The organism is Gordonia sp. ABSL11-1 (assembly GCF_030315685.1).
In the GTDB taxonomy this organism is placed as follows: domain Bacteria; phylum Actinomycetota; class Actinomycetes; order Mycobacteriales; family Mycobacteriaceae; genus Gordonia.
In genome coordinates this window covers 229,500-285,667 of record NZ_JASXSI010000004.1, presented here as the reverse complement: position 1 = coordinate 285,667, position 56,168 = coordinate 229,500, and the positions used below count along the sequence as shown (strand labels likewise).

The following is a 56,168-nucleotide window of genomic DNA, read 5'->3' as shown; positions in this document are numbered from 1 at the left end:
GTCCTCGACGAGAAGATCCTCGCGCAGAAGGTCGAGGCGGCCCTCGAGCTGAAGAACCAGATCCTGGTCAAGATCTACAACCGCCGGGCCCTCGACCCCGCACAGGTCGTCGACGAGGTGCTCACCCAGGCCGAGGGGTTCAAACATCGCATCGCCGACACCCGGCTCCTGCTCAACCAGGCCCTCGAACGCGGGGAGACCGTCCTGCTCGAAGGATCGCAGGGCACGCTCCTCGACGTCGACCACGGCACCTATCCGTACGTGACGTCGTCGAACCCGACATCGGGTGGCGCGGCCGTCGGCTCCGGTATCGGCCCCAACAAGATCACCACCGTCCTGGGCATCCTGAAGGCCTACACCACGCGCGTCGGCTCGGGGCCGTTCCCGACCGAACTGTTCGACGAGTGGGGCGCCTACCTCGCCAAGACGGGCGGCGAGGTCGGCGTGACCACCGGCCGTGCGCGTCGCTGCGGTTGGTTCGACGCCGTCATCGCGCGATACGCGACCCGCGTCAACGGCATCACAGACTACTTCCTCACCAAGCTCGACGTGCTGTCCAGTCTGGACACCGTGCCGATCTGCGTCGCCTACGAGATCGACGGCGAGCGCGTCGACGACATGCCGATGACCCAGACCGACTTCCACCACGCGAAGCCGATCTACGAAGAGATGCCCGGGTGGTGGGAGGACATCTCCCGGTGCACCCGCTTCGAGGATCTGCCGAAGAACGCGCAGGACTACATCCTGCGGCTCGAAAAGCTTGCCGGCGCGCACATCTCGTGCATCGGTGTCGGTCCGGGCCGCGAACAGACCATCGTCCGCCGGGAGATCGTGTAACCGCGACGATGTCGAGGGGGGACGGCGATGGCACGGGGAAGCCGTGATTACGGGTCGATCCTTCTCGGCTCGGCGTCGGAAGGGGGGACACGACAGCGGGTCCGCATTCAGACGCTGCTGACAGTCTTCATCGTCGTCGCCAACCTGATCGGTGCGGCCCTGGCGATCTCGTTGTCGGCAGTGGGGATTCCGGAGCCGACGGTGTTCCAGTCGCGACTGTGGTGGATCAACTTCATCGTCGTCCCGGTGTACGTCGTGGTGGCCTTCGTCGTCGGCACCACACTCGGCACCGTCGTCGTGGTACGCGATCTGCGGTGGGCGATCCGCGATCAGCGACCCACCGCCAAGGACGCCCGGCGCGCCAATCGTGCGCCCTGGCAACTGGTCCTGATCCAGGGCGTGCTCTGGGGCGTCGCAACGATCATGTTCACCATCATGTACGGCGTCCTCGATCCCAACCTGATCCCGAAGATGTTCTTCGTCGCCGGGCTGAGCGGTTTCGTCGTGGTGGCAGTGTCCTATCTGCTGATCGAGATCGCGTTACGCCCGGTCGCTGCCGAGGTCATCACCGCGGGATACCGGCGCCGCAAGCGAAGTGGCGTACGGTCGCGGTCGATCGTCTCGTGGATGGTCGGCTCGGCGATCCCCATCATCGGCATCCTGCTCGTGGTGTTCTTCGGTGCCTTCCGCGACGATACGTCGAAGATCGACCTGTTCGTCGGCGTCACGGTCCTGGCGGTCGTCGCCCTGTCGACCGGGCTGCTCCTGACCGTGCTGACCAGTATCAGCGTCACCGCACCCATCCGCAGCGTCCGCAACGCGATGAATCGTGTTCAGCGGGGCGAGATCTCCGACGTGGACCTCGTCGTCTACGACGGCACCGAGCTCGGCGACCTCCAGGTGGGGTTCAACGGCATGGTGTCCGGGTTGCGGGACCGCGACCGGATGCGTGATCTCTTCGGCCGGCACGTCGGTCGCGACGTCGCCGAGGCCGCGCTGCAACGGGATCCGGAACTCGGCGGCTCCGAACGGACCGTCGCGGTGGTGTTCGTCGACGTGATCGGTTCGACGACTCTCGCCGCGGGACGCAGCCCGACCGAGGTCGTCGAGATACTCAACCGCTTCTTCGCGGTGGTCGTCTCGGCCGTCGAGGATCACGGCGGTCTGGTCAACAAGTTCGAGGGTGACGCGGTGCTCGCGATCTTCGGTGCGCCCATCGATCTCGACGACCCCGCCGGAGCCGCCCTTGCGACGGCCCGCCAGATCGCCCACGGACTCGCCGACGAGGTCCCCGACATCTCCGCCGGACTCGGGGTCAGTCACGGACCGGTGGTGGCCGGAAACGTCGGGGCCATCGAACGATTCGAGTACACGGTGATCGGTGACCCGGTCAACGAGAGTGCTCGGCTCTCCGAACTCGCCAAACGGGATCCGACCCGACCGCTCGCCGCCGGACGTGCCGTCCACGCGGCCGGCCCAGGGGAGGCGCAGCGCTGGGAGCGGCAGGAGACCACCACGTTGCGTGGACGCACTGAGGACACGGTGGTGTACGCGGCGATGGTCGGGAACGATGCCGGTGCCCTGAAAGACACTGCGCACCAAGGTGCCTCTGAACCGAGCTGAACGTGGTCGATACATCTGCCTCAGGGATCGAGCGGTCGATCCATCTGCCCCTCGGTGAAGTCCAGCCGGCGCAGCGCGGAGCGCAGCACCTCGTCGTCGATACGGCCGGCGTCGCGTTCGTCGATGAAGACCGAGCGTTGGATCTGCAACAGTTCCATGCGCATCCGGTTGCCGGCGGCGGTCGGACTCTCGCCGATGTCCTCCGGGCCGCGACCGAGTTCCTCCCAGGCGACGTTGCGCTGAGTCGTCACCCACTTGCGGAGCATCGTCACCTGGTGGCGTCGTGGGTCGTCGTCGGCGAGGTCGGCGGCGATCTCGTCGAGACGACGCTCGGACTCACGTGACGCCCGATCCTGTGCGCCGGCCAACGCGAGCCGATCCTTCTCCGCGTCGTCGCCGGCCACCCCGAGCCGCCGGATCATCCAGCCGAGCGTGGTGCCCTGGATGAGCAGCGTGCCGACGACCACGACGAACGTGAGGAACAGGATCTCGGCGCGCGCCGGGAACGGCTCCCCGGCATCGGTGCCGAGCGGGATGGCGAACGCGGCCGCCAACGAGACCACACCCCGCATGCCCGCCCAGCCGACGATGAACACCGCCTTCGGCGTCGGCAGCGGCTCGCGTTCCCGGATCCGCGCGGAGAAGACGCGCGGGAGGTAGGTGGCCGGGTAGACCCACAGGAAGCGCGCGACCATCGTGGCGGCCAGCACGACCGCGGCGTCCACGGCCACCTGCGCCCACGACTCCCCGCTCAGCCCGCGGATGAGGAACGGCAACTGCAGGCCGATCAGCAGGAAGACCAACGACTCGAGGATCGCGTCGAGCGACTTGCGGGCGGCGTCGTCCTGCAGGCGGGTGGCGTATCCGAGGCGCACCGAGCGCTGACCGAGGAACAGTCCGGCGACGACGACGGCGATCACGCCGGACGAGTGGACCTGCTCGGCGACGTAATAGGTGGCGAACGGGACCAGGATGCCGATGGCGGTCTCCATCGGCGGATCGGTCAGCCACAGCCGCAGCCACGACACCGCAAACCCGACCGCGAGCCCGATGACCACACCGCCGACGGCGGCGATCGCGAAGGTCGCGAACCCGTCCCACAGCGAGGCCGTCGCGCCGACGACCGCCGCCAGCGCGACGCGATACGCGGTGAGCGCGGTCGCGTCGTTCAGCAGGCTCTCGCCACCGAGCAGCGTCATCAGACGCCGGGGCAGTCCCACGCGCCGACCGATGGCCTGTGCCGACACCGCGTCCGGAGGGGCCACCACCGCTCCCAACACCAACGCGGCCGCGAGGGGGAGATTCGGCACGGTCCAGAACGCGACCAGTCCGACGACCAGTGTGGAGAACAACGGCAACCCGATGGCCAGCAGCCCGATGGCCCGACGATTCGCCCGGATGGCCTGATACGAACTCTCCTGGGCGGCCGAGTACAACAGCGGCGGCAGGATCAGGAACAACACGAGCTCGGGATCGAGCTCGACCTCGGGGCTACCGGGAATCCATCCGATGCCGAGGCCGACGAGGACGAGGATCAACGGCGCCGACAACCCGTACCGTCGGCACAGGGCGGCGACGACCACGGCGACCACCGCCACCAGCAACAGCGATGCGCTCACCCGAGAAACCTATCTCGCCGACGACGGCGGCGGTGATCGGTGGCGATCGGCGATAATGGCGCCATGCGCATGTTCCGGCGATCCCCAGCAGAACAAGCCGAGTCGACGACGACCCGGACCACCGCGGACGACCGGTGTGCCGAACTGGGCACCCTCGGCATCGATGTCACCGCCGACCCCGATCCCCGTGTCGGCGACCTCGGTTCGTGCGAGGAGTGCACCCAACTCGGCGAACATCATTGGGCGCATCTGCGGATCTGCCTGACCTGCGGACACGTCGGCTGCTGCGACTCCAGTCCACGACGACACGCCACTGCGCATTTCGAAGAGAGCGGCCATCCGGTGATGCGTTCGGCCGAGCCGGGCGAGGTGTGGCGATGGTGCTATCTCCACGAGGTCATGGGCTGAACTGCACGTAGGATCTGGGCATGACCTCAGACAGCCACAGCGCTCCCGAGGCGTCGGTGCCGCCCGTCGGTGATCCGCCGGCGTCGGCCGCCCCCGACGCCGTCGCGGCTCCGGCGCCGGTCGAGTCGGCCCGCACAGCACCGCCGATCGGTCCGCCCGCGGTGCTCGGCACCCCGCTGAGTCCGACGGCGACCAAGGTGATGGTTCTCGGTGCCGGTGAGCTCGGCAAAGAGGTCATCATCGCGTTCCAGCGGCTCGGCGTCGAGGTGATCGCGGTCGACCGCTACGCCGACGCACCCGGCCACCAGGTCGCCCATCACGCCGAGGTCGTCGACATGACCGACGCCGACGCCGTGCTCGGACTCATCGACCGTCACCGCCCGCACTACGTCGTGCCGGAGATCGAGGCGATCGCCACGCAGGCGCTCGTGGAGGTCGAGGAGCGCGGACTCGCGGAGGTCATCCCGACCGCGCGTGCCGTCGTCGCGACGATGAACCGTGAGGGCATCCGGCGCCTCGCCGACGAGGAACTCGGCCTGCCCACCTCGCCGTACCTGTTCGCGTCGTCGCTGGAAGAGCTCGAGGCGGCCGTGCAGGAGATCGGCTTCCCGTGTGTCGTGAAGCCGGTGATGTCGTCGTCGGGCAAGGGGCAGACCGTGTTGCGCGCCCCCGCCGACATCGGGGTCGCCTGGGACACCGCCACCACCGGCGCGCGGGTGCAGGGCGAGCGTGTGATCGTCGAGGGATTCATCGAATTCGACTACGAGATCACTCTGTTGACCGTGCGTGCCGTTGATCCGGCGACCGGGCGCCTCGCGTCGTACTTCTGTGCCCCCATCGGGCATCAGCAGGTGTCCGGCGACTACGTGGAGAGCTGGCAGCCGCACGAGATGAGCACCGACGCCCTCGGCGCGGCAACGTCCATCGCTGCCCGGATCGCGACCGCGCTCGGTGACGGCCGTCTCGGCGGTCGCGGCATCTTCGGGGTCGAGCTGTTCGTCAAGGGTGACGACGTCTACTTCTCCGAGGTCAGTCCGCGACCACACGACACGGGGCTGGTCACCCTTGCCACACAACGGCTCTCGGAGTTCGAGATGCACGCACGGGCAATCCTCGGTCTACCCGTCGACGTCACCCTGGCCTCGCCGGGTGCGTCCGCGGTCATCTACGGACAGCTCGACGAACCCGCGATCGGCTTCGAGGACGTGGCCCGCGCACTTGCGGTGCCGGAGACAGACATCCGCCTCTTCGGCAAGCCGCAGAGCTTCCATCGCCGCCGTATGGGTGTGGTGACTGCGACCGCCGACGACGTCGACACCGCGCGTCGTCGAGCCGTGCAGGCCGCGTCGATGGTGACACCGGTGCCAGGACGTCCGTTCGAACGTGCGGTGCCCGCACCCATTGTCGGACAGCCGAATCCCGCCAACCGTCCACCCGCGCCGCAGCCGCCTGCGGCCCCCCCCGGTCCGGCCGGACCCGGTGGACCTGCGGGACCCGGTGGGCCGAGCGGACCTGCGGGACCCGTGGGGCCGCCGCCGCGCAACGGCCCGTTCCCGCCGCCGGGTGCACGTCCCGGTCCGCTGCCGCCGCGGGGTCCGCTGCCGCCGCGTGGTGTGCCGGGTCGTCCCGCCGGGCCGCCGCCGCGTCAGGTGCCACCGCCGGCCGCCGGTCGGCCCGCCGCACCGCCGCCACCACGACAGTCCAACCCCTCGCGCGCCTCGGTCGACTAGATGGGCTCGTGGCGACCGTTGACACCGGAGCCGGATGACGAAGCGCTCGCCATCCACCCGCTGCGTGATCGCGGTCTGCAGTCGGTGCTTGGCGATGTAGCACCACGGACAGCCGAAGTCTGCCCAGACCTCGACGATTAGTTTGGCCGTCTCGCTCTTCGTTGCCTGCTTACTTATGATGTCTTGCCTCACTGATAGTGCGTAACCCCAAGATGAGTCAGTGTTGAATCGTTTACAAAAGGCACTTTCACGTGCGTGAGCCCACGCTGATCGCCCGGCCGCCGATGCCCGATGCGCCCGCAGATGTCGAACGGTTGAAGATCCGCGTGCGAGTTGCGGAATCCCCATATACGGATGAGGACCCACCGCGTGGCGGCGACGCGACCCGGTGGGGGTTCGTCTCTCAGTGTCGAGAATCCTCGCCTCGGAGCGTGTCTCGGCAGGTGCTCAGCAGCCTGTGGAGAGTGGCGAGGTCGCGGGCGTTCAGAGGCGAGCTCATGACCTCGGCGATCGCGGCCACTGCCTGGCGCGCACGGCTGACGAGAATCGCGCTATCGGTGGTCAGGACCGTCGTGCGTTCGCGCCGTGGTCCCGGCTCGGTGGAGCGCTCGATGAGTTTGCGTCGCTCCAATCCCTGCAGGAGCACGTTCATCGACTGTCGCGATACGAACGCACGCCGGGCGAGATCGGAGCTGGTGATGCCTGGAGTGTCGGCGAGGGCCTGAAGGCAGGCGTACTGGGGCACGGTCAGACCGAGAGGACGCAGTACCTCATCCATGCGTTGGTTCAGCACGGCTTGTGTCTCTTTGATCAGCACACCCAGCTCTTCCGACGCAGTTCGGTCACTCAGCTCAGTCATGTCAATAGTTTGACACATGCTTCGCGCAGTGTCAGAATATTGACACTACGACCGGACGACACGAAGGGACTGTCTGCCATGCCGACAACCACAACCGGACCCGACTTCATCTCGTTGCAGGTACGTGACCGCGAGGCCTCGGCTCGTTTCTACGAAGAAACCATCGGGTTGACGCGCCTACCGGCCCCCAACCCCGCAGCGGCGGTATTCGCCGGTGGCGGCGGGGCGGCATTCGCGGTGCGCGATCCGTTTCCCGGCATCGACCTGGACGCAATCGGCCAACTCGGTGCCGGCATTGGTATCTGGTTCCACAACGCCGACGCCGCAGCCTTGCACGCTCGCCTGGCCGCGTCGGGCGTACCGATCGTGCAAGAGCCGTTTGAGGGTCCGTTCGGGTTGCAGTTCGCGTTCAACGACCCTGATGGCTACGTCGTCACCATCCATTCCAAGGCATGAGCCGGCGGATGCGGTATGCGACAGAGCTCGCGGTCGCCGGGCCATGGTCGTTGGAGACGGGCAAGCGATTCTGGGAGTCGTTTACCCCCAATGCAATTCCAGAGGACGACGCTGTTGGGACACTGAACGTGCGCTTCCTCGCTGAAGACCACTGGACTCCCGTCGATGCAACAGTCGCTCAAGCGGGAACGAATGCCCGGATCGCCGTGTCCGGCAACGGTGACCTCGAGGCCGCCGCCGGGCAGGTCGCCCGCATCCTTTCCCTCGACGTCGATGCAACCGACTGGCCGAGCGTCGGCGAACGGGACCCGGTGATTGGAAAGGCGCAGAAGAAGCTTCCCGGGTTTCGGCCCTGCGGTTTCTACTCTCCGTATGAGGCCGCTGCCTGGGCTGTGCTATCGCAGCGCACCCGCATCCCCGAAGCCGCACGGCTGCGTCGACAGCTGATCACTGTCCATGGCGTCGACGGAGCCTTCCCCGCACCGAGCAAGTTGGTCGATGCGGTCGATGATGGCCGGGTCGAGCTTCCCGGCCGCAAGGCCGAGTACCTCTCTGCGGTCGCCGCCGCGGCGGCCGAAGGCATCCTGACGGGACCACATCTGCGATCTCTGACGGAAGAGGCTGCGCGTGAACAACTCCTGTCGATCACCGGCATCGGCCCATTCGCCGTCGATCTGATACTCATCCGCGGCACCAACGCCGTCGACATCCTCCCTCGTGCCGAGCGTCGTCTCGATGCCGAGATCAGTCACCTCTACGGTCCCGATCGCTCGATCGCCGGTGTCTCACAGGCATGGCGGCCGTTTCGCTCCTGGGCCGCGGTTCACCTTCGAGCACTTCGCGAAGACCGGACCCACGAAATGAGCTGATGCGAAGGTGCTTGCGACACCAGAGTCGGTATGAGGGAGCACTTGGGCGCTGACCTGTCGCTCGCCAATGCGCGGACTATCAATCGCGGCCAGACGGACGTGTGAGTCGGTCCATCGTGTTGAGCACCGACTGCCGGGGTAAGAGTCGACTCAACACTGCGGCAGCGCGGTTGGTGCGCCCGTCGATCACGCTCGCCGAGGGCCTCCTGCGCTCGAGATGGGCGAGGCCGGTGGCGACGACTTGTGTGGGCGAGCGCTTGGCCGCCCCGGCCGTCGCGTCTTCGGTGCCGACAACCTGATTGAACTCGGTGCTCGTTGCGCCCGGCGAGAGCGCGAAAACCCTGACCCCGGTGTGGCGTAGCTCTGCTGAGAGCGACTCGGTGAAGCTCAGGACAAACGCTTTTGCCGCTCCGTACACGGCCATCCGTGGGGTGGGTGTGTATGCAGCCATGCTGGCGACGTTGATGAGATAGCCGTGGCCGGCGTCGATCAGGTCAGGTAAGAACTCCGCGGTCAGCTGAACGGGTGCCGCAACATCAACAGCGATCTCCTGTGCGAGCCGGTCGGGGTCCTCGTCGAGGAACGCTCCGAATGTGCCGAATCCGGCGTTGTTGATCAGGCTCGTGGGCCGCAGGCCCGCCGCCGTCAGCGCCGCCCGCACCTCAACGCCGGCATTGGGTGACGACAAATCGGCGGCGATCGGCTCGACTCGCACGTGATGTCGTGAACTCAGTTCGCCGGCAAGGGATGCAAGGCGGTCTTGGCGTCGTGCCACCAGGATGAGGTGCGATCCACGCGCGGCCAGGGCGCGCGCAAAGGCATCGCCGATGCCTGAACTGGCGCCCGTGATGATCGTCGTCTGCTGGGTGTGATCGAGAGTTTGAACCATATCTGCACTCTATGCATAGACTGCACTGAGTGCAATACATGCAGCAAGTGCATTGTCTGGTAGGCTGTTGCCGTGGCTGAGGTGAGGCGACCGTCTCTTCGGGAACGCAACCGGATGGCGCTTCGTCGTGATATCACCGATGCGGCGTTCGAGTTGTTCCGGCGCCAAGGGTTCGCCACCACGACCATCGACCAGATCGCGGAGGCGGCTGGCGTCTCGCGTCGATCGTTCTTTCATCATTTCCCCACCAAGGAAGATGTCGTGCTCGGCGACACGGCGGCCCTCGGTGAGCGGTTGCAGTCGGCACTGCAAGCACGGCCACCCGCCGAGTCAGCCTGGACGGCGCTGAGTGAGGCATTCCGGGTCATGGACACTGGCGACTCGTCGGAACTTCGGCTGGCCACAGCGCAGATGTATCGCGACAATCCGTCGTTGCGGGCCAGGCATCTCGAGAAGCACCTGCGATGGCAGGAGCTGTTGGCTCCAGAAATCGGTCGGCGCCTTGGTATTCCGGTCGATGACGCGGCAGCCGATCCACGTCCACGAGCACTGATCGCCGCGGCGCTGAGCTGTCTTGACGTCGCGATCGATGCCTGGCTGGCCTCAGAGGGCGCGAGGAACCTCGAAGAGTTGTTCTTCGAATGCGTGGCGACCATCCGATCCTGATCCCCGACGACATCGATCACACGTGGCGGGTACCTGGGACTTCGGGCTCCCTGATCAGCACAACTGCCCAGCATCGAGCAACTGCCCAGCATCGAGCAGAGCCCCAGCAAGCCTGATCCGATAGGTCTACCCCCGTAGACCTCGATGAGACGGCGCTATGGGTTATCGGTGAGCGCTGGCCGGCGGCTCCCAGGAGGCAACACGCTCGAGAAGGGGCAGCGCTTCGACGAGTTTCTCGGTCTCGCTATCGGTGAGTGCGGCCTCGAGGGCGGTGCGCAGCCATTGCTCACGGTGCGCGAAGTTCTCTTCGATGAGCGATCTGGCCGACGGGGTGATCGTCACGATGCTTTTGCGGCGATCCTGAGGATCGGGCTCGGTGTGGACAAGCTGTTTTTTCCGTAGCGCTGCAACCAGTTCGGCGGCCGATTGATGGCGTAGGCGCTCGGCCACGGCGAGATCTTTGATGGAGCTCGGCCCAGTCAGTGAGAGGCGGTAGAGCATCGCTTGCTGCTGCAGGCCGAGGTCGCTGGAAGGTGAATCGCGCGCCGCCTCACGGAGCCGCGCCTGCAATGTGGCTGTGAGGAGCCGCAGACGCCTGGCAGTTTGGTCGGTGTCGGTCACACCGCAGTATCCCACGCCGGATATGGCGCATCGTCGAGTACTTCTAATGACTCCTCGACTTCGGCTTCTTCTTCAGCCTGTGCGGCCCGCCCCGGACGAAGCTGAGTGAGGAGGGCGGCCAATGCGAGTATCGCTACGAAGGCCAGGTAAAGATAGGTGGTCGGGGTGAATCCGATGGCTGGGGTCAAGAATCCGGCGATGACGCTTGGCACGCCGAATGCGAGGTAGCTGACGACGTACACACCCGAAAGCACCCCTGAGCGCGCGTCTTCTGGAGTCTCGGCGAGCACGAGCCGAAGGCCGCCCTGGAATGCGGCTCCGAATCCGATGCCCGCAACGATGGTGGCGGCGAAGAACCCCCAGGTGGACGTCGCCCACAATGCGACCACGGTGAGTACCGACCCGACGAACAGTGCCCCCAGGCCGGCGAGGACCACTGGTCGGGCGTGGACCCGGCCAGTGGCTATGCCGGTGATTGCTGCCGGTACCTGCAATGCAAGAATCGCCAATCCGCCCACCAGCACGCCGTCCAGCTCCAGCGCCTGATGGGTGATCGCGGTGGCAGACCCGACGTACAAGCCGGCCAGCGCCCAGGCCGCACAAAGGGCGCTGATCACGGCCAAGAACACCGGCCGGGTACGACGCGGAATCGAGAGCGCAGGACGCATCGAATGTAATGCCCCGGGCCGGCGGGGACTGCGCTCTTCGGCGAAGATCCACAGGGCGGTGACCGCGACGGTCGCGGCGGCGAAGACGAGATAGACCGTCTGCCGGGGCGCGGGCAGCACGAGCGTCAGTGCGGCTGAGCCCAGCGCTCCTACTGCCAGCGCCAGAGGCGGCAGAGCCCCATTGAGCATCGCCGACAATTGGATACGTCCGGGCAGGTGAAAGTCCATCAATGCCGCCCCGAGGGTGCCGGCGACGAGACCGACAGATGCGCCTTGCAGGATGCGTGCGATCACGAGGACCGTCACCGACTCGGCGAGGGCGAGCAGGATGAGTCCAGCCAATGCCAAGACACCGGCGGTAATGACGACCGGCTTGCGGCCGATATGGTCCGACAGCCCGCCGGCTGTGAGCAGCACGATCAGCAGACCGACCACGTAGACGGCGAATACGCTGGCAATGGTCACTGCCGTCAGTCCCCAGGCCTGCTGATAATCGGGGTAGAGCGGTGATGGCGCCGCTGTCTGGGCCACCAGGACGACCATTGCCGCGATGGACGCGGCCAAGCCATATCTTGTGTGTCCGGCACTTCCTGCAGGCATCGGCAATTCCTTCCGTGAGGCTGACTCCATCAAGTAATATACAGGGCTCCTGTATATATCGCGCAACCGCGGCGCCTGGCAGTGCGTGATGACCGGTGCATCCATCAGGCGCCGATGCCTCTGTGCCAGGGTCGGTGCCAGCGCTGCTGCCACGAGAAAGCGAGAGAGTTTCGGGAATCACCGCTGCGCTCGCGGTTTCGGCGGGTTGACTTCCAGTTCACGACCTCGCGAGGATAGGAGCGTGGTGGGTGCAGATGGCTCCAGTGGTGGCAGCCGGGTTCCGATTGTGGCTGCGGTCGACGGGTCCGACAGCGCGAAAGTCGCCCTGAACTGGGCCGCGCAGGCGGCACGCCGAGAGGACCGGCCGCTGCATATCGTGACCGTGCTCGAGCCGATCGTCGCGGGTACTGCTCGGCCGATCCTTCCCCCCGAGATCTACGACTGGCTTCATGAGGGCGCTGCCCGCATCGTTGAGCAGGCTGCGGGAACGGTTCGCAGCACTCAAGGCGTTGACCCCGCGGGCGCTGCGACTGGCACTTACGGCGCTGGCAATGACGTGATCGTCACGACCGAAGTGGCGATCGGCAACCCCGCTCCGGTGCTGCGCGAACTCTCCAGCCGCGCCCACAGCATCGTGGTCGGGAGCCGAGGAGTCGGAGGAGTGAAGGGGCTGCTGCTTGGCTCTGTCAGCGCCCACCTACATATCGGCTAGCGGATGTCGCTGGGTGGGGAGCTGCTCGTCGGAGCGGTCATCCTCGTCGGACTCCTGGGCATCGTGTTCCCGGTCCTGCCGGGAGGGCTGCTGGTCATGGCCGCCATCGGGGTCTGGGCCGCCCTCGTCGGCGGGTGGGCGTGGGCGATCTTCGCCGCCGCGGCGCTCGTCATCGTGCTCGGGGAGGTCATCAAGTACTTCGTCGCCGGACGGTCGCTGCGCTCCGACGGGATCCCGAACATCACCATCGCCGCCGGCGGGATCCTCGGGATCGTCGGGTTCTTCGTCATCCCGGTGATCGGGCTGTTCATCGGGTTCGTCGTCGGCGCGATGCTCGCCGAACTCATCCGCACCCGTAGTGTCCGGGCAGCGTGGCAAGGCACGATGTCGGCGTCGAAAGCAGCCGTGATCACGATGGGCATCGAGCTGTTCGCCGCCCTGGTCGGGACGGCGATCTGGCTTGTGGGAGTCGGGATCTGGTGAGGAGACGGCCATGACCGCGACGCCGGCCGATGGACCCGACGGACCGCGTCGCGCGGCGCGTGGCCGCACCGACGCTGCTCCTCGTCGCCGGATTCGTCGACGCCATCGCCTTCGTCTACCTCCAGGCCAACTTCGTCTCGTTCATGTCCGGCAACACCACGGTTCTCGGGACGTCGTCGAGCATGGGAAATGGTCGGATGCGGGCACATGCGCGGCCTCATCGTGCTGTTCTTCCTCGGCGTCACCGCCGGGTCCGTCGTCAACCGGGTCGTCGCGCGACCTCGACAGTGGTTGTCGTGGGCGGTCTTCGGCGGACTGATCGTCGGTGCCGCCGTCGCGACCGCCGAGCCGCGGCGTGGCGTTCTCCGGGGGTCTCGCCGGTGCGGGGACCGTCGGGATGCTCGTGGTCGCTGTTGCCACCGGCATGATCAATGCCGGTGTTCGAGAAGGACTCCCCGATGACATACGGGCTCACCTACGTGACGGGAACGTTGGTGACCGCCGCCCGACAGCTCGGCGGCGCAGTGGTGGTGAGATCGCGGCGAGAAGGCGGCCGGTCCCGGGCACCGTGCCTGGATGATCTCGCTGGGCATGTGGGCCCTGCTCGCGGTCGTGGTCCGTCGCCGGCGGACTGTGCTACCGCTGGATCTCGTTGTCGGCATTGTAGATACCGGCCGGAGCGGCACTGGTGGTCGCGATCGTCATGACGAGGGCGCCTGCGCCGGGTGCCGTGACCCCAGTGGGACGATCATCGGGGAACCGAACACCGGATCGGTCATGACGTGTGACCGCAGGCCGAAGGCGTCGAACAGGAGGTCGGTGGTGATGACGTCGGCGGGTGCGCCCTGCGCGACGATCTCACCGGACCGCATCACGAATAGTGAATCGCTGTAGCGCGCAGCCAGATTCAGGTCGTGCAGGACCATCACCACGGTCTTGCCGTGCTCGCTGCGGAGCGTGTGCACGAGGTCGAGCACCTCCACCGAGTGCGCCAGATCGAGGTAGGTGGTCGGCTCGTCGAGCAGGAGCAGGTCGGTCTCCTGGGCGAGCGTCAGGGCGATCCAGACCCGTTGGCGCTGACCGCCGGAGAGGGCTTCGATCGGCCGGCCGGCGAGATCGGTCGTCGCGGTCTGGGCGAGGGCGCGTTCGACGGCGGCCTCGTCCTCCGGCGTGGCCTGCTGATACCACCGCTGGTGTGGGTGGCGCCCGCGGGCGACCAGGTCGGCGACCGTGAGTCCTTCCGGCGCAACCGGATTCTGCGGGAGCAGACCGAGGATCCGGGCCACCGACTTGGGCCGCATCGCGGTGATGTCCTGGTCGTCGAGATACACGGTCCCCGTGCGGGCGGGTAGTAGACGGGAGAGCGCGCGCAGCAGCGTCGACTTGCCGCAACCGTTGGGTCCGATGATCGTCGTGATGGCGGCATCGGGTATCTCGATGTCGAGCTCGGAGATGACGGTGCGGTCGTCGTATCCGACGCTGAGGCGTTCGCCGCGCAGCCGTGCGTGCGGTGCCGGGTGGTTCATACTGTCGCCTTCCGGGACATCGCGATCATGAGGTAGATGAGGAACGGTCCGCCGATCGCCGCCGTGACGATGCCCACCGGCAGCCCGCCGGGCAGGACGGTGCGGCACAGCAGGTCGCCGCCGAGGACGAGGATCGCCCCGAGGACGCCTGAGGCCAGCGGTGTCGGCAGGGGAGAACCGGTGAGCCGCAGCGCGATCTGTGGTGCCAGGAGTGCCACGAACGAGATGGGTCCGGCCGCGGACACGCACAGCGCGGTCACCACGACGGCGGCGAGGAGCACGACCATGGTGACCCGGCCGGCGTTGACACCGAGTCCGCGGGCGACGTCGGGGCCGAGGCCCAGGACCCCGATCGGGCGCGACAACCCGACGACCATCACCACCCCGACGGCAAACGCGATCGCCGACGGCCACACATCAGACCAGGTCGACTGCGACACCGAACCCACCAGCCACGTCTGGGCGCGGGCGGCGTCGGCGATCTGAGCCCGCGTCAGCATGTAACTCGTCAGTGCCTGCAGCATCCAGGTGACGCCCACGCCGATGATGACCAGTCGGAACGGATCGATCCCGATGTTGGCGGATCGGCCGGGCCAGGCCAGCAGGTACATCGCGATGGCGGTGACGAATCCGCCGATGAGGGCCGCGAGTGGCGTGCCGAGACCGGCCAACCAGGCGCCCCACGTCGAGGAGAAGGCGATCGCGGCGACCGCCGCGGCACTCGCGCCCGCGGTGATGCCGAGGATGTCCGGGGTGGCCAGCGGATTGCGGGCGATCATCTGGGTGAGGGCGCCGGCCATCCCGAAGCCGAACCCGACGAGCAGCGACACCAGCGCCCTCGGCAGTGACACGTCGAAGACCACCACGTTCTCGATCCGCGTGCCGCCGCCGAGCAGGACCCGCGCGACGTCGACGACGTTCATCGGGTAGTCGCTGATGCCGACGCTCAGCAGGAACAGCAGCAGCGTGACCGCGAGACCGACGGTGACCGCGAGCAGCATCCGCGGCCGCACCACCCACGACGACGGGCCGACGCGGAGCACTCGGCGGTGGCGCGTCGGGGGACCTGTGGTGGCGCCGGGGTCATGAGAGATCTGTCCGGGCTGCAGATCGACGGTCATACGCTGGCCAGCTTCCGTCGTCGGACGAGGGCGATGAGGAAGGGCGCGCCCACGAGGGCGAGCACGACGCCGACCTGTACTTCACCGGGTCGGGCGATGACGCGGCCGAGAACGTCGCACACGAGCACCAGGATGGCTCCGAGCAGGGCTGCGTACGGGACGATCCATCGGTAGTCGGGGCCGGTGATCGCACGCGCGATGTGCGGGACGACGAGTCCGAGGAACACGATCGGACCGCACGCCGCCGTCGCCGCCCCGACGAGCAGGGTGATGCTGAGGATGCCGACCGTGCGAATGAGGACGACGCGGGAACCCAGCGCTTTGGTCATGTCCTCGCCGAGGCTGAGGACGTTGAGGAAGTAACCGCTGCCGAGGGCGAGTACCAGGCCGATGACGATGAACGGCAGGCTCGCCGAGAACACGTCGAGTCCGCGGCCGCTCGTCGCGCCGACGTTCCAGAACCGCCACACGTCGAGCGTGGCGGCGTCGGAGAGCACGATGCCGGAGGTGATCGCCAGTAGGAGAGCGGACAGACCGGTGCCGGCCAGGATCAGTGTCAGCGGACTTGCTCCCGACAACGCGGACAGGCCGAACACCGCGCTGGCGGCGACGAGAGCGCCCAGCAGGCCGAAGGCCATGTAGGCGATCGGGCTCTGGATGCCGAGCACGTACACGCCGACGACGACGGCGCAGGCGGCGCCGGCGTTGACGCCGAGCATGCCGGGGTCGGCGAGCGGATTCCGCGTGTGGCCTTGGGCGAGTGCCCCGGCGGCGCCGATCGCGAGTCCGACGGTCAGGCCGAGGAGGGTGCGCGGGAAGCGGAGGTCCCAGACGATGCCGTACGTGTCGTCGGCGCCTGGGGGTGCCGCCGGCGACTCGAGAACGATCCACGGGATGCCGTGGAAATCGGTGAACCGCAGGTGAGGCAACCCGCCGGCCTGCAGGACGTCGACCACCTCGCCGATACCCAGGGCGCGGGCGCCGATCGCGATGGACGCGAACAGCGCCACGACGAGCACCGCGATCAGCACCACGATTCCGGTCATACGACGCACAAAGGCTGACCTTACCAAGGCTTGGCTTCCCCCGGTTTCCGGGCCGGGTCGACACATGTCTTTTGCATAACAAAAGAGATACGTACCTGTGAGCACGCTGTGCCGTGCGTAACGATTCGCTTGGTGTGGGTCGATACACCGACCAGAGAACACAACGCCGACAACGAAGGAGAGGTCGATGAAAGCATCGCTCAAGCGCGCAAGTGTGGCGGTCATGGCAACCGTCGGAATCGCTGCCGGCACCCTCGCCGGAACCGCGCCCGCACAGGCTGCGGCACCCGGTGACCTGCAGATCACCGGTGGTATCGAATGCCACTTCGGGCAGTGGGGGCAGCCCTGGAACAAGGCCTGGTACATGTACCGCTGGATGACGGTGAAGAACATCGGTGGCTCGACCATGCACAACGTGATCCTGAACGAGATCAACGGTGCATCGGTGCGCGTCAAGGAGCTCAAGCCGAACGCGACGATGTCCAAGTGGGATGCCAAGCAGAACCGCTGGGTGCGTCCGATCGAGACCCGCTGGTTCGGGTGCTTCCCGGCCACCATCTCGGGCTGGACGTTCGGCGACGAGGCCGAGAACATCACGAACAACTTCGGCTACTGGCAGAACTGGCGCAACCAGGAGAACCCGGGCACCACCAACCCGGCTCCGACGGGTAGCTGACGCACCTGACCCCGGAGGGTCGGCGGGAGGCGAGAGGACGCCTCGCCTCCCGCTCCCTCACCTGACAAAACGGCGACCGGATCACCGGTCGCCGTTTTGCTGTGGTCTATCCCACTGTCAGACTTTCGTCGCCGATGGCGAACTCGCCGACTGCGCCCCAGAATTCGCCGAGATCTGCGGGTCTCCCGCCGTCGGGCGTCGGGACCTCAGGCCGAGGGGCGGGAGACCTTGTGCGGCTCGGACGCGGCGATCATGTCCTCGCGCTCGACGACCTTGACGCGCTCACGACCTTCGGCGGCGCCGAGTGCGCGCTCGTGCTCGTCGAGGCGGTACCAGCCGTCCCATGTGGTGAACGGGATGCCCTTGCCTTCGAGCAGCTCGATGACGGCGTCCTCGGACGGGCGGCTCGGCGAGAGCAGCGCGTCGTTGGTCATGTCCTCGAGGATGCAGTCGACGGTCTCGTTGGCGTCGCCCTTGGTGTGGCCGATGAGGCCGACGGGACCGCGCTTGACCCATCCGGTGGTGTACATCCCGGTGAGGTGCTTGCCCGCGTCGAACACACGCCCGGCCTCGTTCGGGATGACGCCTGCCTGCTGATCGAAGGGGATCTTCGGCAGGTTGTCGGACAGGTAGCCGACGGCCCGGTAGACCGCGCCGAGTTCCCAGTCGGTGTGCTTGCCGGTGGGCTTGACGTTGCCGGTGCCGTCGAGCTGGGTGCGCTCGGTCCGCAGTCCGACGACCTTGCCGTCCTCGCCGAGGATCTCGATCGGGTTCTCGAAGAAGTGCAGGAAGAGCTTGTGGATCGCGCCCTGTTTGGGGTCGCGGATCGCGTAGTTCTCGATGATGGTCGCGACCTGATCGGTGATCTTGGATCCGCGACGCGCGACGGCCGAACCCTCGTCGTAATCGATGTCCTCGGGAGCGACGATGACCTCGATGTTCGGCGAGTGGTCGAGCTCCTTGAGCTCGAGCGGGGTGAACTTCGCCTGGGCCGGACCACGACGGCCGAACACGTGCACCTCGACGGCCTTGTTCGCCTTCAGGCCCTCGTAGACATTGGCCGGGATCTCGGTCGGCAGCAGCTCGTCGCCGGTCTTGGCGAGGACCCGCGCGACGTCGAGGGCCACGTTGCCCACGCCGATGACGGCGACCTTCTCCTGCTCGAGCGGCCAGGTGCGCGGGAAGTCGGGATGGCCGTCGTACCAGGCGACGAACTGCGCGGCGCCGTAGCTGCCGTCGAGGTCGACGCCGGGGATGTCGAGGGTGCGGTCGTCGGTGGCGCCCGTGGAGAACACGACGGCGTCGTAGAGGTCCTGCAGTTCCTCGAGAGTGATGTCGGTGCCGTAGTCGACGTTGCCGAGCAGACGGATCTGCGGCTTGTCGAGCACCTTGTGCAGTGCCGTGATGATGCCCTTGATCCGCGGGTGATCAGGTGCCACGCCGTAGCGGATGAGGCCGAACGGCGCGGGCATGCGCTCGTAGAGGTCGATGCTGACGCCACGATCCTTGGCGGTGTCGGACTTCATCAACGCATCGGCGGCATAGATCCCGGCGGGACCCGCACCGACGATGGCAACCCGCAAGGGGCGGCTGGTGTCACTCATGGAATGGGGTGCTTCCTGGCTCTCGTGGAACTGGCTCTCGTGACGACTCATGCGAGGAGCCGCGGGTGGTGCCGCGATTTGCGGCGCTATCCCTTCTACGGTAGGCGTTCTTCGTCCACCGCCAAAATCTCATGTGAGGATCACCTCACCTGAGAGTCGCCAGGTCGACTCAGTCGGACTTCTTCGCGGCGTCGGAGATCGGCCCGACAGACTGGTCGGCGACCCACGGCAGCGTCAGGACCGTCGGCACCGACATCGCGCTGCCGACCTGTTGATCGAGGTAGACCGCGCGGCCCTGGGTGACGAGCGGCAGTTTCGACCACGTCGCATCCTTCTTCAGCCGGTCGTTGGACCCCTCCCAGTCGACGGCGACCACCACGTCCACGTCGTTGAGGAGGTTCAGGTTCTCCGGCGAGATCTCGCCGTAGAAACCGCTGGTCAGTGCGGGCTTGAGCGAATCAGGGAACCGGAACCCGTAGTCGGACAGGGTCTGTCCGCGACCGTCCTCGGGACTGAAGATCGAGACCGCGCCGGTCGGCAGCCCGGACACCACGACGCCGGTCTTGCCCTCGAACTCCGGATGCTGCTTGCGGACCTCGGCGAGATCGCCCTTGGTCTCGTCGATCTTCGCCTGAGCGGCGTCAGGCAGGCCGACCGCACGTCCGATCTCGTTCGCCTGCACGTCCCAGGGGATCTGCCAGTTCGGGTACTCCTTGGGCCCGACGATCGTGGGCGCGGCCTTGCTGAGTACGTCGTACTGCTCTTGACTCGGTGCGGCGCCGATCGCGGTGACCAGGTCCGGGTTGGTGCCCAACGCCTTGGCGATCTGACCGCCGAATTCCTGTGCGACCTGCGGCAGGATCACCGGCTGGGCGTCGCCGAGCAGCTTCTCGTTCCACGGCGCCGACCGCTGCGTCGGGTCGGCGAACGGGGCGATGGTCGTCGGCGTGATCCCCAATGACAGGAGGGTGTCGGCGTCACCGACACCCATCGCGGCCACGCGTTTCGGGGCCGTCGAGATGGTCGTCGCACCGAATTTGTGGTCGACGGTCACCGGGATCGCGCCGGGTTCGGCGCTCGGCGCCGCGGACGACCCGCCGGTGTCCTCCTCGGGCGGGCTGCACGCGGCGACGGCGACCGTGGCCGTCGCAGCCATGGCCACCGCGGCCAGCCGCAGTGGATGGGGGAGTCGTGCTCGGGACAGGCGCATGGACGACCTCACGTCGGTGACAGTTACCCCACCCTTACCACTGACCGCGGGGTGACGTCGATGCCCGGGATCAGTGGTGCGGACGTGGTCGATAGACTCGCCGCCATGGCCAAGAGCGCAGGTGATCGCGACCGTGACCGGTCGGGATCGACCGATCCCCGGGAGGCGGACCCTGCCGACGGCCGGCGATCGTGGAAGGACGCGTGGCCGTTCCTGGTCGCGTTGGCCGTCGTCCTGATCGCCGCAGCGGGCATCGGCATCTCCTATCTGATTCGGCCCGCCGATGCACGGCTGAGCACCGAGGCGCAGGTCCAGCACGCGATCAACGACTCCTACACTGCTCGCAACGATCTCGACTACGCGAAGTACCGCGGCGTGACCTGCAGCGCCGGGCTGTCGTCGGACACATTTCCCGACGAGACGACGTTCCTCGACGAGAACCGGAGGTCGTTCGAGGCGAACGGGCACATCGTGATCCCGGAGATCACCGACATCGCCGTCGACGGTGACCGGGCGACCGCGAAGGTACATTGGCATTTCGACGAGAAGGCCGACCAGAAGCAGGTGGCCGACACGGTCGTGGTGCGTGAGGACGGGAACTGGAAGGTGTGTACGTCGTGAGCTACTCGGGAGACCTCACGCCGCAGCAGGCGTGGGAGAAGCTGGAGAACGATCCGAACACGGTCCTGGTGGACTGTCGGACGCGGGCCGAGTGGTCGTTCGTCGGTGTGCCCGACCTCGAGGTCATCGGCAAGCGGACGGTGTTCGTCGAGTGGAACACCTTCCCGGACGGGCGCCCGAACGAGGCGTTCACCGCGCAACTCCGTGAGGCCGGTATCTCCGACGAGAACGAGGTCATCTTCATCTGCCGGTCCGGTCATCGATCGATCGCGGCCGCGGAGGCGGCGACCTCGGACGGCATCGGCACCGCCTACAACGTGCTTGACGGATTCGAGGGTGGGCTCGACGAGAACGACCATCGTGGCACCAGCGGATGGCGTGCCCTCAACCTTCCGTGGCGGCAGTCGTGAGCAGGCAACTGCCCGAAGGGATTTCGCCGGATACGCGCGCGGTACGCGCCGGGCTGGACCGCTCGGGGTTCTTCGAGACCTCTGAGGCGCTCTACCTGACCAGCGGTTACGTCTACGACTCGGCCGAGGCTGCCGAACGCGCCTTCACCGGTGAGGACGAGCGATTCGTGTACTCCCGCTACGGGAATCCGACCGTCGCGATGTTCCAGGAACGACTGCGTCAACTCGAGGGTGCCGAGGCGTGCTTCGCCACCGCGAGCGGGATGGCGGCGGTCTTCGTCGCGCTCGGCGCACTGCTCAAGACGGGCGACCGTCTGGTGGCAGCGCGCAGCCTCTTCGGCTCGTGCTTCGTGGTGTGCAACGAGATCCTGCCCCGGTGGGGTGTCGAGACGGTCTTCGTCGACGGTGAGGATCTCGATCAGTGGGAGGCGGCGCTGTCGAAGCCGACCACCGCGGTGTTCTTCGAGACCCCGTCGAACCCGATGCAGACCCTCGTCGACGTCCGCGCGGTGACCGAGCTGGCACATGCGGCGGGTGCGCAGGTGGTGCTGGACAACGTCTTTGCGACTCCGCTCCTGCAGGGCGGGCTCGACATGGGTGCCGACGTCATCGTCTACTCCGGCACCAAGCACATCGACGGACAGGGGCGCGTGATGGGGGGCGCGGTTCTCGGGACCAAGGAGTACATCGACGGACCCGTGCAGACGCTGATGCGGCACACCGGCCCCGCGATGAGCCCGTTCAACGCGTGGACGATGCTCAAGGGCCTCGAGACGATGCGCCTGCGCCTCGACGCGTCGGTGTCGTCGGCGTTGCGGATCGCCGGGTTCCTCGAGGCCGACGACCGGGTGCGCTGGGTGAAATACCCGTTCCTGCAGTCACATCCGCAGTACGAGCTGGCCACGTCGCAGATGTCGGGTGGGGGCACCGTGGTCACCTTCGAGATCGCCGACCGCGACGGCGTCGACGGCAAGAAGCGTGCCTTCGAGGTGCTCAACGCCCTGCGGGTCGTGGACATCTCCAACAACCTCGGTGACTCCAAGTCGCTGATCACGCATCCGGCGACGACCACCCACCGCGCGATGGGACCGGAGGGACGCGCAGCGATCGGTGTCACCGACTCCGTCGTCCGCCTGTCCGTCGGACTCGAAGGTGTCGACGACCTGCTCGCGGATCTCGATCGCGCGCTGGGGTAGCCGGCCCTCCGGGACGCTCGCAGGCTCGCTCCTCGCCTGATCCCCGAGGTGCGAGGAGCGCAGCGACGAAGCCGCGAAGGGGCGAATCGCGCTGAGCGCCCTCAGCTTTCGCTTCGGTCGTTGCGCTTCTCCCACGCCTGACGTACCCGAGCGGGTATGCGGCCCTTGGCCGGGACCTCGATCCCGTGCGCGACGGCCCACGCACGGATCTCGGCGGGATGTGCCGACGGGCCTTCGAGATCGGCGACGACGATGTCGGTGCGCTGAGACAGCCGCCATTCGTGCAACACCGCGCCGAGCCACCGGTAGGTCCACTCCTCGGCCATCTTCCTGTTGTCGCAGAAAACGATCGGGACCCGCGGGAACCTGACCTGCGCCTCGGCGACGGCCTCGGCGAGCGTGGCACCCGCCACGTACTCGCGTTTGAACAGCGCGCTGTACGGCGCCTCGACCACCACCGCGGCCCGGTGCAGGCCGGCGAGATCGGCGAGTTGGTAGGTGAGCTTGCCCGACGTCAGCCCCGCGCTCAGGTCATCGATCGATTTGCGTTCGACGGCTCCGATGACGGTGTCGCCGTCGACGACACCGTAGTCACCCGCGGGCAGTTTCCGCCGTTCGATCGACGTCTGCTGATGGGTGAACCCGTACGCGTAGCGTTCCTGCGAATCGACCACGATCTCGAGCACCTGGCCGTGTGCCCGAGCCGTCGGCAGCGTGACGTTCGGCCGCGCCTGCTTGGCTGTCCGCCGCGATTGCCAGAAGATCATCTCGCGCCCGCGAGCACGTGTGAGGACGAACTGCGACCGGTTCTCGCGCCCTCGCTCGAGGACCAGGTCGATGGCGGCACCACGGCGCGCCACACTGCGCACGGGAAGCGTCTCGACGATGTCGGGGTCCGGCGGCCAGGTCTCGGCCCGGTGGCAGTAGATCTTGGTGGTGCGCGGCCACGTGTCCCGCACCTTGAGCACGATACCGTTGGCGCCGAGCGGTATTCGCACGATGTAGGGCAGCGACGAGTTCTCCTCCGGGTTACGCGCGATCAGGAAATCGTCGGTCATGCGTGCTCCAGGCCGAGGGCGTTGAACACCGTCCGCAGCTTCGCCGTGGTCTCGTCGACCTCGGCCTGCGGATCGGACTGCGCGACGATGCCGCCGCCCGCCCAGGTGCGCAGATGTCGGCGATCGGCCGACAGTTCGAGGCAGCGGATGGTGACCATCCACTCCCCGTCGCCCTGATCGTCGCACCAGCCGACCGCGCCACCGTACAGTCCGCGACATCCCTCGAACTCTCGGATGAACTGTGCGGCAGTGATACTGGGTGTGCCGCCGACCGCAGGCGTCGGGGTGAGCAGCAGTGCGAGGTCCAGGGCGGTCAGTGACTCGTCGCGCAGGACTCCCCGGATCGGCGTCGCCAGATGCCAGATCTCTCCGGTCGACCGGAGCTCCGGAGTGGTCGGGGCGTCGAGCTCGGAACACAGCGGGCCCAGCCGGTCTCGCAGATGATCGACGACGAACGCGTGCTCGCTCAGGTCCTTCGTCGACGTCATCAGTGCGTCCGCGGCGGCACGGTCGGCGACCGTGTCGGCCGATCGAGGAGCGGAACCGGCGTACGGCTGACAGGTCACCACACGACCGTGCTTGCGCACCAACGATTCCGGGCTCGCGCCGAGGAGCCACGCCGAGCCCGGTGCGGCGCCCCCGTCATCGGGTGTCTCTCCGATCCCTGAGGAACGGAGCTCGGGTGTCTCTCCGATCCCTGAGGAACGGAGCGCCAGCGGAGTGTCACGAAGGGCCCCCAGCTCCACCGCGAACGCATTGCTCTCCGAATTACCCTGCGCGAGAGCGCCGATCAACTCGCCGACATCGACCTCCGGTTCGACGCCGAGATCGACGGACCGGGCGAGCACGACCTTTTCGAGCCGACCGGAGGCGATCTCCGCGACGGCGCGGCCGACCCGTTCGCGGTGCTCGTCGGGATCGGGATGCGACGTCATCGCGCTGACACGCCGCGGCCGCCCGCGCACCCCATGCCATGGCTGATCGGACCGTGTCAGGGTGCTCGCCGACATCAGGGCCGCGGTGTCGTCGAGGTCGAAGGGCAGGGCGCCGACAACCGCCCGGACCGTGCCGTCCCGGAGTGCCTGTGCGGCGTCGCGGGCGTCGTCGAAGCGGCGCCCGACACCGTCGGCGATCACCGTCCCGGAGGGCCGTGACAGCACGAACACGGCCGATCCGAGCGAGTCACGGTCGGCGGCGGTCACACGTCCACGCTACTGCCCGACACACCCGGCGCGTCGACCGCCGGGCACCTCGAGATCGTTCACCCCGGGGGTTTCGCGCACGGTGAATCAAAATTGACACCCCGGCCGGCCGTGGGTGAATCTTGATGCGGGTCATGAGTGCCAGTGACAAGCCCCGGCTCGCTGGTCGGCAACCCTCCTCCGCGGTGGGGTGCTCCGGGTGACGACCCGGCCGTGTTCGAGGTGATCACGGCAAGTGCGGATTCCACAGGAGTATTTGTCATGACCGCTGTTCTCTCAGCACCGTTGCAAGCATCCGGCACCGACGCCGGCCACATCGAATCCTGCGTCGGTCCGGGCCTCGCGACGTCCACCGAATCGGCTGCCCGACGTCGTCGTATCGCGCCGCTCGCCCGTGTCGTCGGCGCCGACGAGTGCGTGCCGAGCGCAGCCGGTCCGCCGGTGCGGTACGCCAATCTCGACTACGCGGCGAGCGCACCGGCATTGGCGGAGGTGGCTGATGTCGTGCAGGGCTCGCTTGCCCAGTACGCAAGCGTGCACCGCGGTGCCGGCCATCTGTCGCAGGTCACCACACGTCGGTACGAGGCGGCACGCGAGGTCGTCCGACGCTTCGCCCGCGCCCGCGTCGACGACAACGTCGTGTTCACCCGTGGCACCACCGACGCGATCAATCTCGCCGCGCACGCCACTCGGGGCGACGTCGTCGTCCTCGACATCGAGCATCATGCGAACCTGCTGCCGTGGTGCGCGCCCGATCAGAGCGGTTCGTCGCGGGTGCGGGTCGTGCAGGCTTGCGACACCATCGAGGACACCCTGGTGGCGCTGGAGGCCGAACTCGCGTCGTCGCCGGCCGCGCTCCTCGCGGTGACCGCGGCGTCGAACGTCACCGGTGAGGTGCTGCCGATCGGCCGACTCGCTGCGGTGGCCCACCGGCACGGTGCCCGCATCCTGGTCGACGCGGCGCAACTCGTCGCCCACCGTCGGATCTCGATGGTCTCGCACGGCATCGACTACCTGGTCTTCTCCGGTCACAAGCTGTACGCGCCGTTCGGTGCCGGAGTTCTCGTCGGTCGCGCGGACTGGCTTGACGTCGCCACGCCCTACCTGGCCGGTGGCGGTGCGTCGGCGCAGGTCGCCATCGGGACCGACGACGAATCGGGCGCCGACGTCGCGTGGCACACCGGTCCGGCACGCCATGAGGCCGGATCGCCGAACGTCCTCGGTGCGATCGCGATCGCCGCGGCCTGTGAGGCCCTCGCCGATATCGGGTTCGAGTCCATCGGCCTGCACGAGGCGGAGCTGACCGCCCGGCTCGACGACGGCCTGGCCGGTCTCGCCGACGTCACCGCCCTGCGGGTGTTCGCCGACTCGACCGACCGCGTCGGCATTGCCGGCTTCGACGTCGACGGGCTCGCGCCGAGGGCCGTCGCCGAGCACCTGAGCTCCGTCGCGGGCATCGGGGTGCGGGACGGGAAGTTCTGCGCACATCCGTTGTTGAAGCGATTGGGCCATCCCGAGGGGGCCGTGCGCGCGAGCTTCGGGCTCGGCACCTGCTCCGACGACATCGACCGACTCATCGACGCCCTGACCGGGCTGACGAGAGCGAGGACAGCGTGACCATCGAGTTCGCCGCGCCGGCATCGGCCACCATCAGCATCGGACGCCCGCGTCTGCAGGTCGCCATCGCCGGAGACGCCGTGGCACAGTCGTTTCCGATCGTCGTCCGACGATCCACGCTGCGTGACGCGCAGCGTGCGCGGTCGCTGCTCCGGTCCGGCACGCACGACCAGGCCAATTTCTCCGTCGCGCTCGAGGTCGAGGCCGCCATCGCCCCGCATCCGGCGTCGGCGCGGGCCGCGGCGGGGGACCCGGCCGCGTCCGACGACGATGTGCCCGAGACGATTCGCTACATCGGTACACCGCGCGGTCTGGTGTCGCTGATCCGCGACATCTACGTCGCGGAGATCGCCGATGCCGTCATCATCGTGCCGATCGACGGTTCGGCCACCGAGTCGCGGGTGCGTGAGCAGGTGCTGCCGCAACTGGACGCGGCTCGCGGACGCGTCGCCTGAGCCACGGCGCCGCCCTGGGGCCGGCGGAAACGTGACCCCGGCCGGGGGAACGCGCCCACAAGCCGCCCGGGAAGTGGTGACCGCCCCCGAAATGCGCCCAGCGGATCTGCGTAGTCCCAGGTCGGACGGTCGAGCCGACATCCACACGCTCCGTGCGAGCGCATTGCCGGGGCGGATTCCCGGCCCGGACCCGAACCCGAGTTCGACGTGCTCAGGCCTCTCCGCGCTCCCACTGCTCGACAAGTGCGGCCTCGGCGTCATCGGTGAGGGTGCCGTAGAGCTTGAAGCGGGCCATCCCCCCGTCGGGGAAGATGTCGAGTCGGGCCTCGGTCATCGGACGGTCCATCTCGAGGACGAAGCGGTGGCGCGTGTCCGGCTGCAGGTCGGTGCGACCGAGTACGTCGAACCAGTCACCGTTCTCGCCGTCGCGGCCGCGGACCGTCGCGGAGCCGGGTGCGTTGCCGAGGAAATAGCTGGTGTCGAGTTCGACCAGGCTCACGGTGCTGCGACCGGCCAGCCGGACCTGCACCCAGTCGTTGCCCGAGTCACGCCGACGCGACGTCTCCCAGCCCTCGCCCATGTGCCGTGCACGTCCCGGCATCAGCAGGTTGTTGGGTGAGCCGTAGAACATGTTGGAGCAGGCGGTGATCAGGCCGCCGTTCTCGAGCGCGGCCAGGTCGAAGTGGCCGTAACGGAAGAAATGCGGGTCGGGCACGCCTCGTCCGTGCACACGGAACCGGGCGACGCCGCCGTCGGGATACATCGACAGCCGGACGTGCGTGAAGCGGTTCTTGGCATCGACCTTGAACGGATTCCGGGTGTCGCCGTCGACTGCCGATTTCTCGACGATGGGGAACCACTCGGTGTCGTCGAGCAGCTGACCGACCGAGGCCACGCCCTCGACGGCGGCCGCCTCCACCGAGATGAACGGTGGATAGTTGCCCTTGAACCACGACGTGTCGATGACGACCCCATAGACGACGCCGGGCGCCCCGAGTCGCACGATCGCCTGGTCGACACCACTCTCGCGTCGTCGGCGGGTCTCCCAGCCGTCGTACACCTGACCCTTGTGCCCGAACGTCGCCGGCTGATACTGCGCCGCCGGCGTCTTGATCAGATTCTGCGCCTCGGCGAAGAGATCGTCGTTCGTCCAGACCACCGCGCCACCCAGGTCGCGCAGGGCGAGGTCGGGCATCGATGTGAAATGTGGACGGTTGCCCGGGGTGTTCGGCGGCTGCGGGGTCACGAGTTCTGATCGTAGGTAGTCGTTTGCCTTTGTACGAATCCGCACGCATACTTGCGCACGGCAACTAATTGCAGCGTACAACTAATTGCAAAGAGAAAGTAAAGACATCTGTCGGGAAGGTGGGACTGCCGGTGCTCGATCAAGACGCGATCGATGACCTGTTCGACACGTTGATGCGGTTCGTGCGGATTCGGGAACGGGCCGTCCACACGACCTTCCGGACGTCCGAAGGTGAGTTCGAGACGGCCGCGTTCAAGGCACTCTTCCCACTCGCACGTGTGTCCATGCGATCTCGCGAGCTCGCCGAGGCGATGAACGCCGACCCGTCGACCGTCAGTCGGCATGTCGCGCAACTCGTCGACCTCGGTCTGGTCCGTCGGGAGGCCGATCCGGCCGACGGTCGGGCCACCATTCTCGTCATCACCGACGACGGGCGCGCCCGGGTCGCGGCGATGCGTGAGATGAGGCGCTCGACCATGGCGGATGCGATGTCGGAGTGGACCGACGACGAACTGCACACCCTGGTCCGGCTCCTCAACCGATTCGTCGACGCGGCCGACACGGCGCTCAACCCGGCCTGCGCAGCCCGCAGGCCGGACGCGCCCGCCGCGAAACTTGCGAAAGGACAGCAATGACAGACTCCTCGGCCGCCGCCGGACCGGTGGCGCACGACGACGTGGCCGGGGCAGGACTGACCCACCGTCAGATCCTGACGATCCTCGGCGGCCTCATGATGGGCATGTTCCTGGCTGCGCTCGATCAGACCATCGTGTCGACCGCGATCCGCACCATCGCCGACGACCTGCAGGGCTATGACATGCAGGCGTGGGTGACCACCGCCTACCTCGTGACCTCGACCATCGTCACGCCCCTGTACGGCAAGCTCTCCGACCTGTACGGACGGAAACCGTTCTTCCTGCTGGCGATCTCGATCTTCGTCGTCGGCTCGCTGCTGTGCAGTCTCGCCACGTCGATGTACGAGCTCGCGGCGTTCCGCGCATTCCAGGGTCTCGGCGCGGGCGGCCTGTTCACCTTGGCGCTCACCACGATCGGCGACATCGTGCCGCCTCGGGAACGCGCCAAGTACCAGGGCTACTTCCTCGCCGTGTTCGGAACGTCGAGTGTCCTCGGCCCGGTTCTGGGCGGTCTGTTCGCCGGGCAGGCCTCCATCCTGTGGGTGTCCGGCTGGCGCTGGGTGTTCCTCGTGAACGTGCCGATCGGCATCATCGCGCTGGGCGTCGTCGCCAAGGGTCTCAACTATGACCAGCAGAAGGGCGTCGGCGGCCGCACCGACTACTGGGGCGCCACCGCGTTGGCCGTCACCGTCGCGCCGCTGCTGATCGTCGCGGAACAGGGCCGTATCTGGGGATGGTCCTCGTCGTGGGCGTTGCTCTGCTACGCGATCGGCATCATCGGTCTCGCCGTGTTCGTCTGGATCGAGCACAAGATGGGCGACGACGCGCTGATGCCGTTGCGCGTCTTCAGGAATCCCGTGTTCGCGCAGGGCATCGTCATCTCGATGATCATCGGTGCCGTCATGTTCGGCGGTATCTCGATGCTGCCGCAGTACTTCCAGGTGCTGCGCGGATCGAGCCCGATGGTCGCCGGGCTGCAGATGTTGCCGATGGTGCTGGGCCTCATGTCGGGATCGATCGTGTCCGGCCAGCTGATCTCGCGCACCGGACGCTACAAGGTCTTCACCATCATCGGCTCGGTGCTGATCACCGTCGCCACATTCCTGCTGCACCTCGTGTCGACGAGTACACCGGTCTGGCTCGTCATGGCGATGGCGTTGCTGTTGGGCTTCGGGCTCGGCAACCTGATGCAGCCGATCACCTTGGCGATGCAGAACATCCTGCCGCCCAAGGACATGGGTCTCTCCACCGGCACCGCCACATTCTTCCGGCAGATCGGTGCGACGCTCGGTGTCGCAGTGTTCTTCTCTCTGCTGTTCTCGCTGATGGGCCCGAACATCAAAGAGGAGATGACCTCGGCCGCACAGCAACCGCAGTATCGGACCGCGGTTGTGCAGGCTGCGCAGAGCGACGACGGCCAGGTCAGCGGATTCGCGAAGTCGCTCATCGCCGCGTCGCAGAACCCGTCGGCCGCGTCCTCGTCGTCGGACAGCGTCATGAGCGACACCTCGGTGATCGAGAAGCTGCCGACCGAACTGTCACACCCGATCAAACAGGGATTCACCGACGCCATGGACAGCGTCTTCCTCGCGGTGTCGATCATGTCGCTTCTCGCGATCATCGGCACCATCACCTGGAAGGAACTGCCGCTGCGGCAGGGCAGGCCCATCGGTGAGGCGAAGGAGACGACGACCTCGTCGGCGTAGGGGAGGGCGCGTCGTCGGCGCCGACGGCAACCGCAACCCCGACCGCGCCGAGCGTGTCCTGTTTCGCGCCCAGCCTCCGTGCTGGTGGCGTCGGGAGGCCGGGTGCGGTCTTGAGGGAGTCGAGCTCCGGTTAGCCGACGGTTAGCCGCGGCTCGGCTCGTTGGTCTCTTCCGGGTGTTCCTTCAGGCGGTCGATGGCGGCCTGCGCGACCTTCTCGGCCTGATCCTTGCCGACCCAGCCGCCCGGATCGACTTCCTTGCCCGGCTCGAGGTCCTTGTAGTGCTCGAAGAAGTGCGCGATCGGACCGAGTTCGAACTCGCTCACGTCGGTGATGTCCTGGATGTGATCCCAGCGGACGTCGCCGGCGGGCACGCACAGCAGCTTGTCGTCGCCGCCGGCCTCGTCGGTCATCGTGTACATGCCGACGATGCGCGAACGCACGATCACACCCGGGAACACCGACTCGGGCAGCAGCACCATCGCGTCGAGCGGGTCGCCGTCTTCACCGAGGGTGTTGTCGATGTAGCCGTAGTCGGCCGGGTAGCCCATCGAGGTGTAGAGGTACCGGTCGAGGTAGACCTTCCCGGTCTCATGATCGACCTCGTACTTGTTGCGTCCGCCCTTGGGGATCTCGATGGTCACATCGAATTCCACGGTTCCTCCTGGCATGTCTGTTCACGGGTGGTGACGGCAGCCGGCCCACGGGTCACCGCGGGTCGCCTGCGCAGATCGCCTCAACGATACTGTGGAGTGCCAAGAGAAGGGGGCATGACCCCGAACCGCACTCATCCGGAGGTTCTGTGGGCGCACGGCGCGGATCGACTCGCCGCATGATGTTGTGGACGGTCATCTCGGTGGTGATCCTCGCGCTGATCGCCGCTGGTTCCGTCGCCGTCGCGCTTCATCTCGACAAGTCCGACGAACTGCCGCCGGGGATTCCGCCGCAACCGGCCGCCATCTCGGTGAATCCACAGATCAAGGCCGTTTCCGCGAATGCGCCCGAGCCGACCGCGACCGGCCTCTCGCGAGCGATCGCCACGTCGGCCCGCAATCCGGCGCTCGGGCAGTTCACCGGCCAGATCAGTGATGCGCTGACGGGTGCGACGCTGTGGACGGACTCGCCTGCCGAACCGCGGGTGCCGGCGTCCAACGCCAAGATCCTCACCGCGTCGGCGGCCCTGCTGGCCTTGCCGCACGATCAGCGCCTGACGACGACCGTCGTCGCCGGCCCGAACGGCCAGATCATCCTGAAGGGCGCCGGCGATCCGACACTGTCTGCGCAACCCCGAGGCGCCGACACCTTCTACACCGACGCACCACGCATCGCCGACCTCGCTGCGCAGATCCGCAAGGCGGGCATCCCGGTGAGCTCGGTGGCCGTCGACACCAGCGCCTACACCGGACCGACGATGGAACGCACCTGGGATCGACGCGACATCGCCGGTGGCGACATCACTCCCATCGAGTCGTTGATCGCCGATGGTGGACGGATCGAACCGCTCGACGAGTACTCGCCGCGGGTCGAGGACCCGGCCATCAGCGCCGGCACCGCTCTCGCGGGCGCACTCGGTGTGTCGGGGCCGGGCAGGGTAACCGAGGCGACCGCGTCTGCCGGTGGTCAGGTGGTGGCGAAGGTGACGTCGGCGCCGCTCGTGACGCGGGTGAACGACATGATGCGTTACAGCGACAACGTGCTCGCCGAGACGCTGTCCATCGAGTTGTCGGTGGCGCGCGGCGGACCGGCCAGCATCGCCGGCGGGGTCTCCGCGGTCGAGGGTGCGCTCGCCGAGCACGGATTCGACATGACCGCGGTCACGCTGAGTGACGCCTCCGGCCTCTCGTATGCGAACCGTGTGCCGGCGGCAGTGCTGGACAAGCTGATGGCCGCCGCGAGCGGTCCGTCGCAGCCTCTGATGCGGTCGATGCTGGACGGCCTGCCGGTGGCCGGGGGCACCGGAACCCTCGCAGACCGGTTCGATCCGACCACCAATCCGGGTGCCGGGTGGGTACGCGCCAAGACGGGAACCCTGACCGGCGTGAGTTCGTTGACCGGGATAGTCCAGACCATCGATGGCCGGGTGCTCTCCTTCGCGTTGATGTCGGGAGGCACGTCACCGGCCGACGCCCGGCCCGCCCTCGACGACGTGGCCGGCGATCTGAGGGAATGCGGGTGCCGATGACCAGCAACGATCTGAGCCGAACCGACCAGACGAGCGACGTCGCCGGCGGTGACGTCGAGTCGATCGTTGCCAAGATCGACTGGTCGCTGGCTGCCGCGACCGGCCGTCGGCTGTCGCGCCCGGGCCCGACGACGACCGCCTACACACTCGACGTCGCACGCACCGAACTCGCCGATGCCGCCACCCGTGCCGAGGGGCCGGTCCGAGAGGTGACCGGACTCGCCGACGGGCTGCGCGTCCCGGCGACACGGCTGCTCGATCGCAAGGAGTGGGTGGGTGCGGCGGCGCAGTCGATGCAGTCGATGCTGGGCGCCGGGAGCGGAGCGAGCGGGCCCGGTCAGGTGGGCGCCGGGAGCGCAGCGAGCGGGCCCGGTCAGGTGGGCGCCGGGAGCGGAGCGAGTGGGCCCGGTCAGGTGGGCGCCGGGAGCGGAGCGAGCGGGCCCGGTCAGGTGGGCGCCGGGAGCGGTGCGAGCGACGAGCAGGCACCGTCCGGCCTCGCCGGGATCTCCGCGAAAGCCGGCGGAGTGCAGGCGGGTGCTCTGCTCGCGTTCCTCTCCGGCGCCATCCTCGGGCAGTACGATCCGTTCACGCCCGATCCGGACACCGGGGAGCCTGGCGTGCTCATGGTGGTCGTCCCGAACATCATCTCGGTGGAACGTTCACTTCGCGTGGTGCCCAGCGACTTCCGGCTCTGGGTGTGTCTCCATGAGGTCACCCACCGGGTGCAGTTCTCGGCCAATCCGTGGCTGCGCCAGTACATGATCGACAATCTGGAGATCCTGACCTCCGATGCGGGAGAGTCGACGAGCGAGATCGTGGCCCGCATCACGTCGACGGTGCGCGGCGACGGGCAGCCGAGGGAGAAGGGCATCCTCGGTGCGATGCAGTTGTTGCAGACGCCCGAGCAGTACGAGGCGTTCAACCGCATGATGATGCTCGGCACGCTCCTCGAGGGGCATGCCGATCACGTGATGGATGCCGTCGGCCCGGTGCATGTTCCGACGGTCGCGTCGATCCGGCAGGCCTTCGACAAGCGCCGCACCGCCCCTCGCAATCCGGTGCAGCGCATCATCCGCGCGCTCATCGGTATGGATGCCAAACTGGCGCAATACATTCGCGGCAAGGCGTTCGTCGACGAGGTCGTCGGTGCAGTTGGAATGTCGGCGTTCAACACCATCTGGACCTCGCCCGAGACGATGCCGCGCCCGAACGAGATCGACGAGCCCCGAGCATGGATGCAGCGGGTGCTGTAACCCGGGCCGTCACGCGTTTCGCCACCGCGGTCCCGGCGGCCGCCGACGGTGTGTGCGTCGGACTGTCGGGTGGGCCCGATTCGCTCGCGCTTCTGGCCGCCACGGTGCGCTCGGGTCTCGACGTCCGGGCACTGGTCGTCGATCACGGCCTGCAGGCGACGTCCGGCCCGGTGGCTGCGGGGGCCGCTGCCACCGCCCGACGTCTGGGGGCGGACGCCGAGGTGCTGACCGTGGAGGTCGGCAGTGTCGGGGGGCTCGAGGCGGCGGCGCGCGACGCCCGATATCGCGCCCTCGACGATGCCCGGGCCGGTCGGCCGGTCCTGCTGGCGCACACCGCCGACGACCAGGCGGAAACCGTCCTCCTCGGTTTGGCCCGCGGCTCGGGGGCGAGATCTCTTGCGGGGATGCGTGAGTGGAATGCGCCCTGGGGGCGGCCGTTGCTCGGGATCCGACGATCGCAGACAGTGTCGGCGTGTGCGGAGCTGGGCCTCCGGCCGCATCACGACCCGCACAACCGTGATCCGCGCTTCACCCGCGTCCGCGTCCGCGCCGAGGTGCTGCCGTTGCTCGACGACGTGCTCCGTGGTGGCGTGGTCGAAGCGTTGGGACGCACGGCATCGGCGCTGCGCGCCGACAACGACGCGCTCGACGACTACGCTGCCGAGGCCTACGAACTCGCCGGTGGGGAGGAACTCGACACGCGGACGCTGTCTGGACTGCCGGCGGCCGTGCGTACGCGGGTGGTGCGACGCTGGCTCCTGGAGATAGGTGCCACCGAACCCACACATCGGGTCATCAGCGCCGTCGACGATCTCGTCACGGATGTCCGTGCCCGGGGTCAGGTTGCGATCGGTGGCGATCCGTCGGCGCGACGGGTGGTCGAGCGGTCCGGAGAACGACTGGCGGTCCGCCTCGTCGAGCGATGAGGCGGACCGCCAGGGGTTGGAACGTTAGATCACCGTCGAGGCGGTTTGAACGGCGAATTGATGGTGTTGAAGTAGTTCACTGCTGCGACGATCACAGAACCGCCACCGCCCAGTGCGAGACCGACGATTCCGCCGAGCGATGCACCCAGCGGAATAAAGGGCAGGCAGCCGACGACAATTCCGCCGGCGCACCCAATCACACCGCCGACGATGGCTCCGAGCACGGTGCCGACGATCGAGGAGATTGACATACCCGCACTCAATTCCTGATTGAAGCGGGCAAGAGCTTGATCATCACGCTCGCGCTTGGTCGTCGGGGCATCTGCCTGGCTGGCCGCAAGCGATCGGAGTTGATCAACTTCTACGGGATTGATTGGAGTCGACCTGGCGACGTTTCGAGAAGGAATTAGCGTTGCGGAATTGCCTGCCGTTCTAGCATCTATTGGGAACTGCAGATACTCCTTGCGGTAAGACAAGGGCATCCGGAACTTCTCCACGCCTGTTGCGTTTCGGATCGAGAGAGTGTCGTTAGCCGCGCTAATCGTCCCATTGTGGACGGTGATAGTCATCGACGATGCGGTACTCGATACGTCGTAGGTGGTCGGTGCGTCCTGTTTCGGGGCTGCCTGCGCGACACCGGAGAACGCCGTAATCCCTGCTGTGGCAAGGGCGATGACGGTCAGGATGCGGAGTCGGAGCCGGGAATGGGGCCGAGTGGCGACGAAGCGCCGGTCGTGGGACATAGGGGAGTCTTTCGGGTTGTTGTCGGCTCGTCTGGCTGAGCCTGAGCCTGCGTACATGGGCTGAGCAGTGCTTTTGTTCGCAGAACAAACAATCGGTTCCCCTCCAACCGAGAATTGTCCGCGGACATGATCACCTTCACAAATTCGTCTTCAGTTATGGGTGGAAATGTGCCGCGTGTGAATCGATGGTGCCATTCGTAATCGGAGTGTGATGCCCGACACACCGGCTCCGGGCTAGATGTCGTACAAGTGACCGACTTCGTTACAGTGACACCCGAGCCGCCGGCCTCGGGAAGCTCACTCCGGCGCCTTGAACGGCGAGTTGATCGTCTGGAAATACTGGACGGCGGCATAGATCAGGGTGCCGCCCCCGCCGAGAACCAAGCCGATCACGCCGCCGAGTCCGGCGCCCGCGACGACGCCCGTGCAGGCGGCGAAGATCGTGAGCAGGCACCCGATGATGCCGCCGCCGACCGCGCCGACGATGAGGCCGACGAGCTGCGACACGGTCATGCCGACGCCGAGCGTCTGCTGGAATGTCGAGAGCGCCCTGTCGTCGCGCTGCTTCCGGGTCTTCGGCGCATCGGGATCGGCCTGCTTGGCCGCCTGGACGCGCAACGGGTCGACCTCGTTCCGGCTGACCGCGACGGACCGCGCGGGATTCTTCGACGGTGTCAGTGTCGCGGTCGTGCCGACGGTCGTCGCGTCGATCGGGAACTGCCGGTACTCCATCCGATATGCGAGCGGCATGCGATAGAGCTCTTTGCCCACGGTGTTGCGGATGGACAGCGTGCCGCCCTTGGTGCTGATGGTCCCGTTCGCGACGGAGATCTTCAGGTCCGACGACGTCGACGAGATCTGCACCTTCACGGGCGCGGGCGTCGCGGGTGCGGCCTGTGCCGTTCCGGCGACCGCTGTTGCGGCGATGGTGGCGAACGAGAGGACGGCGAGCGTGCGGATGGCTCCGCGTGATCGTCTGGCGGGGGTGAACTGACGCGGAGCTGCAGCGAACATTCGTTGTTCTTTCGTACGGGCTGACTCGGTGGGCGGGCGAGTCGCAATAGGGGAGGTGAGCGAGGCCGACGCTCGTTCGCAGGATCGGAAAGCTGTAGTTCGAGATCTCATTGTGATGTGTTGGACACTTGTTCCACAAGTCACTTCTCAGAAGTCCTTCGAACGCTCTACAACGCATGCTGTAACCCGCCGACCCGGTGGGCATGACAAGCTAGAGCCGTGGAGTCCACCAGTCCCCATGGCACCGGCGCGTACGGCGACGACATCGAAGCCGTTCTCATCACCGAGGACCAGATCAGAGAACGAACGCAGGAACTCGCCGACTCGGTGGCCGCGCGCTACGCCGGTATCAGTGAGGACCTCGTGCTGATCGGCGTCCTCAAGGGCGCGGTCATGTTCATGACCGATTTCGCTCGTGCACTTCGGATCCCGTCGCAGATGGAGTTCATGGCCGTCTCCAGTTACGGGTCGTCGACGTCGTCGTCGGGCGTCGTGCGCATCCTCAAGGACCTCGACCGCGACATCACCGGTCGCGATGTCCTGATCGTCGAGGACATCATCGACTCGGGTCTGACGCTGTCGTGGCTGATGAAGAATCTCGCCACGCGGTCACCCCGCTCGCTCGAGGTGTGCACGCTGCTGCGCAAACCGGAGGCGGTCCGGTCCCCGGTCGACGTCGCCGACGTCGGGTTCGACATCCCGAACGAGTTCGTCGTCGGCTACGGCCTCGATTACGCCGAGCGCTACCGGGACCTCCCGTTCATCGGTCGGCTGCGGCCCTCGGTCTACCAGAACTGACGTCTACCAGCGCCGAGTGGTGGCGAGTCGATGTCGGAGCAGTGCCCGGAACGGTTTTCCCCGGATGTTCGTTGACCGGTAGCCTCTAGAAATACGGACAGTCGCACATCGACGGGTGCGACCGGTCCACGACGTCGACCGGGAAGGACAGTGGGAACGGCGCGGCAGCTCTCGACGACGAGCCCGACCACCACCAACAGGCATGAACCGTAAGTCAGTCTTCCGCAACCTCGCCATCGTGGCGCTCATCGTGCTCGCCCTGTGGGGCTGGAGCGTGATGCGCGACTCCGGTCGCGAATACCGGTCTGTGGACACCTCGGTCGCGTTGACCCAGCTCAACGTCAAGAACACCGGTCGCATCGACATCGACGATCGTGAGCAGACGCTCCGGATCGAGCTCAAGGAACCGATCAAGGTCGACGGCGCCGACGTCACCAAGATCAGCGCCAAGTACCCGGCGTCGGCCGGTGAGCAGGTCTTCGACTCCGTCACGACGACCGGCGCTCCCTATCAGACCAACGTCACCCAGGAATCCGCGCTCTGGCAGATCCTCATCTTCATCCTCCCGATGCTGCTGCTGTTCGGGCTGTTCTTCTTCGTGATGAACCGCATGCAGGGCGGCGGCAAGGGTGGAGTCATGGGCTTCGGCAAGTCCAAGGCCAAGCAGCTCACCAAGGACATGCCGAAGACCACCTTCGCCGATGTCGCGGGCGCCGACGAGGCGGTCGAAGAGCTCTACGAGATCAAGGACTTCCTGCAGAACCCGGCTCGCTATCAGGCCCTCGGCGCGAAGATCCCGAAGGGTGTGCTGCTCTACGGTCCTCCCGGCACCGGCAAGACGCTGCTCGCCCGCGCCGTCGCCGGTGAGGCGGGGGTGCCGTTCTTCACCATCTCCGGTTCGGACTTCGTCGAGATGTTCGTCGGCGTCGGCGCATCCCGCGTTCGAGATCTGTTCGAGCAGGCCAAGAACAACAGCCCGTGCATCATCTTCGTCGACGAGATCGACGCCGTCGGCCGACAACGCGGCGCCGGCCTCGGTGGCGGGCACGACGAACGCGAGCAGACCCTCAACCAGTTGCTCGTCGAGATGGACGGATTCGGAGACCGCTCGGGTGTCATCCTGATCGCCGCGACAAACCGTCCGGACATTCTCGACCCGGCGTTGCTGCGTCCGGGCCGGTTCGATCGTCAGATCCCGGTCGGCAACCCCGACATAGCGGGTCGTCGCGCCATCCTGAAGGTGCATGCGCAGGGCAAGCCGATCGACTCCGACGCCGACCTCGACGGCCTGGCCAAGCGCACCCCGGGCATGTCGGGTGCCGACCTGGCGAACGTCGTCAACGAGGCCGCTCTCCTCGCCGCTCGTGAGAACAAGAACACCATCACCGCCGAGATGCTCGAGGAGGCTGTCGACCGCGTGATCGGCGGCCCGCGCCGCAAGAGCCGGATCATCAGCGAGCACGAGAAGAAGACCGTCGCGTACCACGAGGGCGGGCACACGCTCGCCGCATGGGCGATGCCGGACCTCGACCCGATCTACAAGGTCACGATCCTGGCCCGCGGCCGGACCGGCGGACATGCCCTCGCGGTGCCGGAGCAGGACAAGGACCTCATGACGCGGTCGGAGATGATCGCCCGCCTGGTCATGGCGATGGGCGGGCGTGCCGCCGAGGAGCTCGTGTTCCACGAGCCGACGACCGGCGCGTCGTCGGACATCGACCAGGCGACGAAGATCGCGCGCGCGATGGTCACCGAGTACGGGATGAGCGCCAAGCTCGGTGCGGTGCACTACGGGCAGGAGCAGGGCGACCCATTTCTGGGCCGTTCGATGGGCAACCAGGCGTCGTACTCGGCCGAGATCGCCAGCGAGATCGACGACGAGGTGCGCCGCCTGATCGAGGCCGCACACACCGAGGCCTGGGCCATCCTGTCCGAGTACCGCGACACCCTCGACATCCTGGCCACCGAGCTCCTCGAGAAGGAGACCCTGACCCGCAAGGATCTGGAGCAGATCTTCTCCGGCGTCCAGAAGCGGCCGCGGATCACCACCTTCAACGAGTTCGGTGACCGCACTCCGAGTGACAAGCCGCCGGTGAAGACCCCGGGCGAGCTCGCCATGGAACGCGGCGAGCCGTGGCCGCCGGAACCGGTCAACCCCGAGCCGCTGCCCGAGCCGGTCGGCGCCGGAACGGGCTACGGCGCACCGGGTGACCATCACGGCAGTGGCCAGCCGGGTGGTGCCTACCCGAATCCGACTCCGGGACAGGCGTATCCGCCGGCCTATCCGCCGCAGTCCGCGCCGAGGCAGCCGCAGCAGTACGGCGGCCACCCCGGTCAGCAGGGTGGATATCCCGGCCAGCCCACGCACGGCACCCGCCCCGACTACGGCGCACCGCGCGACTGGTCGGCACCCGGATGGCCGCCGCAGGACTCGACGCCGGGCTACCCGAACGGCGCCGGTGGCAATGGCGGCAGCGCCGGCGGTGGATACGGCGGCAGCGGATATGGCGGCGGTCAGTACGGCGACGGAGGTGCCAACGGCACCAACGGGTCCAACGGATCCGGCCATCACGGCGGCCCGAACGGAACCGGCGGGCACGGGGCCGATCCCGGATCCGACCACCGGTAGGCTCCGCGGGGACGAGGATTCCTGCAGCAGCGGTTCGTAGAACGGATCAGATGAGCGATGACGGTCAGTGAACATCAGGACGCGCGAGTGGACGATCACGACGAACCCGGGATGGTGACCCCGGACGGACGCGTGTTCGATCAGGTCCGTGCGGAGGCCGCGATCCGGGAGTTGCTGATCGCCGTCGGCGAGGACCCCGACCGGGAAGGCTTGCAGCGCACGCCGACCCGGGTCGCCAACGCCTACCGGGAGATGTTCGGCGGGCTGTACACCGATCCCAGCGAGGTGCTCGCGACGACGTTCGACGAGAACCACGACGAACTGGTGCTGGTCAAGGACATCCCGATGTACTCGACCTGTGAACACCACCTCGTGTCCTTCCACGGGGTCGCACACGTCGGCTACATCCCAGGTGTGTCCGGTCAGGTGACCGGGCTGTCGAAACTCGCCCGCCTCGTCGACCTCTACGCGAAACGTCCTCAGGTCCAGGAGCGGCTCACCAGTCAGATCGCCGACGCAGTCGTCAAACGCCTGGACCCGCGCGGGGTGATCGTCATCATCGAGGCCGAACACCTCTGCATGGCGATGCGTGGCATCCGGAAGCCGGGTGCGACCACCACCACCTCCGCGGTGCGCGGCCTGTTCAAGACGAGCGCCGTCTCCCGGGGTGAAGCTCTCGACCTCATCTCGCGCCGCTGACGGGCCCATCCGGACCGATGCGTCACGCGACCCTCCTGCACCCACCGGCCGACCGCACCCTGGTGATGGGTGTCATCAATGTGACGGCCGACTCCTTCTCCGACGGCGGTCGCTATCTCGACCACGACGCTGCGATCGCTCACGGACATGAACTGATCGCGCAGGGCGCCGACCTGATCGACATCGGCGGCGAATCCACGCGACCCGGTGCCTCGCGCGTCGACCCCGACGACGAGGCGGCTCGCGTCGCGCCCGTGATCGCCGGCCTCGCCGACACCGGCATCCCGATCTCGGTGGACACCATGCGTGCCGCGGTGGCCGCGGCCGCCATCGAGGCCGGCGCGACGGTGATCAACGACGTGTCCGGCGGACGTGCCGACGACGACATGGCCCGCGTCGTCGCCGACTCCGGACTGCCCTGGATACTCATGCACTGGCGTCCTGTCGACAAACCCGTCGAGGACAGCACCGGCACCTTCGTCCACGGCGTCGACGACGCCGGTGGATACCGCGATGTCGTGGCAGAGGTGAGCGGTGAACTGCTCGCGCAGGTCGACGCCGCGGTGGCTGCCGGTGTCGACCCCGACCGGATCATCCTCGACCCCGGACTCGGTTTCGCCAAGACCGGAGCGCACAACTGGGCGTTGCTGCACGCGCTGCCCACCCTCGTCGGCCTGGGTTTCCCGGTCCTGGTCGGGGCGTCCCGCAAGCGGTTCCTCGGAACCCTGCTCGCCGACGACGACGGCACCGCCCGCCCGCCGGCGGGTCGTGAGATCGCGACCGCGGCGGTGTCCGCGCTCGCCGCCACCGAAGGGGCGTGGGCCGTGCGTGTGCACGACGTCGAGAAGAGCCGGGATGCCATCGCGGTGGCGACCGCCTGGCGCCAGGGCGGTCGGCGTGGCACGGTGAACGACTGATGGCCGACCGCATCGAACTCACCGGGCTCGTCGTCCGTGGCAATCACGGCGTCTTCGATCACGAGCGCCGCGACGGTCAGGACTTCATCCTCGACATCACCCTGTGGATCGACTTGTCGGCGGCGGCCGCGTCAGACGACCTGGCCGACACCGTCGACTACGGTGCGCTCGCGCAGCGTGCCCATGACATCGTGTCCGGCGAGCCCCGCAACCTCATCGAGACGGTCGGCGGGCAGGTCGCCGAGGCGATCATGGACGACGAACGGATCGCGGCCTGCGAGGTCACCGTGCACAAGCCGTCGGCGCCCATCCCGCTGCAGTTCACCGACGTCGCCGTCGTCACCCGCCGATCACGGAAGTCGATGGGCCGATGACGCCGACGACGGCGGTGCTCTCGGCCGGGTCCAACATCGGTGACCGTCTCGCCCACCTGACCTCGGTGACCGATCGTCTCGCCGACGATCTCATCGCGGTGTCGCCGGTGTATTCGACCCCGCCATGGGGCGGCGTCGAGCAGGACGACTTCTACAACATCACCCTCATCGCATCGGCCGACCGCGGCCCGTACGAATGGCTCGACCTGTGTCACGAGCTCGAACAGGCCGCTGATAGAAGGCGCGACATCCGTTGGGGTCCACGCACTCTCGATGTCGATGTGATCAGCGTCGTCGGCGATGGGGCCGTCGTCCGCAGCGACGATCCCACGTTGGTGCTACCGCACCCGCGGGCGGCCGAACGCGCGTTCGTCCTCGTGCCGTGGCTGGCGATCGACCCCGACGCCACCCTGTGGACATCGGCGGGGGAGCGGCGCGTGGCCGACCTCGTCGGCCGGCTCGATCCGGCGCAACGCGACGGAGTGGTCCCGGTCGCCGACGTGGCCGTGTCCGTACCGACCGGAGAGGCCGGTACGCCTCCGTCCGACGTCGCAGACGTCGAGGAGGGGAGGCAACGGTGACCGCACCCCGCCGCCCTCGTCACGACCAGGACGAGGAACCGGGCCTCGGCCCGACGAAACTGCGCGACCTCGTGGTCATCGCCGTCATCGTCGCGGTGACCGCGTGGATTCTGGTCCGGTACAACTACGGCAGCCTCCCGCCGATGCCACTACTGGCCGGCCTGGTCCTCTACATCCTGGCCGCGCTCGAGGTGGTGATCGCCTTCATCGTCCGCAACCGGGTCGCATCGCGCGACGTCGGCCGTGCCCGCGGACAGCTCCATCCGCTGACCGCCGCCCGTGTGCTGGCGCTCGCGAAGGCATCGGCGATCCTCGGTGCGATCGCGGTCGGCGTGTGGACCGGGCTGCTGCTGTTCCTGCTGACCCAGCACGATCTGTCGGCGGCCGATCACGACCGTCCGGGGGCGATCATCGGGTTGGTCGGCGGCATCGTGCTCGTGGTCGCGGCCCTCTGGCTCGAATACTGTTGCCGCGCTCCGGATGACCCGACCGACGACGCGATAGAGGGGCATCCCGGTCCCGCCTGAGCCGGTCTGGGCTCACGGCGAATCGTGACTCTCCGCCACCGGTTCGCCGATATCGACACGGTCAGACGGTATGTTCACGATCATGACGACCTCGAACGGCCGTTCCACCGAGCCGCGCCGATCCGGCAGATCCGTGGGACAGTGGCTGCTCGGTCTGCTCATCGTGCTGGCGATCGTGGCCAGCGTCCTGATGGTGTTCACCGACCAGTTGTCGGTCGCCGGTTCTCTCGCCGTCATCGCCGCCCTGTGGGCCGCCGTCATCGGGGCCATCCTCGTCACCAAGTTCCGTCGCCAGGCCGAGGGGGCAGAGGCGAAGAGCCGAGATCTGCGGCTCGTGTACGAACTGCAACTCGAGCGCGAGATCGCGGCGCGACGCCAGTACGAACTCGACGTCGAGACGACGATCCGCAAGGAACTGAGCGCGGAGTCCAACGAGGAACTCGCCGACCTCAAGGCCCAGGTGCTGGCGCTGCGGTCCAGCCTGGAGACGCTCCTCGGTGAGTCGCTGCCCGATCCACGCGCGGCGCTGCCCAGCGAGAAACTGCGCGAGTTGGCGTCGGGTATCGATGCCGGGCAGTCGCGTAGCGGCTTCGGCGGCTCGTCCTACGGCTCGGGTTACGGGCAGAGCTTCCGCACCGACGACAGCGCTCTCGCCGCCCGTGACTTCGCGGCGACGGCACCCGCGGCCGACGCCGGCCGACATATCCCGCAGGACGTCGATCCCAACGAGATGACCGAGGTCATCCCTGTGATCAGCGACGATGCACCCATGTCGGGCCGCATCGCGACCGAGGTGCCCGAGACCCCCATCGACGATCAGGTCGAGGACGCCGTCATCGCCGAGGCCGAGGAACCGAGCGCGACGTCGCCCGCTGCGCCCGGACCCAGCGGTGTCGGACCCGCGCGTGGGGCGCGGTCGCCCTACGTGGACGAGACGCCCACCGACGAGTGGGCGAAGTCCGCGCCGGAACCCGTCGTCCCGGGGTCCGGGGTGGCTGCCGGAGTGCCGGGCGCCGGAGTGCCGGAGCAGGCGATGCCCGAGACCGTGGTGTCCGAGACCGTCGCTGAGGAGGTGCCCGCGGATGCGGTGTCTTCGTCGGCAGCGGTGACGCCCGAACCCGATGCGGCCGACGCGCCAGCGCCCGTCGTCGAGCCCGTTGTCGAGGCGGCGCCCGATGCGGCGGCAGAACCCGCCGTCGCCGGTCCACCGTTCCCGTCGAGCGGTCGTCACGAGTCGTCGGGCGAGTCGGCGAATGCCTCGGTCGCGGGTCGTCGGCGGCGGCGTGCCGACGGTGACGGCGAGAGCGCACACTCCGCCGGACTCCCGGTCTCCGAGTTGCTCAGCCAGCTGCGCCAGTCCGGTTCGTCGGGCGGGGGTCGTCGGCGGCGCGAGGACTGAATTCTCCGGCCTCCGGCTCGCGCTGGGTGGCTCCGCCGGACCTTCCCCCGGAAATCCGCCCGCAATCCGTCCGGAGGTCTATCCCGGAAATCCGCCCCGGAAAGCCGCCCTCTGGAACGCAGTCGTCGACATCACGTCGACGACGGGCCTGCACCGGGTGCCATCCCGGGGGCGCTTTTCCGGGATGCACTTGCGCGGCGCCTTCCGGAGCAGTCCGCCCGGACCCGCGGCGGGTGAGGCCCATCACACGTGTTGGCCTTCGCGCCACTGCGCGGCCTACCCTTGCTCTGCAACGTCTGGTACCCGTGCGCAGCCGGGACTGGAACTTTTGACGGAGGACAGTGGTGACCTCATCGAGCGATGATCGCGGCCCAGGCACGGGCGGGTCCGACAGCGCCTACCTCGACGGCGTCTCCAACCTCCCCACACCCGCACGCCTCACCGTCGGTATCGTCTCGGCGGGCCGGGTCGGTATCGCGCTGGGTGTCGCCCTCGAGCAGGCCGGGCACGTCGTCGGAGCGGTCGTCGCCCGGTCCGACGCGTCTCGCCGCCGTGCAGCCGATCGACTGCCCGAATCGGAGATCCTCACGATCGACGGTGTCGTCGCGCGATCCGAACTGCTCGTCCTGGCCGTCCCCGACGCCGCACTCGACGGCGTCGTCGCCGAGATCGCGCGCTCGGGTGCTCTGCGGCCCAACACCCTCGTCGTGCACACCGCGGGAGCGAAGGGCATCGGTGTACTGGCACCGCTGACCGAACTCGGCGCCCTGCCGATGGCGATCCACCCCGCCATGACCTTCGTCGGCACCGACGACGACATCGCACGTCTGCGCCACGCGTGCTTCGGGGTCACCGCGGCCGACGAGGTGGGCTTCGCGATCGCCCAGGCACTGGTTCTCGAGATGGGTGGTGAACCCGTCCGGATCGCCGACGCCGACCGCGTGCTCTATCACGCCGCGCTCGCCCACGGCGCCAATCATCTGATCACCCTCATCGCCGACGCGGTCGCCGCACTCGACGCCGCGATCGACGGCCCCGACGGCGACATCGCCCGCGACGCCGCGACCGTCGACGGCAGCGGGACTCGACTGGCAGAGCGCATTCTCGGGCCGCTGGTGACGGCGTCCCTGCAGAACGTTCTCGAACTCGGGCCGCGCGCACTCACCGGACCCGTTGCGCGCGGTGACGCGGCAGCCGTCGCCGACCATCTCACCGCCCTCCGGCGACTGCCCGCCGGTCCCACCGGAGTCGGGATCGCCGAGGCCTACCGGGTGCTCGCGCGCCGCACCACCGCCTACACCGACGCCCCGGCCGACCTGATCGACGTGTTGGAGATGTCATGACGTCTGCCCTCGAGAATGCCTACACGCCAGGTGAACTGACCGTTCATCGCGACCCAGCAGTGGTGCACAGGGTGAGTCAGGCGATTCGTGGCGCCGGCAAGCGCGTCGCACTCGTGCCGACGATGGGGGCCCTCCACGAAGGCCATCTCGAGCTCGTCCGGACGGCCAAGTCACGCGGCAACACGGTGGTCATCGTCTCGATCTTCGTGAATCCCTTGCAGTTCGGGGCCGGAGAAGACCTCAACGCCTACCCGCGCACGTTCGACGAGGACTGCGCGCTGCTGCGACGGCTGGGCGTCGAGCTGGTGTTCGCGCCGACGGTCGCCCACATGTACCCGAACGGCCAACGCACCACTGTTCAACCGGGTCCTGCGGGCGCCGTGTTGGATGGCGTGTCCCGCCCCACACATTTCGCGGGCATGCTGACCGTCGTCCTCAAACTTCTCGGCATCACGACACCCCACGCCGCGTTCTTCGGCGAGAAGGACTATCAGCAACTGGTCCTGATCAAACAGATGATCGACGACCTCGACGTCGACGTGGAGATCGTCGGAGTGCCGACCGTCCGTGAGTCCGACGGGCTCGCGATGTCGTCGCGCAACCGCTACCTCGACGAGCGGCAGCGCGATCTCGCCACGACGTTGTCGGCGGCGCTCGTCGCCGGCGCACATGCCGCAGCGGCTGGTCGTGACGCCATTCTCGCTGCGGCGCAGTCGGTCCTGAACGCACATCCGGAGATCGAGGTGGATTACCTCGCGCTCACCGGTCGACAGCTCGAGGAGCCCCCCGAGAAGGGCGACGGCCGCCTCCTGGTCGCCGCCCGGGTGGGCGCGGCCCGACTCATCGACAACGTCGGCGTGGCCATCGGCACCGGATTCGCCGGCCGCGACCCCGAACAGGCCTCGCGCTGACCGACCTCCCCACCGAGATCCCCCTGCACCAGAAGGAACCAGCATGCTCCGCACCATGATGACCTCCAAGATCCACCGGGCCACCGTCACCCAGGCCGACCTGCACTACGTCGGATCGGTGACCATCGACCAGGACCTGCTCGACGCCGCGAACCTGCTCGAGGGTGAGCAGGTGACCATCGTCGACATCGACAACGGCGCTCGCCTCGAGACCTACGCGATCGCCGGTGAGCGCGGATCGGGCGTGATCGGGATCAATGGCGCGGCAGCGCATCTCGTACACCCGGGCGACCTCGTCATCATCATCGCCTACGGCATCCTGAACGAACAGGAACTGCTCGACTACACGCCGTCGGTGGTGTTCGTCGACGAGAAGAACCGCGTCGTCGACGAAGGCAGCGACCCTGCGCACGTACCCGCCGGATCCGGACTGCGCGACCCACGCGAACTCGCGACGAGCTCGGTCTGACATGCTCCTCGCCCTCGACGTCGGGAACACCAACATCCATCTCGGCGTGTTCGCCGGGACAGGTGATCACGCGACGATGGTGCGGGACTGGCGCATTCACACCGAACCGAACCTGACCTCCGATGAACTCGCGCTGCTCATCCGGGGCCTACTCGGCTCCGACGCCGATCAGGTGACGGGCGTCGCGGCCCTGTCGACCGTCCCGTCCCTGCTGCGCGAACTCCGGGTGATGGTGCCGCGATACTTCGGCGACGGCTTCCACCACATGCTGCTCGAACCCGGTGTGCGGACCGGTGTTCCGCTCCTCGTCGACAACCCGAAAGAGGTCGGGACCGATCGGGTCGCCAATTGTGTTGCAGCACACCACAACTACCCCGACGGTCCGTGCATCGTGGTGGCATTCGGGACGGCCACCGTCGTCGATGCGGTGTCGGCCAAGGGGGAGTTCCTCGGCGGGGCCATCGCTCCCGGCGTGAACCTGGCGGTCGAAGCGCTGTCGGAACACACCGTGACCGTCCGCAAGGTCGAACTGATGCCTCCGCGCAGCGTGCTCGGCAAGAACACCGTCGAGGCGCTGCAGTCGGGCATCCTCTACGGCTTCGCCGGTCAGGTCGACGGCCTTGTCGACCGCGTACGTGACACGGTCGACGGGTTCGACGGCGACGACGTCACCGTCGTCGCCACGGGTTATCTCGCGCCGCTCGTGTTCGACGAGTGCGAGACCCTCACCGCGCACCATCCCCACCTCACACTCGACGGTCTGCGCCTCGTCCACGAGCGCTCCAAGCAGCGCCGTCGCTGACCCCGGTCCGACCACCACCCGCGCCGACCGTGTCCAACATCTCGCCGACCGGGTCCACGATCTCGCCGACCGGGTCCAGAATGCTGCCGACCGTGTCCAGCACGTGCGGCGCGCTCGACCCGATCGACGAGATCCTGGACCCGATGGGCGAAAATCTGGACCCGATCGATGGTGACGGTGCGAGGCCGTCCGACCGACGACGCCGCAGGCAGGGTGGTGCGAGGGCAGGATGTGTGGCACACTGTCGCCGTGATCATGAGCTGTCAGGAGTGTTGTCAGGGCTGAGTCCGCGTCTGCGGCCGCCCACTTTCGACGACCCCCGCTCGATCTCGATCACCCCAGGAATCCTCATGACCGCCGTCCTCGGCACCTCCGTTGTCACCGCCCTCGAACCCACCGTCGCGCCGTCGACGGACGCACCGCTGTCCGCCCAGGCCGCCGACTACACGCGCCTCATCGCCTCGGGTCTGACCCCCGTCGATGTCCGCAGCCAGCGCAAACGTCAGCTCGACGGCGTGCTGTCGGGTGCGCTCGCGATCGACGCCATCGACGTCCTCACCCGTCTGACACCCGGCCACGCCGACTCGTTGCGCAGCGCCACGCCCGGCGCACGATGGCTGCTGATCTCCGACGACGGCCACGAGGCCGAGTGGCTGGCATGGCACCTCCAGGCGCGCGGCGTCACCGGTGCGGTCTTCGTCGTCGGCGGATTCCGTGCGCTCCGCAGGGCACGTGTCGCGGGAAGGATCAGCGAGCAGGAGCTCGCGTCCATCTCCGCGCACTGACCCCGCGCGTCGATGCGACCGCGTCCGACGCCGCGGCCGCATAGGATCGGCCCATGACATCTCCTCCGCGGTCAGCGGAGCGCCGCGACGTCATCACAGGTTTCCGGCGGCGGCTCGACGACCTGATACACGGAGGCGACCGACGCACGGACACACGATGTCTCGTCCTCCTCGCCGACTCCGGTTCCGGGAAGACCAGCATCCTGCGGGAGGTCACCGCCGACGCCGACGTCTCGATCGGCTGGGCGACCGCGGCCGAATTGTCATGGCGCGCGCCCTACTCGGTGATCGGGGACGCTCTCGGTAGCGCCGTGCCCGACACGTTGGGTGCCGACACCGATGAGTACTTTCTCACCGCCGTCGACGACTGGGCCGGCGCAGGCCGGTGTCTGCTGGTCCTCGACGATGCCCATCACGCCGACGCCGCGAGCCTGAACGTGCTGCTCTCCGTCGTCGACGCGGCCCGCGACCTTCCCCTGACGATCCTGGTCGCAGCCAGACCATTACCGCAGCGCGAGTATCTGACCCGACTGATGCGTCGTGCCGACGTCGGGGTCGTCGGCATCCCACCGATGGATGCAATGGACCTCGACGTCCTGGTGCACGATCACCATGGCGCCTGGCCCACCGCACGATTGCAGTCGGCGCTGGCCCCCGCGCAGGGGAATCCCCTGCACGCCACGACGATCCTCGACGACCTCGATCGCGGGGGTGTGCTCATCAGGGTCGGGGACCGGCTCGACGTCGCCCGGGACGCCGAACCCGCCCCGGCCGCGTGGGTGGCGGATTCGATTGCCGCCCGGATCGATTCACTTGAGCCGTCGGCGCACGACCTGGCGGTCAAGCTCGCACTGTGGGGCGGGCCGACCCACCTGGAGGATCTGGCGGCGCTGTCCGCGGTTCCCGCGGCCGCGTTGCTCACCCCGGCCCAGGCGTTGCTGGGGGCCGGCGTCGCCGACTTCGACGCGACGGGTCGACTGGCGACCACTCACGATGCGGTCACCGAGGCGGTCACCGAGCGCACCCCGTTCCCTTTGAGAGCCGTCGTGCATCGGGCCATCGCCGAGCGGGTGGGCGATGCGGATCCGGTGGCACGCGCCTTCCATCTGCGCGCCGCCGGAGCAGATCCGCGAGAGATCGAGGTCGCCGACGACTCCGCCGCACACGTCCTGGCCGCCGTGCCGTCCGTCCGGGCCGACCTGCTGACCGACGCCGTCGACGCCGCCGCGGCGGCAGGCCGCTCGACCCAACTGCTCTCGCTGGAGCGGGTCCTCGCCCTGGCACGGTCCGGTCAACTCGACCGCGCCGACGAGGCGGCACGCACCGCCCTCGCCGTCGCCGACGACATGGATGTCATCGCACGGCTCTATCGGATTCGGCTGTTCGTGCTGACCGCACGCGGCGCCATGGACGAGACCATCGAGACCATCGACTCCCTCGCGGGCGTCGACCTGCCAGAGCGGAGTCGCCGCGTCCTGACCGACCTGCGCAACTACGTGACCCTGTTCGGCGGTCGCGCGCCGCTGCCGATGCAGCCCTACGGGCCGATCGCCGACCTCACCCTCACCGGCCTCGTCGCCGAGGCGTTGCGCAGCTGCCTCGTCGGCCACACCCATCAGGCCGTCGAGTACGCGGCCGAGGCATCGCGACGGTTCATGCCCACCGAACCCGGACCCGACGGTGTCGACTCCAGCGAGGGCGCATCGGCCGATCTGTGGCCGCCGTTCGTCGAGCTGTACCACGGCGGTCCCCGCGTCGCCGCCGAGACGATGAACGACACGATCATGCGCGAACGCGAACGCGGCACCGACTGGCAGACGACCTACCGGCAGCTCATCCAGGCCTCGATCCTCACCGTGCGAGGTCAGCTGTCCGACGCGGCCGCGACCTACGACACCGCGTTCGAAAAGGTGGCCGTCGGCGACGAGGCGGTCCCGTCGCTGGCCATGGGCGGCCGCGTCACGATCGACATCGCCCGCGGCGACTTCGCGTCAGCAGAACGTCGCGTCGAGGACTGGGACGCCGGGCGGGTCGGCCACGGTGTGCTCGTCCGACAGTTCGGACTGCCCGACATCGAACGGCAGAAGATGCTCATCTTCGAGGCCCGACGACGACATCGACCGGCCGCCGCGATGGCATCGGCGGCCTGGTCCGGCGCGATCGACCAGCACGCCTATGCATGGGCCGCGACGATCTCACCGGCCTGCGCCCGCGTCGCCGTCCGGGCGATGGAACCGTCGCTCCTCGAGCGGATCGCCCACGACCTCGACACCCTGCTGCCCCGACCGCTCAGCCCCGCGACCGCTGCACCGGTCCGCCTCGCCACCGCCATCGCCTGCGCCGACAGCGCCGACCTGGTCACGATCGGTGTGGAGGTGGCAGCGGCCGCCCACGAACTCGACGACATGTTCCTCGAGGTCGCGGGCTGGGAGGAGGCCGCGGTCGCGGCGGCCACCGCCGGAGACCGGGACCGGGCCATCGGCCTCGCCCGACGGGCGCTCCAGCGCGCCGAGGACGCCGGCGCCGACGGGCTGCAGGCGCGTGTCCTGTCCCGGATGCGTGCCGCGGGCGTGCGGGTGACGACGGCGGGGAGACGTCGCGCGAGCACGGGCTGGGAGAGCCTCACCCCGACCGAGTCCCAGGTCACCGAACTCGTCGCCATGGGCGTGAGCGGGCCGGACATCGCGGCACGTCTCTTCATGTCACCGCGGACCGTGCAAACCCACGTCTCCCACGTGCTGGCCAAGCTCGGCCTGCGTACCCGTGTCGAGCTCGCGGCCGCGGCGAGCGCGCGCACATCCGGATGAATCGGCCGAACACCGAGGGCGATCTCGAGTAGGAACGAGTCATGAGCACACCGACCGTTCCGTGGGACAACACCATCTCCGTCGGCGACTGGGTGCCCGGCGGTGCCGGCACACTCGACGTCACCGCACCGGCGACCGGGGAGATCCTCGCCGTCGGCGACCCCACGGACGCCGACAACGTGCTCGGTCCGATCATCGATCGCCGTCAACTCGAGCGCGTCGACGACATCGTGGACCAGGCCATCGACATCATCAACGCCAGCGAATACGGACTGTCGGTCGGCATCCTCACCGGCAACGCGTTCCGCGCCTACGAGCGCGCCCGACCGCATCCGGTCGGGCGCGGTGTACATCAACGATCAGACCGTCGACGACGAGGCGGTCGCGCCCTTCGGCGGCACCAAGGCGTCCGGGGCCGGAGGACATTTCGGGTCGTCGGTCAACCTGGACACCTCCTGCGACCTGCAGTGGGTGACGATGCAGGCCGACATCGAGCGGTATCCGTTCTGAGTGACGGCTCCCCGGGGCCGGCGCCGAACTCACCCGGCCCGCTCGCCGGCTCCCGGCGCCGAACTCACCCGGCCCGCTCGCCGGCTCCCGGCGCCGAACTCACCCGGCCCGCTCGCGATCGGGCCACCATGGCGATTCCGAAAGGGGCGATTCCGATAGGGTCTCACGGGTGAGCAACACGCCCGGCCCCCAGAGTGCAGCGCCCGAATCGACCGACGACAACACCCCGGAGCAGCTCCGGATCCGTCGGGAGAAGCGCGACCGCATCCTCGGTGAGGGCCGCGAGGCCTACCCGGTGTCGATCCCGCGGACGCATGCGCTGTCGGAGATCAGGGCCGCTCATCCCGACCTCGAGGCGGGGACCGAGACCGGTGAGGTCGTCGGCATCGCGGGACGCATCATCTTCCTCCGGAACAAGGGCAAGCTGTGCTTCGCCACCCTGCAGGAGGGCGATGGCACCCAGTTGCAGGCGATGGTCAGCTTCAACGGGGTGGGCGAGGAGTCGCTGGCGCGGTGGAAGGCCGACGTCGATCTCGGTGACATCGTCTACGTGCACGGGCAGGTCATCAGCTCCCGCACCGGCGAGTTGTCGGTGATGGCCGACGACTGGGAGATGGCGTCGAAGTCGTTGCGTCCCTTGCCTGTCGCGCACAAGGACATGAACGAGGAGACCCGCGTCCGGCAACGCTACGTCGACCTCATCATGCGTCCGGAAGCGCGGGAGATCGCCCGAACGCGTATCGCCGTGATCGCTGAACTCCGTGCAGCCCTGGGGGATCGGGGATTCCTCGAAGTCGAGACGCCGATGCTGCAGACCTTGCACGGTGGTGCCGCGGCGCGTCCGTTCTCCACCCACTCGAACGCATTCGACATCGACCTGTACCTGCGCATCGCTCCGGAACTCTTCCTCAAGCGCTGCGTCGTCGGCGGCATCGAGCGGGTGTTCGAGATCAACCGCAACTTCCGCAACGAGGGCGCCGACTCGACGCATTCACCCGAGTTCGCGATGTTGGAGACCTATCAGGCCTACGGCACCTACGACGACGCCGCCGTGATGACCCGCGAACTGGTGCAAGAGGTTTCGCAGAAGGCGATGGGCACGCTGACGCCGACGATGCCGGACGGCAGCACCTACGACCTCTCCGGCGAATGGACGTCGCTGTCGATGTACCCGTCGTTGTCGGAGGCGCTGGGGCGTGAGATCGTTCCCGCCGCAGGCGATTCGGGAACCTCCGTCGAGGAGCTGCGGACGATCGCCGCGGGGGTCGGCCTCGACATCCCGAAAGACAAGGGATACGGCCACGGCAAGCTCGTCGAGGAGCTGTGGGAGCACATGGTGGGGCAGCATCTGTCGCAGCCGGTGTTCGTGCGTGACTTCCCGGTGGAGACGTCGCCGCTGGTGCGCGCGCACCGGTCGGTGCCCGGTGTGGTCGAGAAGTGGGATCTCTACGTCCGCGGCTTCGAACTGGCCACCGGCTACTCCGAACTCGTCGACCCGGTGATCCAGCGTGAGCGTTTCGTCGACCAGGCACGCCTCGCCGCCGCCGGCGACGACGAGGCGATGAAGCTCGACGAGGAGTTCCTCACCGCGATGGAGTACGGCATGCCGCCGACCGCCGGCACCGGCATGGGCATCGACCGCCTGCTGATGGCCCTCACCGGTCTCGGCATCCGCGAGACGATCCTCTTCCCGCTGGTCAAGCCGCGCGCCTGACCCCCGATTCCCGATTTCGTAGTACGAACACGCGCTTAACGCGAGTCCGTACTACGAGTTCACGGTCAGGCGGCCTCGCGCTGACGGATTGTCGCGCGTACTTGGGCGAGGACCCACTGTGGTCGTTGCGTGATGTCGTGCCATGTGAACCTCAAGACGATCCAGCCGTTGGCGATCAGAACGGTCTGACGCTCGCGATCGTGTTGAAATGCGTTCGCATCGCTGTGGAACGACACACCGTCGATCTCGATGTCGATCTTCAGTTCGTCGATTGCGAGGTCCAAGACGTACCCGCATGCGTCGACATTGGTTGCCCAGCCCACGATGTCGGAGGTCTTCAGCAGGGCCACCGCTCCGCGCTCGGCCTCGGAACGTGCTCCCTCAGACATCGCCGCGAGCATCGCCCGCGCGCGGGGAGCCGCGGCGTCCTGCATTGCGCTTCTGGGCGTCAACGAGGTCGTCGAGGGCGACCCTCTTTCTCAGCAGAGCAGAGTCCATGATCGTCACGCCGATATCCACGGAGGCGTCGAGCACCGTGAGAGGAACAGCCGTGACCCGGAGTCCGTCGATGACAGTGAAGTCGCGCTCGCCGACGGTCCGGTGCCAGACGCGGGCGCGATCGACGGGCGGGCCGCGTCGACCATGGGGGGCCATCACCGATGGTCGACGGCGCTTTGTCGGTCAGCCCGTGCCACCACGCAGCGCTCGCGCCGCACAAGGCCGCTCCGGGTCCGGCGGACAGGACAGCGATCCTCGCCCTCATCCGGGTGTCGAGCTTGCGGTGCGCCACGCGATAGACGCCTCGGGTCTCGCGAATCCACTCGCCGGACCCGACCCGTCGTCGTGCGCCGTCGGCATCGACCCCGGCACGCCTGTGCCTGAGCCGAGGTGAAGACGCCGTCGTGCTCGGCGAGCATCGCACGTAGCGCTGTTTCGTCTGCCATGCACACTTTGACGCTGCCGGTCGTCAATCGGTTCCACAGCGGCACTCGTCCTCGAGCACACCGGATGGCGTTGTACAGACACGCGGAGAACGCGTGTTCGTACTACAAAATCGCGAATCGCGTCAGGAGAGCTGACGCTTGAGGATCTTGCCTGCGGCATTGCGGGGGAAGGTGTCGACGACGACGACCGACCGCGGCACCTTGAAGTTCGCGAGGTGCTCTTTCGCGTAGGCGATGACCGACGCCTCGTCGAGCGTGGCGTCGTCGCGGACGGTGAGGAACGCCCGCCCGACCTCGCCGAGCCGCTCGTCGGGCACCCCGATCACCGCGGACTCCGTGACGCCGTCCAGCCGTGCGAGGGTCTGCTCGATCTCGGCGGGGTACACGTTGAACCCACCGCAGATGTACATGTCCTTCAGCCGGTCGGTGATCGTCAGGTTGCCGCGCTCGTCGATGGTGCCGATGTCGCCGGTGTGCAGCCACCCGTCGGCGTCGATCGTCTCCTTGGTGGCCGCCTCGTCGTCGAGGTACCCGCGCATCACCATCTTCCCGCGGGCGAGCACCTCGCCCTCGTCCGACAACGCGATCTCCATCCCGTCGAACGCCCGTCCGCAGGTGTTCGCCACGGTCTCGTCGTCGTCGTCGGGCGTACAGGTCGACACGAAACCGCTGGCCTCGGTGAGTCCGTAGGCGGTGACGACGGTGTCGACGCCGAGGTCGCTCTGCAGCCGCTCGATGAGCACGACGGGCACGATCGCGGCGCCGGTGACGATGAGTCGCAGCGACGACAGGTCGTGGTCGGCCCGGGCGGGATCGTCGAGGATCGTCTGGAAGATGGTCGGGGCGCCGGGGAACACGGTCGCCCTGCGGCGTTCGGCAAGTGCCATCGCCTCGGTCGGCGAATAGACCGCGAGCGGGATCATCGTCGCGCCGAACAGTGTGCACGGCAGGATGCCGGCCTTGTAGCCGAAGGTGTGGAAGTAGGGATTCACCATCAGGTAGCGGTCATCCGACGACAGGCGCCCGTTGGTGCCCCACGCCCGCGACCCGGCCACTGTCTGCTGATGCTCGGCGAGAACACCTTTCGACTTCCCGGTGGTGCCGGAGGTGAACAGGATGTCGGAGATGTCCTCGGGCGCGACGGCGTCCGCGCGCGCATCGGCCTCGTCGCGCGTCGTCTCCGTCGCCCGTGCCAGGAACTCCGACCATTCGATCGCCACATCCGGGACCGCCGACGACCCGTCCAGCGTCACGCCGACGACGACCTCGGGCAGCGAGTCGGCATGGGAGTCCACGAGCTCGGCGAGATGATCGCCACCGAGGAAGGCGCCTGACACGATCACCGCGCGAGCTGCGGACCGCTCGATGATCTCGATCGCCTCGGCGCTCGTGTACCGCGTGTTCAACGGCACGAGAGTGGCGCCGGCGTAGTGGGTGCCCAATGCCGCGACCGGCCAGTGATGGCTGTTGGGTG

56 protein-coding genes, 1 pseudogene and 1 riboswitch (2 of these 58 cut by a window edge) are annotated in these 56,168 nt (G+C 67.8%); of the genes and pseudogenes, 37 read left to right on the top strand and 20 right to left on the bottom strand.

Going from position 1 to position 56,168, the window contains the following annotated elements; all coding sequences use genetic code 11:
- On the top strand, positions 1-837 hold the 3' portion of the coding sequence (locus QSJ19_RS06900; protein ID WP_286319258.1) for an adenylosuccinate synthase. Its footprint begins 450 nt before the window's first position; the window shows 837 of its 1,287 coding nt (coding positions 451-1,287); the start codon falls outside the window, past its left edge; the stop codon is at positions 835-837.
- 27 nt (positions 838-864) lie between these two features.
- Complete coding sequence (locus tag QSJ19_RS06895; RefSeq protein ID WP_286319257.1) at positions 865-2,460, top strand: adenylate/guanylate cyclase domain-containing protein; 1,596 nt, start codon at positions 865-867, stop codon at positions 2,458-2,460.
- 20 nt (positions 2,461-2,480) lie between these two features.
- Here QSJ19_RS06895 and QSJ19_RS06890 read toward each other — a convergent pair whose 3' ends face one another.
- Positions 2,481-4,079, bottom strand: a complete 1,599-nt coding sequence (locus tag QSJ19_RS06890; protein ID WP_286319256.1) for a Na+/H+ antiporter — start codon at positions 4,077-4,079, stop codon at positions 2,481-2,483.
- Between the two features lie 63 nt (positions 4,080-4,142).
- On the opposite strand from QSJ19_RS06890, the gene QSJ19_RS06885 reads away from it, so the two are divergent.
- A complete protein-coding gene (locus QSJ19_RS06885; protein WP_286319254.1) occupies positions 4,143-4,487 on the top strand; it encodes a UBP-type zinc finger domain-containing protein in 345 nt (114 codons plus the stop codon).
- 20 nt (positions 4,488-4,507) lie between these two features.
- Positions 4,508-6,217, top strand: a complete 1,710-nt coding sequence (purT, locus tag QSJ19_RS06880; RefSeq protein ID WP_286319253.1) for a formate-dependent phosphoribosylglycinamide formyltransferase — start codon at positions 4,508-4,510, stop codon at positions 6,215-6,217.
- A 54-nt stretch (positions 6,218-6,271) separates the two neighbouring features.
- Here purT and QSJ19_RS26765 read toward each other — a convergent pair.
- A pseudogene (locus QSJ19_RS26765) lies at positions 6,272-6,565 on the bottom strand (DsbA family protein); the annotation flags it as partial.
- Between the two features lie 55 nt (positions 6,566-6,620).
- Positions 6,621-7,076 (bottom strand): MarR family winged helix-turn-helix transcriptional regulator, encoded by a 456-nt coding sequence (locus QSJ19_RS06875; protein WP_286319252.1) that lies wholly within the window; start codon positions 7,074-7,076, stop codon positions 6,621-6,623.
- Between the two features lie 78 nt (positions 7,077-7,154).
- Here QSJ19_RS06875 and QSJ19_RS06870 point away from each other — a divergent pair, with 78 nt between their 5' ends.
- Together QSJ19_RS06870 and QSJ19_RS06865 are read left to right on the top strand one after the other, a co-directional pair.
- A complete protein-coding gene (locus tag QSJ19_RS06870; RefSeq protein WP_286319250.1) occupies positions 7,155-7,532 on the top strand; it encodes a VOC family protein in 378 nt (125 codons plus the stop codon).
- Positions 7,529-8,401, top strand: coding sequence for a DNA-3-methyladenine glycosylase family protein (locus QSJ19_RS06865; protein WP_286319248.1), 873 nt, complete (start codon positions 7,529-7,531; stop codon positions 8,399-8,401). Before QSJ19_RS06870 ends, QSJ19_RS06865 begins: the two co-directional genes overlap by 4 nt.
- Positions 8,402-8,480: 79 nt before the next feature.
- On the opposite strand, the gene QSJ19_RS06860 is transcribed toward QSJ19_RS06865, so the two are convergent.
- Entirely contained in the window at positions 8,481-9,290 is an 810-nt protein-coding gene (locus tag QSJ19_RS06860; RefSeq protein WP_286319246.1) for an SDR family NAD(P)-dependent oxidoreductase, read from the bottom strand.
- A 72-nt stretch (positions 9,291-9,362) separates the two neighbouring features.
- Between QSJ19_RS06860 and QSJ19_RS06855 the strand changes: the two genes are divergently transcribed.
- Positions 9,363-9,956 carry a TetR/AcrR family transcriptional regulator gene (locus QSJ19_RS06855; protein WP_286319245.1) on the top strand — a complete coding sequence of 198 codons (594 nt, stop codon included), beginning with the start codon at positions 9,363-9,365 and terminating at the stop codon, positions 9,954-9,956.
- 162 nt (positions 9,957-10,118) lie between these two features.
- Here QSJ19_RS06855 and QSJ19_RS06850 read toward each other — a convergent pair whose 3' ends face one another.
- Positions 10,119-10,577: a MarR family winged helix-turn-helix transcriptional regulator gene (locus QSJ19_RS06850; RefSeq protein ID WP_286319243.1), complete on the bottom strand. Its 459-nt coding sequence runs from the start codon at positions 10,575-10,577 to the stop codon at positions 10,119-10,121.
- Positions 10,574-11,845: an MFS transporter gene (locus QSJ19_RS06845; RefSeq protein ID WP_286319242.1), complete on the bottom strand. Its 1,272-nt coding sequence runs from the start codon at positions 11,843-11,845 to the stop codon at positions 10,574-10,576. The genes QSJ19_RS06850 and QSJ19_RS06845 overlap by 4 nt, the downstream gene beginning before the upstream one ends.
- A 241-nt stretch (positions 11,846-12,086) precedes the next feature.
- Between QSJ19_RS06845 and QSJ19_RS06840 the strand changes: the two genes are divergently transcribed.
- Genes QSJ19_RS06840 through QSJ19_RS06830 form a run of 3 tightly spaced genes read left to right on the top strand, consistent with a single transcriptional unit; the run spans position 12,087 to position 13,468 of the window.
- Positions 12,087-12,557 (top strand): universal stress protein, encoded by a 471-nt coding sequence (locus tag QSJ19_RS06840; protein ID WP_286319241.1) that lies wholly within the window; start codon positions 12,087-12,089, stop codon positions 12,555-12,557.
- Between the two features lie 3 nt (positions 12,558-12,560).
- Complete coding sequence (locus QSJ19_RS06835; RefSeq protein WP_286319240.1) at positions 12,561-13,040, top strand: DUF456 domain-containing protein; 480 nt, start codon at positions 12,561-12,563, stop codon at positions 13,038-13,040.
- A 29-nt stretch (positions 13,041-13,069) separates the two neighbouring features.
- A complete protein-coding gene (locus tag QSJ19_RS06830; RefSeq protein ID WP_286319239.1) occupies positions 13,070-13,468 on the top strand; it encodes a DUF1275 family protein in 399 nt (132 codons plus the stop codon).
- Positions 13,469-13,741: 273 nt separating this feature from the next.
- On the opposite strand, the gene QSJ19_RS06825 is transcribed toward QSJ19_RS06830, so the two are convergent.
- From QSJ19_RS06825 to QSJ19_RS06815, 3 genes are read right to left on the bottom strand one after another with little or no spacing between them, the layout of a single operon-like run.
- The gene (locus QSJ19_RS06825) at positions 13,742-14,566 is read right to left on the bottom strand and encodes an ABC transporter ATP-binding protein (protein ID WP_286319237.1); all 825 of its coding nucleotides are present in this window, start codon (positions 14,564-14,566) and stop codon (positions 13,742-13,744) included.
- On the bottom strand, positions 14,563-15,687 hold the full coding sequence (locus tag QSJ19_RS06820) for a FecCD family ABC transporter permease (RefSeq protein WP_286319235.1): 1,125 nt from the start codon (positions 15,685-15,687) through the stop codon (positions 14,563-14,565). The genes QSJ19_RS06825 and QSJ19_RS06820 overlap by 4 nt, the downstream gene beginning before the upstream one ends.
- Positions 15,684-16,733: a FecCD family ABC transporter permease gene (locus tag QSJ19_RS06815; RefSeq protein ID WP_286319234.1), complete on the bottom strand. Its 1,050-nt coding sequence runs from the start codon at positions 16,731-16,733 to the stop codon at positions 15,684-15,686. The genes QSJ19_RS06820 and QSJ19_RS06815 overlap by 4 nt, the downstream gene beginning before the upstream one ends.
- 187 nt (positions 16,734-16,920) lie before the next feature.
- On the opposite strand from QSJ19_RS06815, the gene QSJ19_RS06810 reads away from it, so the two are divergent.
- Positions 16,921-17,409: a hypothetical protein gene (locus tag QSJ19_RS06810; RefSeq protein WP_286319233.1), complete on the top strand. Its 489-nt coding sequence runs from the start codon at positions 16,921-16,923 to the stop codon at positions 17,407-17,409.
- A 206-nt stretch (positions 17,410-17,615) separates the two neighbouring features.
- On the opposite strand, the gene QSJ19_RS06805 is transcribed toward QSJ19_RS06810, so the two are convergent.
- Together QSJ19_RS06805 and QSJ19_RS06800 are read right to left on the bottom strand one after the other, a co-directional pair.
- Positions 17,616-19,013 carry an FAD-dependent oxidoreductase gene (locus QSJ19_RS06805; protein WP_286319232.1) on the bottom strand — a complete coding sequence of 466 codons (1,398 nt, stop codon included), beginning with the start codon at positions 19,011-19,013 and terminating at the stop codon, positions 17,616-17,618.
- A 169-nt stretch (positions 19,014-19,182) separates the two neighbouring features.
- Entirely contained in the window at positions 19,183-20,223 is a 1,041-nt protein-coding gene (locus tag QSJ19_RS06800; RefSeq protein WP_286319231.1) for an ABC transporter substrate-binding protein, read from the bottom strand.
- A 105-nt stretch (positions 20,224-20,328) separates the two neighbouring features.
- Between QSJ19_RS06800 and QSJ19_RS06795 the strand changes: the two genes are divergently transcribed.
- Genes QSJ19_RS06795 through QSJ19_RS06785 form a run of 3 tightly spaced genes read left to right on the top strand, consistent with a single transcriptional unit; the run spans position 20,329 to position 22,450 of the window.
- On the top strand, positions 20,329-20,844 hold the full coding sequence (locus QSJ19_RS06795) for an Rv0361 family membrane protein (protein WP_286319230.1): 516 nt from the start codon (positions 20,329-20,331) through the stop codon (positions 20,842-20,844).
- Entirely contained in the window at positions 20,841-21,254 is a 414-nt protein-coding gene (locus QSJ19_RS06790) for a rhodanese-like domain-containing protein (protein ID WP_286319229.1), read from the top strand. The genes QSJ19_RS06795 and QSJ19_RS06790 overlap by 4 nt, the downstream gene beginning before the upstream one ends.
- Positions 21,218-22,450: an O-succinylhomoserine sulfhydrylase gene (locus QSJ19_RS06785; RefSeq protein ID WP_286319228.1), complete on the top strand. Its 1,233-nt coding sequence runs from the start codon at positions 21,218-21,220 to the stop codon at positions 22,448-22,450. Before QSJ19_RS06790 ends, QSJ19_RS06785 begins: the two co-directional genes overlap by 37 nt.
- 101 nt (positions 22,451-22,551) lie before the next feature.
- On the opposite strand, the gene QSJ19_RS06780 is transcribed toward QSJ19_RS06785, so the two are convergent.
- Both QSJ19_RS06780 and QSJ19_RS06775 read right to left on the bottom strand, forming a co-directional pair.
- Positions 22,552-23,508 (bottom strand): ERCC4 domain-containing protein, encoded by a 957-nt coding sequence (locus tag QSJ19_RS06780; protein WP_286319226.1) that lies wholly within the window; start codon positions 23,506-23,508, stop codon positions 22,552-22,554.
- Positions 23,505-24,710, bottom strand: coding sequence for an isochorismate synthase (locus QSJ19_RS06775; RefSeq protein ID WP_286319225.1), 1,206 nt, complete (start codon positions 24,708-24,710; stop codon positions 23,505-23,507). Before QSJ19_RS06775 ends, QSJ19_RS06780 begins: the two co-directional genes overlap by 4 nt.
- A gap of 130 nt (positions 24,711-24,840) precedes the next feature.
- Positions 24,841-24,954: riboswitch (SAM riboswitch) on the top strand.
- A gap of 17 nt (positions 24,955-24,971) precedes the next feature.
- Between QSJ19_RS06775 and QSJ19_RS06770 the strand changes: the two genes are divergently transcribed.
- Together QSJ19_RS06770 and QSJ19_RS06765 are read left to right on the top strand one after the other, a co-directional pair.
- On the top strand, positions 24,972-26,327 hold the full coding sequence (locus QSJ19_RS06770; RefSeq protein ID WP_286319224.1) for an aminotransferase class V-fold PLP-dependent enzyme: 1,356 nt from the start codon (positions 24,972-24,974) through the stop codon (positions 26,325-26,327).
- Positions 26,324-26,782, top strand: coding sequence for a hypothetical protein (locus QSJ19_RS06765; RefSeq protein ID WP_286319223.1), 459 nt, complete (start codon positions 26,324-26,326; stop codon positions 26,780-26,782). The genes QSJ19_RS06770 and QSJ19_RS06765 overlap by 4 nt, the downstream gene beginning before the upstream one ends.
- A 211-nt stretch (positions 26,783-26,993) precedes the next feature.
- Here the strand turns inward: QSJ19_RS06765 and alc are convergent, their stop codons facing one another.
- Positions 26,994-27,977 (bottom strand): allantoicase, encoded by a 984-nt coding sequence (alc, locus tag QSJ19_RS06760; protein ID WP_286319332.1) that lies wholly within the window; start codon positions 27,975-27,977, stop codon positions 26,994-26,996.
- A gap of 176 nt (positions 27,978-28,153) precedes the next feature.
- Between alc and QSJ19_RS06755 the strand changes: the two genes are divergently transcribed.
- Together QSJ19_RS06755 and QSJ19_RS06750 are read left to right on the top strand one after the other, a co-directional pair.
- Positions 28,154-28,663: a MarR family winged helix-turn-helix transcriptional regulator gene (locus QSJ19_RS06755; protein ID WP_286319331.1), complete on the top strand. Its 510-nt coding sequence runs from the start codon at positions 28,154-28,156 to the stop codon at positions 28,661-28,663.
- Positions 28,660-30,369 carry an MDR family MFS transporter gene (locus tag QSJ19_RS06750; protein ID WP_286319222.1) on the top strand — a complete coding sequence of 570 codons (1,710 nt, stop codon included), beginning with the start codon at positions 28,660-28,662 and terminating at the stop codon, positions 30,367-30,369. The genes QSJ19_RS06755 and QSJ19_RS06750 overlap by 4 nt, the downstream gene beginning before the upstream one ends.
- Before the next feature lie 141 nt (positions 30,370-30,510).
- Here QSJ19_RS06750 and QSJ19_RS06745 read toward each other — a convergent pair whose 3' ends face one another.
- Complete coding sequence (locus QSJ19_RS06745) at positions 30,511-31,023, bottom strand: inorganic diphosphatase (protein WP_286319221.1); 513 nt, start codon at positions 31,021-31,023, stop codon at positions 30,511-30,513.
- 176 nt (positions 31,024-31,199) lie between these two features.
- Between QSJ19_RS06745 and dacB the strand changes: the two genes are divergently transcribed.
- From dacB to tilS, 3 genes are read left to right on the top strand one after another with little or no spacing between them, the layout of a single operon-like run.
- The gene (dacB, locus tag QSJ19_RS06740; protein WP_286319220.1) at positions 31,200-32,549 is read left to right on the top strand and encodes a D-alanyl-D-alanine carboxypeptidase/D-alanyl-D-alanine endopeptidase; all 1,350 of its coding nucleotides are present in this window, start codon (positions 31,200-31,202) and stop codon (positions 32,547-32,549) included.
- A complete protein-coding gene (locus QSJ19_RS06735) occupies positions 32,546-33,802 on the top strand; it encodes an Rv3626c family coenzyme F420 biosynthesis-associated protein (protein ID WP_286319218.1) in 1,257 nt (418 codons plus the stop codon). Before dacB ends, QSJ19_RS06735 begins: the two co-directional genes overlap by 4 nt.
- Complete coding sequence (gene tilS, locus QSJ19_RS06730) at positions 33,781-34,728, top strand: tRNA lysidine(34) synthetase TilS (protein WP_286319215.1); 948 nt, start codon at positions 33,781-33,783, stop codon at positions 34,726-34,728. Before QSJ19_RS06735 ends, tilS begins: the two co-directional genes overlap by 22 nt.
- Positions 34,729-34,757: 29 nt before the next feature.
- On the opposite strand, the gene QSJ19_RS06725 is transcribed toward tilS, so the two are convergent.
- Together QSJ19_RS06725 and QSJ19_RS06720 are read right to left on the bottom strand one after the other, a co-directional pair.
- Positions 34,758-35,471 carry a DUF8020 domain-containing protein gene (locus QSJ19_RS06725; RefSeq protein WP_286319214.1) on the bottom strand — a complete coding sequence of 238 codons (714 nt, stop codon included), beginning with the start codon at positions 35,469-35,471 and terminating at the stop codon, positions 34,758-34,760.
- A gap of 297 nt (positions 35,472-35,768) precedes the next feature.
- Positions 35,769-36,485 carry a DUF8020 domain-containing protein gene (locus QSJ19_RS06720; RefSeq protein WP_286319213.1) on the bottom strand — a complete coding sequence of 239 codons (717 nt, stop codon included), beginning with the start codon at positions 36,483-36,485 and terminating at the stop codon, positions 35,769-35,771.
- Between the two features lie 219 nt (positions 36,486-36,704).
- Here QSJ19_RS06720 and hpt point away from each other — a divergent pair, with 219 nt between their 5' ends.
- The 16 genes from hpt to lysS all read left to right on the top strand — a co-directional run bounded on the left by hpt (position 36,705) and on the right by lysS (position 53,750).
- Positions 36,705-37,283 carry a hypoxanthine phosphoribosyltransferase gene (hpt, locus tag QSJ19_RS06715; protein ID WP_286319212.1) on the top strand — a complete coding sequence of 193 codons (579 nt, stop codon included), beginning with the start codon at positions 36,705-36,707 and terminating at the stop codon, positions 37,281-37,283.
- 202 nt (positions 37,284-37,485) lie between these two features.
- Positions 37,486-39,912 (top strand): ATP-dependent zinc metalloprotease FtsH, encoded by a 2,427-nt coding sequence (ftsH, locus tag QSJ19_RS06710; RefSeq protein ID WP_286319211.1) that lies wholly within the window; start codon positions 37,486-37,488, stop codon positions 39,910-39,912.
- A 57-nt stretch (positions 39,913-39,969) separates the two neighbouring features.
- Positions 39,970-40,611, top strand: coding sequence for a GTP cyclohydrolase I FolE (folE, locus tag QSJ19_RS06705; RefSeq protein WP_502876105.1), 642 nt, complete (start codon positions 39,970-39,972; stop codon positions 40,609-40,611).
- Positions 40,612-40,628: 17 nt separating this feature from the next.
- Entirely contained in the window at positions 40,629-41,528 is a 900-nt protein-coding gene (gene folP, locus QSJ19_RS06700) for a dihydropteroate synthase (protein WP_502876104.1), read from the top strand.
- Positions 41,528-41,902 carry a dihydroneopterin aldolase gene (folB, locus tag QSJ19_RS06695; protein WP_286319210.1) on the top strand — a complete coding sequence of 125 codons (375 nt, stop codon included), beginning with the start codon at positions 41,528-41,530 and terminating at the stop codon, positions 41,900-41,902. The genes folP and folB overlap by 1 nt, the downstream gene beginning before the upstream one ends.
- Positions 41,899-42,483: a 2-amino-4-hydroxy-6-hydroxymethyldihydropteridine diphosphokinase gene (gene folK / locus QSJ19_RS06690; RefSeq protein WP_286319209.1), complete on the top strand. Its 585-nt coding sequence runs from the start codon at positions 41,899-41,901 to the stop codon at positions 42,481-42,483. The genes folB and folK overlap by 4 nt, the downstream gene beginning before the upstream one ends.
- Positions 42,480-43,010 (top strand): DUF3180 domain-containing protein, encoded by a 531-nt coding sequence (locus QSJ19_RS06685; protein WP_286319207.1) that lies wholly within the window; start codon positions 42,480-42,482, stop codon positions 43,008-43,010. Before folK ends, QSJ19_RS06685 begins: the two co-directional genes overlap by 4 nt.
- Positions 43,011-43,092: 82 nt before the next feature.
- The gene (locus QSJ19_RS06680; protein ID WP_286319206.1) at positions 43,093-44,409 is read left to right on the top strand and encodes a DUF6779 domain-containing protein; all 1,317 of its coding nucleotides are present in this window, start codon (positions 43,093-43,095) and stop codon (positions 44,407-44,409) included.
- A gap of 344 nt (positions 44,410-44,753) precedes the next feature.
- A complete protein-coding gene (locus QSJ19_RS06675; protein WP_286319204.1) occupies positions 44,754-45,752 on the top strand; it encodes a Rossmann-like and DUF2520 domain-containing protein in 999 nt (332 codons plus the stop codon).
- Positions 45,749-46,663 (top strand): pantoate--beta-alanine ligase, encoded by a 915-nt coding sequence (panC, locus tag QSJ19_RS06670; RefSeq protein WP_286319200.1) that lies wholly within the window; start codon positions 45,749-45,751, stop codon positions 46,661-46,663. The genes QSJ19_RS06675 and panC overlap by 4 nt, the downstream gene beginning before the upstream one ends.
- Positions 46,664-46,706: 43 nt before the next feature.
- The gene (gene panD / locus QSJ19_RS06665; RefSeq protein WP_286319198.1) at positions 46,707-47,132 is read left to right on the top strand and encodes an aspartate 1-decarboxylase; all 426 of its coding nucleotides are present in this window, start codon (positions 46,707-46,709) and stop codon (positions 47,130-47,132) included.
- Between the two features lies 1 nt (position 47,133).
- Entirely contained in the window at positions 47,134-47,934 is an 801-nt protein-coding gene (locus QSJ19_RS06660) for a type III pantothenate kinase (protein ID WP_286319196.1), read from the top strand.
- 350 nt (positions 47,935-48,284) lie between these two features.
- Entirely contained in the window at positions 48,285-48,719 is a 435-nt protein-coding gene (locus QSJ19_RS06655; RefSeq protein ID WP_286319193.1) for a rhodanese-like domain-containing protein, read from the top strand.
- Between the two features lie 53 nt (positions 48,720-48,772).
- The gene (locus tag QSJ19_RS06650; protein WP_286319190.1) at positions 48,773-51,526 is read left to right on the top strand and encodes a helix-turn-helix transcriptional regulator; all 2,754 of its coding nucleotides are present in this window, start codon (positions 48,773-48,775) and stop codon (positions 51,524-51,526) included.
- A gap of 102 nt (positions 51,527-51,628) precedes the next feature.
- Complete coding sequence (locus QSJ19_RS26760; protein WP_353507122.1) at positions 51,629-52,036, top strand: aldehyde dehydrogenase family protein; 408 nt, start codon at positions 51,629-51,631, stop codon at positions 52,034-52,036.
- 169 nt (positions 52,037-52,205) lie between these two features.
- Positions 52,206-53,750 carry a lysine--tRNA ligase gene (gene lysS / locus QSJ19_RS06640; protein ID WP_286319186.1) on the top strand — a complete coding sequence of 515 codons (1,545 nt, stop codon included), beginning with the start codon at positions 52,206-52,208 and terminating at the stop codon, positions 53,748-53,750.
- Positions 53,751-53,815: 65 nt separating this feature from the next.
- Here the strand turns inward: lysS and QSJ19_RS06635 are convergent, their stop codons facing one another.
- The 3 genes from QSJ19_RS06635 to QSJ19_RS06625 form a co-directional block, all read right to left on the bottom strand.
- Positions 53,816-54,139, bottom strand: a complete 324-nt coding sequence (locus tag QSJ19_RS06635) for an endonuclease domain-containing protein (RefSeq protein WP_286319183.1) — start codon at positions 54,137-54,139, stop codon at positions 53,816-53,818.
- Positions 54,132-54,404: a hypothetical protein gene (locus QSJ19_RS06630; RefSeq protein ID WP_286319182.1), complete on the bottom strand. Its 273-nt coding sequence runs from the start codon at positions 54,402-54,404 to the stop codon at positions 54,132-54,134. The genes QSJ19_RS06635 and QSJ19_RS06630 overlap by 8 nt, the downstream gene beginning before the upstream one ends.
- Before the next feature lie 412 nt (positions 54,405-54,816).
- On the bottom strand, positions 54,817-56,168 hold the 3' portion of the coding sequence (locus QSJ19_RS06625; protein WP_286319180.1) for a FadD3 family acyl-CoA ligase. It continues 202 nt past the right edge of the window; only the last 1,352 of its 1,554 coding nucleotides appear in the window; the start codon falls outside the window, past its right edge; its stop codon occupies positions 54,817-54,819.

Coding starts and splice junctions, on each gene's coding strand:
- QSJ19_RS06895 (WP_286319257.1), top strand. CDS start 865: ATGGCACGGGGAAGCCGTGATTACGGGTCGATCCTTCTCGGCTCGGCG.
- QSJ19_RS06885 (WP_286319254.1), top strand. CDS start 4,143: ATGCGCATGTTCCGGCGATCCCCAGCAGAACAAGCCGAGTCGACGACG.
- purT (WP_286319253.1), top strand. CDS start 4,508: ATGACCTCAGACAGCCACAGCGCTCCCGAGGCGTCGGTGCCGCCCGTC.
- QSJ19_RS06875 (WP_286319252.1), bottom strand. CDS start 7,076: ATGACTGAGCTGAGTGACCGAACTGCGTCGGAAGAGCTGGGTGTGCTG.
- QSJ19_RS06870 (WP_286319250.1), top strand. CDS start 7,155: ATGCCGACAACCACAACCGGACCCGACTTCATCTCGTTGCAGGTACGT.
- QSJ19_RS06865 (WP_286319248.1), top strand. CDS start 7,529: ATGAGCCGGCGGATGCGGTATGCGACAGAGCTCGCGGTCGCCGGGCCA.
- QSJ19_RS06860 (WP_286319246.1), bottom strand. CDS start 9,290: ATGGTTCAAACTCTCGATCACACCCAGCAGACGACGATCATCACGGGC.
- QSJ19_RS06845 (WP_286319242.1), bottom strand. CDS start 11,845: ATGCCTGCAGGAAGTGCCGGACACACAAGATATGGCTTGGCCGCGTCC.
- QSJ19_RS06835 (WP_286319240.1), top strand. CDS start 12,561: ATGTCGCTGGGTGGGGAGCTGCTCGTCGGAGCGGTCATCCTCGTCGGA.
- QSJ19_RS06830 (WP_286319239.1), top strand. CDS start 13,070: ATGGACCCGACGGACCGCGTCGCGCGGCGCGTGGCCGCACCGACGCTG.
- QSJ19_RS06825 (WP_286319237.1), bottom strand. CDS start 14,566: ATGAACCACCCGGCACCGCACGCACGGCTGCGCGGCGAACGCCTCAGC.
- QSJ19_RS06820 (WP_286319235.1), bottom strand. CDS start 15,687: ATGACCGTCGATCTGCAGCCCGGACAGATCTCTCATGACCCCGGCGCC.
- QSJ19_RS06815 (WP_286319234.1), bottom strand. CDS start 16,733: ATGACCGGAATCGTGGTGCTGATCGCGGTGCTCGTCGTGGCGCTGTTC.
- QSJ19_RS06810 (WP_286319233.1), top strand. CDS start 16,921: ATGAAAGCATCGCTCAAGCGCGCAAGTGTGGCGGTCATGGCAACCGTC.
- QSJ19_RS06805 (WP_286319232.1), bottom strand. CDS start 19,013: ATGAGTGACACCAGCCGCCCCTTGCGGGTTGCCATCGTCGGTGCGGGT.
- QSJ19_RS06800 (WP_286319231.1), bottom strand. CDS start 20,223: ATGCGCCTGTCCCGAGCACGACTCCCCCATCCACTGCGGCTGGCCGCG.
- QSJ19_RS06795 (WP_286319230.1), top strand. CDS start 20,329: ATGGCCAAGAGCGCAGGTGATCGCGACCGTGACCGGTCGGGATCGACC.
- QSJ19_RS06785 (WP_286319228.1), top strand. CDS start 21,218: ATGGCGTGCCCTCAACCTTCCGTGGCGGCAGTCGTGAGCAGGCAACTG.
- QSJ19_RS06780 (WP_286319226.1), bottom strand. CDS start 23,508: ATGACCGACGATTTCCTGATCGCGCGTAACCCGGAGGAGAACTCGTCG.
- QSJ19_RS06770 (WP_286319224.1), top strand. CDS start 24,972: ATGACCGCTGTTCTCTCAGCACCGTTGCAAGCATCCGGCACCGACGCC.
- alc (WP_286319332.1), bottom strand. CDS start 27,977: ATGCCCGACCTCGCCCTGCGCGACCTGGGTGGCGCGGTGGTCTGGACG.
- QSJ19_RS06750 (WP_286319222.1), top strand. CDS start 28,660: ATGACAGACTCCTCGGCCGCCGCCGGACCGGTGGCGCACGACGACGTG.
- dacB (WP_286319220.1), top strand. CDS start 31,200: ATGATGTTGTGGACGGTCATCTCGGTGGTGATCCTCGCGCTGATCGCC.
- QSJ19_RS06735 (WP_286319218.1), top strand. CDS start 32,546: ATGACCAGCAACGATCTGAGCCGAACCGACCAGACGAGCGACGTCGCC.
- tilS (WP_286319215.1), top strand. CDS start 33,781: ATGGATGCAGCGGGTGCTGTAACCCGGGCCGTCACGCGTTTCGCCACC.
- QSJ19_RS06725 (WP_286319214.1), bottom strand. CDS start 35,471: ATGTCCCACGACCGGCGCTTCGTCGCCACTCGGCCCCATTCCCGGCTC.
- QSJ19_RS06720 (WP_286319213.1), bottom strand. CDS start 36,485: ATGTTCGCTGCAGCTCCGCGTCAGTTCACCCCCGCCAGACGATCACGC.
- ftsH (WP_286319211.1), top strand. CDS start 37,486: ATGAACCGTAAGTCAGTCTTCCGCAACCTCGCCATCGTGGCGCTCATC.
- folE (WP_502876105.1), top strand. CDS start 39,970: ATGACGGTCAGTGAACATCAGGACGCGCGAGTGGACGATCACGACGAA.
- folP (WP_502876104.1), top strand. CDS start 40,629: ATGCGTCACGCGACCCTCCTGCACCCACCGGCCGACCGCACCCTGGTG.
- folB (WP_286319210.1), top strand. CDS start 41,528: ATGGCCGACCGCATCGAACTCACCGGGCTCGTCGTCCGTGGCAATCAC.
- folK (WP_286319209.1), top strand. CDS start 41,899: ATGACGCCGACGACGGCGGTGCTCTCGGCCGGGTCCAACATCGGTGAC.
- QSJ19_RS06680 (WP_286319206.1), top strand. CDS start 43,093: ATGACGACCTCGAACGGCCGTTCCACCGAGCCGCGCCGATCCGGCAGA.
- panC (WP_286319200.1), top strand. CDS start 45,749: ATGACGTCTGCCCTCGAGAATGCCTACACGCCAGGTGAACTGACCGTT.
- panD (WP_286319198.1), top strand. CDS start 46,707: ATGCTCCGCACCATGATGACCTCCAAGATCCACCGGGCCACCGTCACC.
- QSJ19_RS06660 (WP_286319196.1), top strand. CDS start 47,134: ATGCTCCTCGCCCTCGACGTCGGGAACACCAACATCCATCTCGGCGTG.
- QSJ19_RS06655 (WP_286319193.1), top strand. CDS start 48,285: ATGACCGCCGTCCTCGGCACCTCCGTTGTCACCGCCCTCGAACCCACC.
- QSJ19_RS06650 (WP_286319190.1), top strand. CDS start 48,773: ATGACATCTCCTCCGCGGTCAGCGGAGCGCCGCGACGTCATCACAGGT.
- QSJ19_RS06635 (WP_286319183.1), bottom strand. CDS start 54,139: ATGTCTGAGGGAGCACGTTCCGAGGCCGAGCGCGGAGCGGTGGCCCTG.
- QSJ19_RS06630 (WP_286319182.1), bottom strand. CDS start 54,404: ATGGCCCCCCATGGTCGACGCGGCCCGCCCGTCGATCGCGCCCGCGTC.